Origin of the sequence: Ensifer sp. ENS08 (assembly GCF_014852195.1) — a bacterium.
Classification (GTDB): domain Bacteria; phylum Pseudomonadota; class Alphaproteobacteria; order Rhizobiales; family Rhizobiaceae; genus Ensifer; species Ensifer adhaerens.
Genome location: NZ_JACVBF010000017.1, coordinates 57505 through 114646, shown reverse-complemented (window position 1 = coordinate 114646; position 57142 = coordinate 57505). Strand labels below are relative to the sequence as shown.

The following is a 57142-nucleotide window of genomic DNA, read 5'->3' as shown; positions in this document are numbered from 1 at the left end:
TACAGGACACTCTCGCAGGCTGCGATCAGCGCCCTGACACCCATCGCGGCAGTTCTCGTCGCACTCGCCTTCGGCGCCCTGCTGCTCTGGCTCAACGGCTTCAACGGCAGCGACGTCGTCACCGTCATGGTCTTCGGCTCGTTCCAGGACATACGCTCGGTCGGAGAAATTCTCCTGAAGGCGACGCCGCTGATCCTGATCGGTGCAGGGCTGTGCGTCGCGTTTCGCTGCTCGATCTGGAACATCGGCGCCGAAGGCCAGCTCTATGTCGGAGCGATCGCCGCAACCCTTGTCGGCACCAGCATCGACGGCCTATCCGTCTGGGTGCATGCGCCGCTTGTGATGTTGGCGGGGGCGCTTGCGGGCGCCGCCTGGGCTGGCATAGCCGGCTATCTGAAGGTGCGCTTTCAGGCAAGCGAGATCGTCACCACGATCATGCTCAACTACATCGCCCTCATCCTCACGAGCTATCTCGTCACCGGTCCGATGCGCGATGCGAGTGCCGCCTATCCGCAATCGGCAAGGCTGGTGCGCGAAGCCTGGACGCCACGCCTGGTAACCGACCTTAGGCTTCACATCGGCATCCTCGTTGCGGTGGTTCTGGCGGTTGCGCTGTACATCTTCCTGCGAAGAAGCAGCCGCGGCTTTGCGCTGCGCGTCGTCGGTCTCAACCCGCATGCCGCCCGCTATGCCGGCATGAACGTCGCCAGGAACGTCATGATCGCGATGTGCATCAGCGGCGCGATGGCAGGCCTTGCCGGCGCCTTCGAGGTGGCGGGCGTCACACGTCGGCTCTACCAGAACATTTCGCCGGGTTATGGTTTCGAGGGCATCGCGGTGGCGCTCTTGGCCGGCAACAATCCGTTGGCGGCAATCCTGTCGGGCGGGCTTTTTGCGACGCTTCGCTCCGGCTCGGAAGTCCTCCAGATCACCTCACAGGTCCCGCAGGTCCTGGTGTTGGTCATTCAGGGCATCGTCATCCTCTCGGTCGTCGCCTTCGCAAAGCTGCGCGACATCCTCAGGACTGTGGCTTGAAAGCATGGAAACTCCCGCGTCGCCGTAGACCGCCCGCGGGAAAACAAAACTTTGGCGATATTCCTGGAGGGTCGAACCCATGGACGACATGATTTCTCTCACCTTTCTCGCAGCGCTCGTCGGCGCCGCCTGGAGGCTTGCCACCCCCCTGATCTTCGCCTCGATCGGCGAGGTCTTTTCCGAGCGCGCCGGCGTGCTCAACATCGGGCTCGAAGGCACGATGCTCGTCGGCGCCTTCTGCGGCTTCGCTTCGGCCGCAGCCACCGGCAACATTCCGCTCGGGCTATTGGCCGGCGTTGCCGGCGGCATGCTGTTCGGGCTCGTCTTCGCCGTCTTCACGATCACCATCAAGGCGGACCAGATCGTGGTGGGGGCGGCCCTCAACCTGCTCGGCATGGGTCTGACGGCCTTCCTCTTTCGCACCTATTACGTTTCGACCGGCAAGGGCATCGAGATCGCCCAGCCGGTCCACATACCCTGGCTGAGCGATCTGCCCTTTCTCGGAGAAGCGTTCTTCCGCCAGAACCTGATCGTCTATTCCACCGTGCTGGTCGCCATACTCGCCACCCTGGTGCTTTACCGCACCTCCTTCGGCCTGACGCTTCGCGCCGTCGGCGAGCACCCGAAGGCCGTCGACGTCGCCGGTCGCAGTGTCGTTGGCTACCGCTATGCCGCCGTCCTCGTCGGTACAGGCCTTGCAGGGCTCGGTGGCGCGTTCCTCACGCTTGGCCATTCCAACCAGTTCGTCGAAGGCATCACCTCCGGCCGCGGCTTCATCGCCCTTGCCGTCGTGGTCTTTGCCCGCTGGTCGCCGATCGGCGCCTTCTTCGTCTCGCTGCTCTTCGGCCTCTTTTACGCCCTGCAGCTCATGCTCCAGGCGCAAGCATCGATCGTCGTGCCCTACCAAGTGCTGCAGGCGCTTCCCTACATCATGACGATCGTCACGCTCGTCGCCTTCCGCGGCAAGGGTGCCGCACCCAGCAAGCTTGGCCAGCCCTACGAGATGAGGTGATCGACATGTCGGCAAAACCGTTCCTGCGCATCGACAATATCCGCAAACGTTTCGGCCCTATCATCGCCAGCGACGGCGTTTCGCTCGAAATCGAGGAAGGCGAGATCCATTCGCTGCTCGGCGAAAACGGCGCCGGCAAGAGCGTGCTGATGAGCATGATCTGCGGCATGGTCCGGCCGGATGAAGGCGAGATCGTCTACAAGGGACAATCGGTGCGCTTTACAAGCCCACGCGACGCGATCCGCCAGCGGATCGGCATGGTGCACCAGCACTTCATGCTGGTACCGAACCTGACCGTGGCAGAAAACTACATCCTCGGCCAGGGTTCGGCGCTCAGCGTCATATCCGATATCGACAAGGTCCACCGAAAGATCCGCGCGCTTTCCGAGCGCTACGCCCTCGACGTGCGTCCCGACGCAATCGTCGAAGACCTCTCGGTCGGCGAGCAGCAGCGGGTGGAAATCCTGAAGGTGCTATTCCACGGTATCGACCTGCTCATCCTTGACGAACCGACCGCCGTTCTCACCCCGCAAGAGACCGACCGCCTCCTTTCGCTGATGGGTGATCTGGTGAAGGATGGGAAGACCGTCGTCTTCATTTCGCACAAGCTGGACGAAGTGATGCGGGTCAGCAATCGCATCAGCGTCATGCGGGACGGGCGCGTCGTCAATACGGTCAGGGTCGGGGAGACAAATGCGCGTGAGCTTGCGCGCATGATGGTCGGTCGTGAGGTGCGCATGGAGCTCCCGCGCAGCCCCAAACCGCCAGGTCGCATCGTGCTTTCGGTGGAAAACCTCACCTGCCGCGCCGAGACCGGCCTTCCGGCCGTGCGCGGCGTGAGCCTCGATGTACGCGCCGGCGAAATCGTGGGCATCGCCGGCGTATCCGGCAACGGCCAGACGGAGCTTTCGCTCGCGCTCTCCGGTCTGCTGCCGGTCGATTCCGGGCGCGTCGTTCTCAACGGAAATGATATAACCGGGCTCGACCCGGCAGAAATCAATGCCAGGCGTTTTTCCCACATTCCGGAAGACCGCCACAAGCACGGCATCGTCTTGCCGCTGTCGCTCAGCGAAAACACCATTCTGCAGCGTTACGACCAAAAACCGTTCGCGACGGGGGGCATGCTCAACCGCAAGGTCATCGGCGAGCACACCCGCGACCTGATCAAGCGGTTTCGCGTGAAGAGCCGGGACGAGAACCAGCCGATCGCAGCACTTTCAGGCGGCAACCAGCAAAAGCTCGTCGTCGCGCGGGAGCTGGCGCGCGATCCCGATTTCATCCTCGTCAATCAGCTCGCGCGCGGCATCGATATCGGCGCGATGGAGTTCGTGATGGAGGAGATGCTGCGCCAGCGCGACAGCGGCCGCGCCATTCTGCTGATCTCCACGGAACTCGAGGAGCTGTTTGCAATCTGCGACCGCATCGTCGTCATGTTCCACGGCGAAATCCTTGGCGAACTGCCGCCCGACCGCGCCCGTCTCGACGAACTCGGCCTGCTCATGGCCGGCAACAAAGAGCAAGCCGCACTTGCGGGGTAGACAAGCCGAGGTCTGGCAGGCTTTGATGGGAGCGATGTAACGGGAGGCCGCGCGTATATGAACATAACCCTGCGGCAACTCAGGGCCTTCATTGCTGTGGCCGAGCTCGGCCAGTTCAACATCGCCGCACGCAACCTCCATCTCACCCAGTCCGCGGTCAGCATCCTCATCCGGGATCTGGAACGGGAGATCGGCGTGCGCCTGTTCGACCGGCACACGCGCATGGTCTCCCTCACCCTGGTCGGCCAGGAATTCCTGCCCCAGGCGCGCAAGATCATGAAGGACCTCGAGCTTGCCGTTGGCGACGTGCGCGACAACGCTTCGCTGAAGCGTGGGCAAGTGACGATCGCCGCGGCGATCGTGCTTGCCGCAACGGTCGTACCGCCGATCATCGCCAGATTCCTGAACAAGTATCCGGAGATCTCCGTCAACATTCGCGACATGCCGGAAGAGCAGATAACCCCGGCGCTCAAGCGCCACGAGGTCGATATCGCCGTCGGCACCCTTTCGGAGGAAGACCCCGAAATCGCCGCCACCCCGCTGCTGCGCGACAAACTGATGCTCGTCTGCCGCGAGGATCACCGGTTTGCCAAGCGTAAATCCGTGCGCTGGGCCGAGCTCAAGGACGAAACGCTAATCACGCTTGCCGCCTCCAACCCTTTGCGCAACATCGTCGAGCACAACCTCATTCGCGTCGTGCCGAACTACCGGCCAAAGTACGAGGTACGCTTTTCGACAACGGCGATCAGCATGATTGCCGCCGGAATGGGCGTTTCGGTGCTACCGGAAAACTCCGGACAGCTCGCCTCGGCCGTCGGTGTAACGACAGTCGATCTCATTGACCCCATCGTCATGCGTGACGTCTCTTTGCTTCAACGGCGCCACCACAGCCTTTCGCCTGCCGCCGAGCATCTGAAAGCGGCCTTCATCGCCAGCGTTGCGAAACAGGTCTGAGGCCTGGGAAACGGCCGGTCGTCTCGCTGCCCAGCGCCGTCCGGGCACTTTTCTCCTACGCGCAAAGGCTTGAACTCACACCAATTGCTGTGCGGGAAACCCCTTGGCAGCGCTCCGTTTCAGACATGCACGTTTGTTCGCTGAACGACGCAATGACGAAAACTGCGCGGGACATCTGTGGTTCCCGTTCGGGCGCGCGTTTTCCCTTATCGTTATATTTCTTGAAATATAACGATAATTGGGTTTACCTGTGATGAAAGGCCCGTTCGCGGATGTGCAATGCGGACGGCCGCGTCGCGAAGTGCCAGCAACTGCCCTAGCTCCGGAACGCCCATGCCCACGTTGCCCCGTCTCAAATCCCACGGTGTCCCCCTGCCTGCCGCAGCCTTGTCCTTCGCTGCATCCCCGGATGGCCACACACCCAAGATCAGTGCCCATCGCTTGCGGACCTGGGACATTGCCTCGACATTTCATTGCTCGATCATCGGCACCTGCCTGACGGCGGGAGAATTGCGCCAGGTCCTGATCAGGACCGGACAAGACGATGTGCGCACTGCGACGGACCATACCCTGCACGGTCGAGGCGTGTGGCTTGCTGGTCAACGGGATCAGGCGGCAAAGTTGCTCAACAAGGCGCTCGACAAGCGCCACGAGAGCAGCATCAAGCGCATTCCCCGGCAGGCCGATCAAGACGAACTCCGAAACATCTGGCGCAATTCCTTCGAGCGCGGCGACATCGCCGGCCCGTATTGGGCACTGATGAGCCATCCGGGAACATCGCCAGCACTAATGCGCGAAATCTTCGGAGAAGTGCATATGCTGTCGCACCTTGTCGGCAGCGCAAGTCGGCTCGACATCGCACGGCTGACAGAGCTGGAAAGGGAACTCGAACAGGAACGCGAACGAACCGCCCGGCAGGAGACGCGTCTGAAGGCGGCCGCCGATGAGCGGATGGCCCTGCAACAGCGCCTCCGGCAATTGGAGGAGAGAGCGATCCACGCCGAAGCAATCGCCGCGTCGGTCGCACCCTTGGCGCGCATTGCAAAAAGCACGAGGGGTCTATCCGCAAGCAACGAAGCGGACGTGACGCGCAACGAGGCCTTCGCCCAGCGCCTTGCCGCGTCTGAGGAGAAATCCGATGCCCTTCAGCGGGAACTGGAGCAGATGCAGGATCTGCGTTACGCGGTCCTACGCGAAAACGAAGCCCTCGAGACGGCAATCACAGCTCAGCTCAGAGACGACGGCAGCGCGCCGCCCGCACAGCTCAGCGGCCCCGTGCTCTATGTCGGCGGCCGACGCAATCTGTTTGATCATCTTCGAGCCTACGCAAGAGTGCGCAACATCGACCTCCTCCTCCACGACGGAGGCATGGAAGACAGCACGACGCTCTTGCCCGCCCTCGTCGGGCAGGCAGCGACGATCCTCTTTCCGGTCGATCACATCAGTCACACGGCGGTGGGCCTGGTCAAACGCCTTTGCCGCGAGCAGCAAAAACAATACCTGCCGCTTCGCTCTGCCGGACTTGCCAGTTTCCTCACGGCCATCAGCGGCGCCGGCGGCGCCTATGGACGTTTCTAGCTCCGGTGGTCTGCCGACGGCCGGTTAACGAGAGAGCGTCGTTCACCGGACGATAAGGAACAACCCGCTGACGATGGCAAAGCCCAGAACGGCGATCCGAAGACCGCGGCCGCCGATGCGGCCATGCACGTGCTTTGAGACCGCACTTCCGAGCAGAACCGCCGGCGTCAGGTAGAGGGCGACGAGCAGTTGCTCTGACCCAACGCGCCCGGATATGGCCAGCACGACGAGGGACATGACCTCGCCGACGAAGAAGCAAAGGGCCACCGTTGCCCTTAGCACCGGCGCCTTGGCATGCTGGTAGAGCAGCGCAAGCGGCGGGCCGCCGATACCCGTGGCAGTTTCGGTGACGCCCGTAAACAATCCGACCCCGAGCGCACTCGGCCTGTTCGGCGTGAACGGCGGGGCTATGAGCGCGGTGACGGCTGCGACCACCGTGAACACACCGACGGCAAGATCCAGTTGTTCGATCGAAAGCGCTGCCAGCAGCCAAAGGCCAGCAAACGTTCCCGCGAAGCGTCCGATCGTGATCCAGGTCGCGCCTGACCAGTCGACATGGGCACGCTCTCGCGCTGCCACATGTAGATTGAGCGGCAGCATCAGCAAAAGCAGGGTCACCGGCAGAAGATCGGGCTTCAGCATACCGACGATCGGCGCGACGATCAGGGCGAAGCCAATGCCGAGCGCCCCTTGAATGAAGGCCGAAACGAATGTCACGGCAGCCAGAACGGCAAGAAGACCAAAACTCATCGGTATTGTCCAAGGCGGCGATGTGCTTCGGAGAGCGGATGAATGCGCTGGATCGGCGCCTCGGCAATGGCGGTCGTCGTTTCGCCTCTCACCTCTTCGAGCAGTGCCCGGGCGTCCCAATCAATCGGCCAGCCTTGCCAAAGCCGAAGCTGGCCGCTGGTAAAGACCGCGTCGATCTGATCGCGATTGCCGTAGCGGACAAGCTCCCACGTCAGATCGTGCGAGGGCGTGAACTCGGGCCGATCGAGGTCGACGAGCAGGAAGTCGGCGGCAAGACCTTCGGTGATCGAGCCGGTCACATGAGACAGGCCTGCGGCGTCTGCGGCGCCGGATGTTGCCCGGTCGAGCCACAGCCAGCCACCGCCGCAGGAAGAATCCCCCGTTGCAAGACCAAACCCCGCGCGCTGGAGGCCCTCGGCCGCGTCCATCAGACGGAACGCGTCGGCGCGGGTTCCGTCCGTTCCGAGCCCGAACCGCATGCCGAGCGCTGCCATTTGCAGGGCTGGTGCGACGGCATTCCCCTTCCACAGGGTGGCGACGGGATTGTAAGCGACAGCCGTTCCTGTCTCGCGCAAAAGATTGAGTTCATGCGGCGTGACGAGCGTCGCGTGCGCGAGGAGGACCTGAGGGCCAAGAACGCCCAGATGCGCCAGGTGCTCGATCGGTCGCAATCCTTTCGCTGCCAACGAGCGTTCGACGGCAACAAGGTGTTCGTTGACATGGGTCTGGAACACCACCCCGGACGCGGCTGCCAATTCGGAAACCGCTTTGAGCATTCCGTCAGTTGCGGCCTCCGGGATCGAAATCGCCAGCGAGGGATGGATCAGCGGGTCCTGCCTGTAGGTGGAGACGTGCTCTTCCGCCTGGCGCAGGATGACGCCGGGTTCGGCGATCTGCGCACTTCCCGAAAGATCGTTGCAGATAAAGCCGACGACGCTGCGAAGCCCCACCTCCCCTGCAGCCCGCACCAGAGCGCCGACATGACCCTTTGAGCGGGTGCCGGCATCGACGGCGGTCGTGAACCCCCCACGCAGCGCTTCCAATGCGGCAAGCTTTGCCGAGAGATAGACCATGCGCTCGTTGAGACTGCCTTCCAGCGGCACCCAGATCCGCCGGAAGATTTCCGACGGTTCTCCAAAGACGAGGGCCTTGCCAAGCGACTGGGTCAGGTGCGTATGGGTATCGACGAAACCGGGCATCAGGAGATGGTTGGGCAGGTCGATCGGAACAATCTCGGGGAAGTCCCGGGCGATCGCTTCCACGGTATCGATCCGCTGAAAGACGCCATCGCGCACGACGATGGCTTTTCCGGTGCGCGGGCCATCCGGCAGAAGAACTTGTCCTGGGCGCAGCATGAGGTCGCCGGCGGTCGATAGTTGTTGGCGGATTGCGCTCACTCGCTTGCTCCTTGAGTGGTGGATTGCAGGGGCGCCGCCGCAATTTCGGATCGTCCGGCTTGGCCCCAATGTGAAAAGATGGCGTTGACGACGACGGCGGTGATCGTGCCTGCGGCAAGTCCGTTGCCGAGGATCATCTGCGTCCATTGCGGAAACTGGCTGTAGACACCGGGCACCAGGATCGGCAGCAGACCCATCGAGAGGGCGGCCGCGAGGGTGAACATGGGGCCATGTTCGCGCAGATCGACGCGACGCAGGAGGTCGATCCCGATGACGCCAATAATCGAAAAGACGATGACTGCCGTGCCGCCGACGACGGCCTCAGGCAAAGCCGTGGCCATCCGGCCAATCGGGGCGAAGAGCGCGATGAGAACGAGGATGGCGCCCGCCATCGCGGTCACATAGCGAGACTTGACGCCGGTCGCGCGCACGATACCGACGTTCTCGCCGCTGGTGATGATCAGCGATGTGCCGAACAGGCCACCGACGAGCGACATCAGTGCATCGCCGCGGATGGTCGAAGGCACGATCGCATGGGCATCTCCCCGGCGGCCGACGATTTCAGCCGTCGCGATCGTCTGACCGGTCGCCTCCGCCATGGAAATGATCGAGAACACGATCAGCGGGATGGCTGCGACGAGGTCGAACTTCGGCATGCCGAAGGGAAATAATTGCGGAACGGCGATGACCGGCCCGGTGAACACACCCGACAGATCCATGTGGCCGATGGCGAGCGCGACGAGCGCACCGCCGACCAGTCCGAGCATGACGGCGAGCCGCTGGAGCGTTCCAGAAAAGACCCGCGCGGCAGCGACTGTAAGGATGATGGTGATCAGTGCCAGTCCGACCTCGACGGGCGCTGCGAAGCCCTCGCTGCCAGGCTTTCCGGTGATGGTCACGCCATAGATGCGCACAAGATTGACGGAGACCAGCAACAGCATCGTTCCAACGACGATCGGCGGAAAGTAACGCAGCAGCCTGCGGAAGACCGGCAGCGCCAGAAAGTAAAAGAGAGCCGTTACGATGACGGCACCGACGGCTGTCTGGATGTCCGTCTGCTGGGCGATCGCCAGAAAGATGGCAATTGGCGCGCCTCCCGGCACCATCACGAAGGGCAGGCGTGCACCAAACCCCTTTGGCCCGAAACTCTGGAGCATCGAGCCAAGGCCACAGACGAAAAAGGTTGCGCTGATGAGCGAGACTGTCACCGCGTCCGAAAACCCAAGGGCCTTGCTGACAAGAAAGACGGCGGTGATGGGAGACGCGGCCATCACCAGCACGTGTTGCAGGCCAAACAGGAACAGGCTGCGAAGCGGCAGCCCCTCATCGACCGGTTCGACCACTCCATTCAATTCACTCTGCATGTTTTCCTCCTCCCGGCCTCCTCAAGCCGTTATGCAAATCGTTTTGCATGCGCATCCACTAACACACAATCGCGCCTTTGCAAATCGTTTTGCTTCGGTGCGATCGGCGTGATAGAAGACGTTCATCGGAGGGCTGATGGGAAAACCTACTATCGCCGACCTTGCCAAGGCGGCTGGAGTCTCGGTCACAACTGTTTCGCACGCGTTCAGCGGCCGACGTTACGTCGAGCCGGAAACGCGCAAGCGCATCGAAACGCTGGCGCAGGAAATGGGCTATCGTCCCAATCACCGTGCGCAGCGTTTGCGCACCGGCAGAGCCGGATCTATCGCATTGGTTTCATCGATGCCCTTTGCGGTGGCGGCCGGACCGTCGAGGCTGGGCTTCCTCATGGAAATTGCTGCTGCCGCCGCCGTGACGGCTTTTGCCAGGGGTATTTCCCTTTGCCTCGTTCCTCCACTCGGGCCCCGCGACCGCCTCGACGCGCTTGAGGTGGACGGCGCCATCGTCGTGGAGCCGGAACGAGACGACCCGGTGCTGGATTTCTTTTCGTCCCGCGGGACCGAGGTCGTGTGCATCGGGCGTGCGCCCGGCCGAGACGATCTTCCGTTCGTGGATTTGCAGAGCGCCGCAACGGCGCATCTGCTGCTCGATCACCTGCTTGCGGGCGACGGTCAGGTCGGCTTGATAACGGGTGAACAAAGGCGCAATTCCTATATCGAGATGGAGGCTGTGTATGCGCAGCGCATGGCCGGAAGCGGCTCTACGCCACTCGCCATCCGCATCGACGAACAGGGGGGCGAAGAAGCGGCAGCAATCGCTGCTGAAAGCTTGCTGCGCGCCAATCCCTCCATCTCGGCCCTTTGCGTGCCGGTCGACGCCTTTGCGACAGGCGTTTTCAACGCGGCCCGCGCCACCGGTCGCCAGATCCCGCACGACCTTCGGATCGCGACCCGCTATGACGGCATGCGCGCCAAACTCGCCACCCCTCCGCTGACCGCAGTTGATCTGCACCTTGGTGAGGTGGCAGGAGCCGCAGTCAACCTGCTCTTGGCGCGATTGGAGCAGGTGAACGTCGAACCAAGTGATCTCCCGCCACCAGGTCTGATCCTGCGCCCCTCTTCGATGATTTCGTGTGATACCATCTGAGGAACGCTCAAGCCGAGAGCGCGATGGCCGGACAGCCGCGCGGCCGCGTTTAACGTCGTGACTGTCGCGCCGTCGCCATTGCCGCCTTTATCCAGGGTCTAAACGGCCCGTGGTATGAAGGAAGAAGGTCCGGCTCAGCAAATTAAGTTTTGCCAACATGCGCGATTGCCGCTAAGGCAGGCGCTGGATATGGTGCTCCGGCAAAACGCAGAGCACTCAGCTGACGAGGATGACTATGGCAACCGGTACCGTAAAGTTTTTCAACCAGGACAAGGGTTTTGGCTTCATCACGCCTGACAATGGCGGACCGGACGTTTTTGTCCACGTGTCGGCGCTTGAGGGCGCAACGTCACTGCGCGACGGTCAAAAGGTCAGCTATGAACTTGGCCAGGACCGCAAGACCGGAAAATCGAAGGCCGAAAACGTCAGGTCAGCCTGAACTTCGGATACCAAGCTTCGGGAATTCGCTCGATTGCATTCCCTCACTTTCCCGGCCGCGCCAGCGGCCGGGAAATATTATGATGTCGTCTCGCGAGGCCGTCGGGTCCTCCTTTTTTGCAGGCGATCCCAACGCACAAACGGAAACTGAGCGCATAATTCTGGTCCGGCTAACTTCTCTGAAGCTTCCGGCTCACCCTCGACACGCACGCCACGCGCTCTGGCAACGTTCACACCACCGGATATGGCCGGTTTCCGGGTCTCCCCGTCGTCGCCTTGCTGGCGATCGTCGGCCAGTCATACCAGTCCGTTGGCTTTTGCGATCGAAAGCCGCCGGGAGAAACGCCTGCAACACAGATTTCTCGCCCACCCGCTCCTTGTTCAAACAGCATTCGGCAGAAATCGCAGTTTCCCTTGCAATACTTGCCTTGCCGAGGGGTGCCAAGTGTTGTGCCTGGGAAGCCCAGAGTACATACGCAGCCTCCCGTCCCCGCAAACCAGAGGCAGCCAGAAAGTTACCGGCAGATTTCGAGCCGACGAACAGGGTGCTGCGCTCACCGTAGCTGGTAAGCGGTTTGCCGGCGACCTGCGCGCCGATTGGCCGATTGACGCCAAGGGGACCCTGGCGCTTCCTTTGTGACGCCATGAGAAACGCCATGTCATCTCCGTTTAGAGCGGCGCGCCCCACATATTGTACCCGGACGTACGCTGTCCCGCGGCGCGTCATATCCAGCATCTCTGCTGCCTTGCTGGAAATATCGATCAAACGTCCTTTGTGGAAAGGGCCACGATCATTGACGCGCACAACGACCGACGAGCCGTTTGTGAGATTTGTCACCCGCACGTAGCTGGGCAAGGGAAGTGTCGGATGCGCGGCGGAGAGGCGGCCCGGATCGTAAGTCTCGCCATTTGCGGTCCGCCGCCCTTGAACCCCCCGAGCGTACCAGGAGGCAATGCCGCTTCGATCGTAGCCCGGTTCCTCCTTCGGATAGTAACGCTTGCCTTTGACCACGTAAGGCTTGCCGACAGTATAATGGCCGGCACGCTGCGAGGTTCTTTTGCCGGAAGCATCTGGCATTTTGACATAGACACGGTGCAGCGTGGCGGGAGAATGCGCCTTCAGGCTGGTCATGTCGGGCGTAAATGTCGTGGTGCAGGCTCCACCGAACGCACAGAACATCGTAATTGCCAACCAGCGCATGACTTTAACGGTCGCTGCTATTCCATCTCCCATCCCGTTCACCATCGACTGCAACTCGACACACGCGATCGCAATGCGCAGTGGAGACGCGAGACAGGCGACGCAGCAGTGAGGGGCTGGTCGACACCAGGCGCAATCTGGGGCGTGCCGTTGGTCCGCTCCATCTATGATACCTCGGTAAAATGAGGCTACGAGCGAATGGTTCCGCCCTCCCGACCCAGGGCATATCTGCCCGACCGTTGCGATCAGAGGCGGAAATAAAAAGTCGAGTTCGTCGACTGTGTCGCACCGATGAAAGAGCACCGTCTATTTGGGTGTCAGCCGGCGGAAGCGAAACGATGGCTGAAACGCATCGAAGGCGAACTTACCCTCGCAGACGAACAAAGCCGGCGCTTCGCCCCGGCCGCCGATTTGTGCCGTACCCTGCTTACGAACCGCAGACCGGGAGGTCAGGCGAAACTTCTAGCCTTGAAAATGGGAAGGAAGTTTTCGCCCGGCGCCTCCGCCGGTCTTTCCCCGGCTCTTTGGCGATCTCCGCTCAAAAGTCGCCAGTGGCTCTTCTTCTCTGTCTTCGAAGCCCAAGGTCGTTACCGCCGGCAGGTCGCACCGAAACCTGTCTGCTCTCTTGAGGAATACGCCATATGTCTGATCGCTGGCCGTTTCCAAAGGCTGCGCGAACCGCGGTTTCTGTTACGCCGCCTTATCCGACGACAGGGCGACCACGGTGGCCGGAAACCTCAGCACCCGCGTCGGACGACAGTGCGAGAAAGCGAAGCGCCGACACGAAGCCTATGGCGGCGATAAAGAGGAAGGCGGCGCGAATATCCGGAAGCATATTATAATCGCCTCCTCCCCCGCCCAGATAGGATGCGAAGCGAATGACGGCTGCGGCAACGGCGATGCCAAGCAGTTGGGAGAGTTGCTGCAGCATCGCCGAAATCGTCGTCGCCGCGCTTCGCTGAGCAGGCGGTACATCCGCGAAGGCGATCGTCGTCAGCGCCGTAAACTGCATCGAGCGGGAAAGGCCGCAGGCAATCAGCAGCACCCACATGACAATGCGCGGCGTTTCTCCGTCGACGAATGCGAAGGCACCGATCGTCGTGGCGGCGATCATGCCATTTACGACAAGAAGGCTGCGGAAGCCGAAAAGACGCAGAGCCGGTGTGGTGACGCTCTTCATCAAAAGGTTGCCGAGAAAGTAGACGAAGACCAGCGAGCCCGTCTCCACCGCATTGAAACCCAAACCAACCTGGAAGAGCAGCGGCAGCAGAAATGGCGTCGCGTTGACGGCAAGCCGCCCGGCGGTGCCCGCCGAAAGCGTTGCGAAGGCGAAAGTCGGGATCTTCAGCACTGTCATGTCGAGCAGGGGATGCGCAGCGCGCCGCAGATGGCGGACTGCAAAAAAGCCGGCGAAAAGACCGGCGACCAGAAGGCCAAGTGAAGCGGTCCCACCCGAGGATGAACTGGAAAGCTCCAAACCGCCAAGGGTGAGTGCGAGCGCGCCTCCAGTCAGCAAGACGCCGGTCACATCAAAGGGTCGCGCTCCCTCCGCAGGCACGCGCGGCACGAAAAAGGCAACGAGCACGACACCGAATATGCCGAGAGGCAGATTGATGAAGAAGTTCCACTCCCAGCCGGCGTGGGTTGTAATCCAGGCACCGATCAGAGGGCCGATAACGGGGGCAATCAGAGCCGGCCAGGTGATGGTGGCGATCGCCCGCACCAATTCCGCCTTCGGTGCATCGCGCAGTACGAGCTGACGCCCAACTGGCGTCATCAGCGCTGCGGACGCACCTTGGAAGAGCCGAGCCACGGTGAATTGACCAAGCGACGCCGAGAAGCCGCAAGCAACGGAGGCGAGCGTGAACAGCGCGATAGCGGCAAGAAAGACCTCTCGCGCGCCAAAACGCTCGGCGAGCCATCCGGCCGGCGGAATAAACACGGCCATCGCAAGAAGATAGGCGGTGAAGCCAATGTTGAGCGTCACCACATCCGTCGCGAAGGCCTTGGACATGGCCGGCAGCGAGGTTGCGATGATCGTGCTGTCGAGCATCTGCATGAAAAAGGCCACCGCCACGACGGCCGGGACGATGCGGGTGCGGTGAAACGGAAGTGGAGAAGAGGAAATGGAGGACATCATTCAAGAAGAAGAGAGGGCGGAGACGCAGGTGCGCCGCCGCCCGAACCTACAGGATCAGTTGCTGGCAGCAACTCTTTTTAGAGCTGCGTCGTAGAAGGAGCGGTCAATCCAGCTCTCATAGTTGACTTTGCCCTTCAGCAGCCCGGCTTCGGCCATGAAGGCCTCCTCCCCCTGAAGCGCTTTCACTGCCGCATCCGTGATTTCCGGGTCCTGGAAGAACTTTCCATCCGGGTAGGTGGCGCGGACTGCCTTGTCACTGCTGCCTGTCTCCTTGACAAAGATCGTAGTCGTCTCCTCCGGGTTGGCGTCGGCCCAGCGGGCAGTCGCGATATCGACAGCCAGCAGACGTGTCACGATTTCAGGATACTTGCGGGCGAATTCACCGTTGACGCTGAGGAGATGTGGAACCGCCCAATCGGGGCTGCCCGACACGCCGGCGTCGAAGATCACCCGCGCTCCGCCCTTTTCAACAAGCGTCTGCACCGGGCCGGTGCTTTCCACGATGGCATCGACGTCACCACGGGCCAGCGCCGGGCCGGAACTTTCGATACCGAGGTTCAGGCTTTCCACATCCGCGAGGGAAAGACCTGCGGCTTTCAGTGCCTTGGCGAAGGTCGAGTGACGCACCGTGCCTGAGAGATAGGCGACCTTCTTGCCCTTCAGGTCCTCAATCTTCTGGATCGCAGACTCCGGCTTGACGACGATCTGCGTCTCGTTCGAACGGTTCCAGCTCGAAAGGCCGATGAGCTTCACGTCGGCCCCGGTCGCCGCCAGACGAAGCGACGGGTTGTTGCCGATATAGGTGAAGTCGATCGCTCCCGAACCGAGCGCAACCGTGGCAGCGGAACCGCCATCGAATGTCGTCAGCTCGATCTTGATGCCGTCCTTGGCGAACTCGTCTTCCAGCAGTTTCTTGTTGCGATAAAGGATGAATTTCAGGTGGCCCGGCGCGGTCGAGCCAATGCGGATGACCTCAGGCTTCGCGTCGTCGGCAAAGGCCGGCGCGGCACCCGCCACCGGCAGGAACGATAGCGCCAAGGTGAGCTTCAACAATGTGCGGCGGAGTGAATTCGATGTCATGGATGGATCCTTTCGAAATCGCGTGTTCGTTGGAAGAGAGGCTGGGGCTCAGTTCGGGCCGCTTTCGCCGTCGCCGCGCCAGCGGGTGGCGCGTCGTTCCCCAGCGACGAGCAAGTAGTTCAGGAGGAGGCCGATGATCGTCAGCGTCAGGATGCCGGCATACATCCGGTCTGTTTCCAGCATCAGCGACGAATTCTGGATGAGGTAGCCGATGCCGGATTGGGCCGCGAGCATCTCCGCGGCGATGACCGAAAAGAGCGAGGTCTTCACACCAAGCCGAGCGCCCGCGACAATCGAGGGAACGGCCGAGGGCAGAATGACCTTCTTGAAGAGATCCCAGTCGGACGTTCCCATGGAACGCGCTGCCTTCACCAGCAGTGGATCGACCGACTTTACGCCGACGATGGTGTTGATCAGCAGGAAGAAGACGGCCGCGTAGAATGTGATGGCGATCTTTGACGCCTCGCCGATGCCGAGCAAAAGGATGAAGACCGGCAGCAGCGCGAACTGCGAGGTATTGCGCAGGGTCTGGACGAGAAAGTCCGAGGCCTTTTCGAAGAGCGGATAGCGCCCCATCAAAAGACCAAGCGGTACGGCGACAACAACGGCAAGCGAAAAGCCGATCGCGGCGCGCTGCAGGCTGATGCCGATGTGGTCGGCAAGCTGACCCGAGGCGATCATCTCCCACAGGACCGAGAGCACCTGGCTGAGTGGCGGGAAGAACAGCGCGTTGATCCAGCCGGCGCGTGGCGCGATCTCCCAGAGAAGAGCGAAAGCGACGAGCGCCGGCAGGCCCAGCGTAATGGTTGAGAAGGCTTCACCGAGAACCGTCGGCGGTTTCTCCGCGGCACGCTTTCGGCGCGATGATAATGTCCGGCGGAGCGGCAGGTTGCGGTCGGCGATCAGACTCATCGGATCCTCCCTTAGTTGGTGTAGTTGGATGCGAGCGCCCAATCGCGCTGGGCCTTGACGACCTCGTCACGCAAGCTTTCCCAGACGCGGCCCCGATAGGCATTGAAGGCCGCGCTGTTGCGGATATCGAGGTCGCGCGGGCGCGGCAGGTCAATCTCGACGATTTCCTTGACGCTCGCCGGGCGCGCGGTCATCACGACCACGCGGTCGGCGAGGTAGATCGCCTCGTCGATCGAATGGGTGACAAAGACGACGGTCGTCTTGATCTGTTCCCAAATGCGCAACAGTTCGCTTTGCAGGATGTCGCGCGTCTGGGCGTCAAGCGCCGCGAAGGGCTCGTCCATCAGCAGCACCTGCGGATCGGTGGAGAGCGCCCGGGCGATTGCCACGCGCTGCTGCATGCCGCCGGAAAGCTGCGAGGGGAAGCGGTCTTCGAAGCCCTTGAGGCCGAAGAGATGCAGGAAATGACGTGCCTTCTCGCGACGCTCCGCCGCCGGCACACCACGCACCTCCAGGGCATATTCGATGTTCTGCAGCGCTGTTCGCCAGGGAAAAAGCGCATATTGCTGGAAGACATAGGCGGTGCGGGCATGCGGTTTGGAGACCTCGATGCCGTCGATGCGGGCGACGCCCGAGGTCGCTTCGGTCAATCCGGCAATGACATCGAGCAGCACCGACTTGCCGCTGCCGGACGGCCCGACCAGCGTGATGAATTCGCCGCGTTTGATGGTCAGGTCGACGCCATCCAGCACTGCAATGCGGCTGGAGGCGACGCCGTCCACCGTTACGGTCTGGCCCTGTTTGAGCGTAAAGGTCTTGCGCAGCGCGCTGACAGCTATGCGTTCCATGGTCGAACTCCCTTCAAACCTGCGCCACGCGGATGTGACGGGTCGGATCATCTTGCGCGCCGCCGGCGCGGCCGCGGTTCCACCCGAGCGAGCGGGCGTAGGCGCCAAAAAGGTCGCGTTCCAGCACCTCGGCCTCCGCGATGCCTGTTGGTCCGTGCGCCGCCTCGGCGACATAGAGCGCATCCGTCGGACAATAGATTTCGCAGAGAAAACAGGTTTGGCAGTCGTCTTGCCGGGCAATGATCGGCAGACCCGTTTCGTCGCGATCGAAGACGAAGGCGGGACAGATCCGTTCGCAGATATCGCAGCGGATGCAGCGGTCGACGGAGATAACCTCGATCATCGCTCAGCCCTCCCGAACCGTCTCGAAAGCGAGGTCTTCACGCACGGCGCTCACCTGATCGAGCCCGGAGACGACGATGCGGCTCGCCTGCCCGTCGTCCTCGGTCGGAAAGTCACTCCGGCGGTGCACGCCCCGGCTTTCCGTGCGCAAGAGCGCAGCCGCGACCGTCCAGCGGGCGCTCGCCGTAACCGACGCCACCTCTCGTGCGCGAAGTCGGTCGATGCCGACCGCGGGCTTTGCCTGGTTGAGGCCGGCCCACACGCCTTCCAGAATGCGGTGACTTGTCTCCAGGGCGCTGGCCTTGCGCCAATAACTCCTGTCGAGCGGCACGATCTCCTCGTGCACCGCGCGGGCGGCGGCCGCGAGATTGACGTCTTCACGTTCGCCGGCGCCGCGCAAACCCGTCGCGCCGAGCGGCCGCAAGCGCGCGGCATCACGGGACTTTCTGCTGCTCGCATGCCGGGCGGCGCCGTGACCGGCCCACCAGCCGCTGGCAATCGCCCAGGAGGCATTGATGGCGCCGCCACCGGAAACCCCACCCGTCACGTTTTCGCGGCTCGCCGCGTCGCCGGCGGCGTAAAGCCCGGTAATGCCGGTGCCACAGTCGGACGAGACGATGCGGATACCGCCGGTGCCGCGCACGGTGCCCTCGTATTTGAGGTCGACCCGGAACAGGTGCTCGAAGGGATTGATCCCCATCCGGTCGTAAGGCTGAAAACAGTTCGGCTGGCCACGACGCAGCCAGTCCTGCATCGCGGGTTCGGCAAGATCGAGCCGGGCATAGACCGGGCCGGACAGCAGGGCCTCGGCCACTTGCCGCTCGCCGCCGCCGATACCGTTCGTCACCGGCTCACCGCGGGCGTCGCGCAGCACCTCGCCGTTCTCTCGGTAGAAGGTCGCCCAGCGAAAAGGCAAACCCTTGTTCAGCGAGGAACCGTTCGGGGCGAGCGTGTATTTGCCGGTGAATTCCATGCCGGAAAGGGACGCGCCGGCCTCTGCGGCGAAGAGATAGCCATCACCGGTGAGCCCCGTGCCACCGAGGATGCGTTCGAAGAAGGCGCAGCCGCCGGTGGCAAGCACGACGGCACCGGCCGATGCGGAGAAGCTTGCGCCATTGCGGCGAGAAAGCCCCGCTGCCCCGCCGACATGATGATCGTCGCCAAGCAGTTCCAGGATAGGATGGTGGTCAAGGATCGTGACACCGGCCTTTTGCACACGCTGGCGCATGAAGCGCATGTAGTCAGGACCGCGCAGGTTGGCGATATAGAGGTTGCCATCCTCTTCGCTCGGAAAGGGATAGCCCCATTCGACGAGCTTCAGGAGGTTTTCGTAGGCGCGGTCAGCCGCGCGCAACATCCAGCGACGATCGGCAAGGCCGGCAGTGCGCTTGAAACGTTGCTCGACCGAGGCTGCGCGCCCTTCTCCCGGCGGCACACACCACGTTCCCGTGTTGGACGGAGCCGTGGCACCGCTCGTGCCGTGATAACCCTTGTCAGCCAAGACGACGCGCGCGCCGGTCTCGGCAGCGGAAAGCGCCGCCCAGGCGGCGGCGGGGCCCCCACCGACAACCAGCACGTCCGTTTCGATGTGGCGCCCGTCTTCGGTGGGCTGTTCCTTGCGACGCGATGCCATGATGTCCCGGTGTAGAAAAGGAAGCGTTGGCCGGCTGTACGGCCGGCCGTTTCACGATTGCGGATCAGGCTGCGGTGGAGAACCAGGACGGTTCGTTGCCAGCCGACCACTTGATGTTGCAGCCGATCGAGGGCACCTGGCCGGCGCCGACAGCTTCGCCCTTCAGGACCGCGTCGACCGCAGCGCGCAGATCCGCGCCCGTCACATCCTTGCCGTTGCCGGGCCGGGCTTCGTCGAACTGGCCGTGATAGGCAAGCTTGCGATCTCGGTCATAGAGAAAGAAGTCCGGAGTGCAGGCCGCACCAAAGGCCTTGGCGACACTTTGCGACGCGTCCTTCAGATAGGGGAAGCCATAGCCGTGAGTCTTTGCCTCTACACCAATCCGCTCCAGCGTTTCTTCCGGATGCGTCTTGGCGTCGTTGCTGTTGATCGCGACGACGGCAAGCCCCTGCGTGGCATAGTCGCGCGCAAATTTCGCCAGTTCCTCGCGGATCAACACCACGAAGGGGCAGCGGTTGGAGATGAAGGCGACGAGCAGCGCCGGGCTGTCCTTGAACTCGGCCAACGTGAACAGGTTGCCATCGGCATCGGGCAACGTGAAGTCCGCCGCGCGGGTTCCAAGTGTAATGGGATTGGATTCGGTTTTGGGCATGGTATCCTCCTGGCAAGCCAACAGAAATATTACCTCATAAAACACATAGATTTTATAGATATCAATTTTCTCCGGATTGCAGGCCGCGGAGATAATCTTGCTGTGCAAGGACACAAGGCTCGGATTCTCGTTTCGGAGCGGCGGTCTTTTGGCAGCGCGCGCGTCGGTCGATCTCGCGAAGTTCTACGGCGCATGAGCGGACAACAATCGCTCCAGGCGCGAACCACGCCCCCGGCCAGGCTCATCTCGCAAAACGAGCAGACGCGTGGCGACTTTCACAGGGGGGAGCGTGCGGCGCCCCAGGAAGGCCTCCTGACTCTGGCGCTTCAAACATCTATTCGACGAAAATCTTCCACGTCCAGTTCCGAAACCGCGATTATTTTTCTTCTTAATTGGTAGATTTTCTATAATTTAAGGGCGATCTACGCTGTGGAAGGAGAGCGATGTGAGCCTCGACGTCCGCGTGACCGCCAATCAGGATGCACGCCCGAAACACGCCCCCTCGGTTGATCTGCCGGCCCCGGCCATTCTTCCCGGCGATCAGGCCCTTTTCTTGAGTGAAGGTATCGGCGGGCTCGACGAAGGAGCGCATTTTCTCGATGCCCTCGCCCCCGACGAATGGACGAGGCTGAGAGCGCAGGGCCGCCAGCTTTCGTTTCGAACGGGTGAAGCAATCTTCAACCAGGGCGACGGGCACGGCGGTATCTTCATCATCGAAGCCGGCGACGTCAGGGTCTTTTACACCGCACCGTCGGGGCGCGAGATCACATTGGCCTACTGGACGAAGGGCCATTTTATCGGCGGCCCGGAAATGACGGGCGGCGGGGTGCACATCTGGTCGGGAGAAGCTCTTAGCGACTGTCGTATCCTCTTCCTTCCCGCGCCAGCGCTGAAGAAGCTGGTCGTCGAGATGCCAAATTTCGCGCTCTGTCTCCTGCAGGGGCTGGCCGCCAAGGGACGGTGCTATTCGGCTATGGCGCAGATGCTGGGCACCCGCTCCGTCATCGAACGCCTTGCCCAGTTCCTGATCAATCTCGGCGATCTGCACGGGGTGCGGGACGGGCGAGCCATCATCATCAACGCGAAGGTCACCCATGACCAGATCGCAGCCATGGTCGGTTCGACCCGCCAATGGGTGACGATGATGATGAAGCGGTTCCAGAAGGACGGACTTCTATCCGTGTCGCCGCGCCACATTCGCATCGAGCGCCCGCATGCCTTGATGGAGATGGTGTCGAAGCGCGGCGCGTGAGATTGCGCTTCGATCGCAATCAAGCAATCCGGGTCAGCGCCCAGCGCACCGTTTTTCGCACATCCGGATCCGTGTCGGAGGCATGGGCCACCAGCGGCTCGCGCGCCGATGGATCGGCAATCTCGCCGAGCGCTGCCGCGGCCTCCTTGCGGAGCGACGGCAGGTCGCTCGCAAGCTGCGCCGCTATATCGGCCACGGCCGATTGCGCCTTCAGGCTCCCGAGCGCGCTAAGACACTTCTGGCGGACCTGCCAGTAGTCGTCCGCCAATCCCGCAACGAGACCGCCGACGGCAAATGCCTGGCCGATCCTCCCGAGCGATTGCGCCGCGACCGCCCTCACCTGCCAGACATCGTCCCGTAGCGCCGCAGCAACTGCGGTGGCCGCTGCGACCTGTTTTGTGAACGACAAGGCGTTGACCGCCTCCGCACGGACAGAAGCGTCGGCGTCGCGCGTGGCTGCGATCAATGATGGCAGCGTTTCTTCGAGCTTGAGATAGGCGATCACTCCCAGCGCCTCGGCCCGCACCTGAGCGCTTTCGTCCGACATTGCTTTAAGTGCGGGACCAAGCGCTGCGCGTGAGCGCAGTCCCTTCATTCCGCGAAAACCGGACGCGCGCACAAAAGGGTCCGGATGTGTAGGCAACGAAAGGAGCGCGGGAACCGCAGACGGATCCTTCAACTCGGCAAGCCTGTCCGCCGCAGCAGAACCCACCGATCTATCCAGATCAATCAGGAGTTTCGCCAGCCCGCTGGCGGCATCGATCGTGTCGAAATCGCCGAGTGCCATCGCCACCTGAAGGCGCACGGTCGCATCGTTGTCTCCAACCATCGCCAGCAGATGCAGGAGACTGTCCGGCATCGCCGTCTCGGCAAGATCGATGACGGCGAGGCGGCGAACGGCGGGATCCGCATCAGCGAGACGGCCGACAATTTCATCGGCATTGCCGAAATCCTCGAATGGATCGAACGTCGCCATGTCAGCGCAACAGGTAGGGGATGTTGACGGTAACGGCGCCCGTCGGGCAATCCGTCTCACACGGCATGCAATACCAGCATTCGTCGAACTTCATGTAGGCCTTGCCGGTGAGGTCGCTGATACGCAACACATCGAGCGGGCAAACCTCGACGCAGACGGTGCAGCCCTTGTCGGCGATGCATTTCGCTTCGTCGACGACGACGGGAACTGTGGTGGGGGAAAGTGCAAGCGGCATGGCTCTCCTCGATCAGGCTTGGTTCGAAACGCGCAGACGCTCGTAGGCCGTCCGCTCTTCGGTCTCGATAGGAACGATGTAGGGCTCAATGGCGCGCTTCTCGGAGCTCATGCGGCCATTCACCTTGCGAAGCAGCGTGTGGCAGAACCAGTTCTCGTCGTCCTTTTCGGGATAATCGATCCGGTTGTGATAAAGGCCCCAGCGGCTTTCTGTCCGATAGAGCGATGCATGGGCGGCCATGTCCGCGCAATCGAGGATGGACGACACCTCCAATGACCGCATCAGCTCATGCGCGTTGCGCGCGACGAGGGCTGTCTCAAGGTCGTCCCTGGCCTCGGCCAATCGTTGCTGGCCGATCTGCATCCGAGCCGTCACCTTGGGCGGCTGCAGGTAGTCGTTGACGAGGCGCCGCACCTTGTATTCGAGCTGGTTGGGGGGAATTCCGTCGTCACGACGCGTCGGCGCCAGAACGCGCTCGCGCTCGAGCCGCACGAAGTCGGGATCGTAGTCCGGAAGGTCGGCTTCCAATGCCACCTCTGCCGCATGCTCTCCAGCCACCGCCCCGTTTGTGAAGGCTCCGAGCATGTAGTTGTGCGGCACGCTTGCCATGTCGCCGGCAGCATAAAGGCCAGGCACGGTCGTGCGCGCATATTCGTCGACGAAGACGCCTGATGCGCTGTGGCCGGAGCAGAAACCGATCTCGGAAATGTGCATCTCGATCATCTTGTCGCGATAGTCGGTGCCCCGCGCCGCATGAAACCGCCCACGGGAGGGGCGCTCGACCCGATGCAGGATGTCTTCGATCTCACCGACCGTGTCGGGATGGAGATGGTTGAGCTTCAGGAAGACAGGGCCTTTTCCCGATTGCAGCTCATTGTAAAACTCCTGCATCATCTGCCCGGACCAATAGTCACTTTCGATGAACCGCTTGCCCTCGCTGTTGGCGGTGTAGGCGCCGAACGGACCGGCGACGTAAGCGCAGGCGGGACCGTTATAGTCCTTGATCAGCGGATTGATCTGGTAGCATTCGAGGTTCGCGAGCGCCGCCCCGGCATGATAGGCCATGGCATAGCCATCCCCGGAGTTCGTGGGATTCTCGTAGGTGCCGAACAGATAGCCCGAATGCGGCAGGCCGAGCCTACCGGCCGCTCCCATGCACAGGATCACCGCCTTGGCCCGAAGCACGAGAAATTCCGCCGTGCGGGTGTTGACGGCGACGGCACCGGCGATGCGATCATCCTTCGCCGTCAGCAACCGGGTGGCCATGAAGCGGTTGGAAATCAGGATGCGCTCGCGTTTCAGCTGGCGATAGAGCGCCTTCTTGACCGTTTCGCCATTCGGCATCGGCAACACATAAGTGCCGAGGTGATGGACCTTCTTCAGGTCGTAGTCGCCGTTGGCATTCCTCTGGAAGCGGATGCCGAAGCGATCCAGTTCCTGGATGATGTCGTAGCAGCGTGATGCGTAGTTGAAGACCGGCGCCTGATCGACGATGCCATCGTTGGCGATCGTGATTTCCTTCGTGTACTGCTCCGGTGTCGCATAGCCCGGCACGACGGCGTTGTTCAGCCCGTCCATGCCCATCGAGATTGCGCCGGATCGTTTCATGTTGGCTTTTTCCAGCAACACGACGTTCAGCGCAGGGTTCTTCTGCTTCGCCTTCAAGGCCGCCATCGGACCGGCGGTTCCGCCGCCGATCACCAGGACATCGCAGGCAACTTCCGACAGGCCGTCAATAAAATCGTCCATGCTTCTTCCTCAAAACGTAGAGTCGGCGATCGCGCGCAGGTAGGGCCAGGGGTAGATGCCGCGATCATGGCCGTCGGAAAAAACCAGCCGGATCGCGTAGGTGCCGATTGGCTCTGCACCGCTGAGGGTGACGGCATCATAGGAACCAGCGCGCCCTTCGATATCCGCGCGCACCTGGCTGGCAGCGCGGCTGCGCGCCCGCAGCACGGTCGCCGGAATATGAGAAACCGCCCCATCGTCCCACGTGACAGCGAGACTGCTGCGTGCAGCATTGACCTTGAGACTGATAGCGATCATGGGCGCTCCTTGATGGTTCGACCATTTTAGGAAGGTGGGGCCCCGGCACACGCAATAAATTGCCTTGGCATTTCGATAGGGACACTGTCGCAGCCGAACGAGGTCCCACGAACGCGCGCCAACGCCCGTAAGGCCGGGCGACGAAGCGCACGTCCGCACCCGGCGCCCACGATCGTGGCCGCAAACCCCAACGCTCGCCGGCAGTCAAATCGAACGCTACACGGCCTCAAGTATCTGACGCTGCAAATCGACCGCACGGGGGTCAGCCAGCTCCCGCCGCGGACGCTCGAGATCGATGTCGATATCGAGCGCGATTGCCCCTTCCCGCAGCACCACCACACGGTCGGCAAGCGCCACCGCCTCTGCGACGTCGTGGGTGATCAGCACGGTGGTAAAACCTCGACCCGTCCAGATCCCCTCGAGCAGGCGATGCATTTCAATGCGCGTCAGCGCATCGAGCGCGCCGAAAGGTTCGTCGAGCAACAGGATCTGCGGCGCACTGACGAGGGCGCGGGCGAGAGCCACGCGCTGACGCTGGCCGCCGGAAAGTACACTCGGCCAATCGTTTTCACGTCCCCCCAACCCCACGTCCGCGAGCGCTCGACGGGCAGTTTCTTGCCAGTTCTGGCCGCGGGCGATGCCGACGTTTTCGATGACCCGCTGCCAGGGAACAAGGCGCGCCTCCTGGAAAAGCAGGCGCACGGACGCAAGGGTGCGGTCAACCTTTTGTCCGGCGATACTGACGCGGCCCGCTGTTGCCGCATCAAGACCGGCGATCAGCCGCAACAAGGTTGATTTGCCGCCACCCGACCTTCCGACGACGGCAAGAAACTGGCCCGCGGGAACTTCCAGGTTGAAACTGTCGAGGACGTTGAGCTGGCCGAAAGACTTTTCGACCCGCGACAGCGAAATCGGGAGACCGCCGTCGCTTTCCCTCACATGGGCCTGCAGGGCACTCATTGTCGGCCCCCCTGCTTCAACTGATAGGCCGGATGCCATACGAGAACGCGCTTCTCAATCGAACGGGTCACAACATCAGCGAATTTTCCGAGAAGCGCATAGACGATAATGCCGAGCAGGACGACGTCCGTCTGCAGGAACTCCCGCGCGTTCATCGTCATGTATCCAATGCCGTTCGTCGATGAAATCGTTTCAGCGACGATCAGCGTCAGCCACATGAAACCGAGAGCATAGCGCAGGCCGACCAGGATGGAGGGCAGCGCGCCGGGAAGAATGATGCGGCGGATCAGCGCCCTGCGGTCGAGCCCGTAGACGGACGCCATTTCAACGATCTGAGGGTCGATGGTTCGCACGCCATAGAAGGTGTTGATGTAGATCGGGAAAAAGACGCCGATCGAAACCAGAAAGATCTTGGCGGTTTCATCGATACCGAACCAGAGGATCACGAGCGGGATCAAGGCAAGATGCGGGATGTTGCGCACCATCTGGACGGTGCTGTCGAGGAGGGTTTCGGCCGGTTTCCACAGACCGGTAACGACGCCGGCGACGAAGCCGAGCCCGCCGCCGATCGCAAGGCCTATGAAGGCCCGACGGGTGGAGGCGAGCGTATGGAAAAGAAGCGAGCCATCAAGCAACGACCGCCAGAAGGCCGCAGCAATCGTCGTCGGCGCCGGCATGAGGCGGGCGGTGACGAGACCCGTGCGCGCCGCAATTTCCCAAACGACGAGAAGCGCAAGCGGAAGAGCCCATGGAGCCAGCCCGCTCCACAGGTTCTTCAGATTGGGCCTGCGGGCTTCGCCGGTAGCAATACCGGCTACCGACACGTCCACCATCAGGCACCGCCTTTGCGCACGACGTCCGCGATCGAGATCTTGTTCGGGATCAGGCCGAGTTCGAAGAAGGTATCGGCGATCGTCTGTTGCTGTTTGACGATGCCCTCATCGAGAGCCTTCACGCCGTACGGTTGTCGCTGCAGCGCGACGGCCAGCACGTCCGCGGGAATGCCAACGGAAGGCGAAAGTTCGGCGGCCGCGGCGGCCGGATTGGCCTTCGCCCATTCGTCGATCTCTGCAACGGCCTCGATCACCGTATCGACGGCCTCGGGATGGCCGTCCACGAATGGCTTTGCGCCCAGGTAGAACTGGTGGTTGGGTACGATCCCTTCGCCGTTTCGAAGTTCGCGTGCCTCGATCGCGAGCTCGGCTGCAGCCTGGAACGGGTCCCAGATCACCCAGGCATCGACGGCGCCCTGTTCAAAGGCAGCGCGGGCGTCGGCGGGCGGAAGGAAGGAGGTCTTGATGTCGCTATAGTTGAGACCAGCCTCCTCCAGCGCCTTCACCAGGAGGAAGTGCACGTTCGAACCCTTGTTAAGGGCGACGGTCTTACCCTTGAGATCCGAAACCTTCTGGATGGGGCTACCCTTCGGCACGAGGATCGCCTCGCCGCGCGGCGCCGGCGGTTCATGGGCGATATAGACCAGCGGCGCGCCGGCCGCCTGCGCGAAGATCGGCGGCGTTTCTCCCGTCGTACCGAAATCGACTGCGCCGACATTCAAGGCTTCGAGAAGTTGCGGGCCCGCCGGGAATTCTGCCCATGTGACCGTGTAGCCGATCTTCTCCAGCTTCTTCTCCAGAAGACCCTTTCCCTTGAGCAGCACAAGCGTGCCGTATTTCTGGTAGCCAATGCGGATCACTTTGTCGGAGGCTGCTGCGGGAGCGACCTCAAGAAGCGGCACCGTAAACAGGGCCGCAAGCGCTATCGAGAAAAGGCGTCTGGAAATCATAATGACGTTCTCCTGTGCGAATGGTGTATATTAGCACATATAATCGATAGATTTCACCTTGATTCTAGAGCGCCCTTTCCAAGCTTACCGCCGCCCGTAGTTTTTTCTCCTCACGCCTGGGACTTTGCGACGATAGAGCTTCCAACCATCGGCTCAGTTGAGCGCCGAAGCGACCGTCAGCAAGCCGACCAGACCGCAGGCCCTGCCAGACAGGTGTGTGCAGTCAAAACACCCTTCCTTCCCTCAGATGCGTGGTCGTGCCGTTCAGCAGGTAGTCGCCCAGCACACGCGACTTATGCAGGAGCGGGTTGTGGTTGAGAACGGTGCGGATGTTGCGCCAGTGCCGATCGAAGTTGTTGCCGCGCGAAGTCGCCGAGCCACCGCCGAGCTCGAACATGCGCTCAGCGCTTCGCAATCCGAGCTGGCCAAGAACAAGCTGCACTCGCGCTGTCGTCAGCGCGCTCTCGATCAAGGCGTCCTCGATCTCGGCATCGTTGCTACCGCCCAAGGCGGCAACCGTCCGGTCGAGCGCAACCGCGGCGGCGGCAACCGCCGTGTCGATCGCGAAGGAATTGGCGGCGATTTCGCCGATCACCTGCTGCACGAACGGATCCTGATTGGCCGTTTCGGCGCTGCTGTGGGCGGCAGATCGCGCTTGGCTGCGAACATAGGCAAGGCCGTCCGAAAGGACGTTGCGCACCGCGCCGGCAGCACTTGCCGCCAGATGCAACTGGCGCAGCGTCGAGCAGTGGCGACCGACGAGATTGTCGAGGGCGCGCCGGGCCAATTCGTGCGGAAACACCTCGACATTGTCGAGGATGACGCCGCCGCTGGCGGTCAGGCGCTGCCCCATGCCATCCCAATCGTCAAGAATGGTAATGCCCTGCCGGTCGACCGGCAGGAGAACACCAACGGCCTGCCCCTCCTCGTCCAGCGCGCTGAACGAAGCGAAGTCGGCAAAGGCTGTTCCCGTGGCATACCATTTGCGGCCGTTGAGCCTGTAGGTGTCGCCCTTTCTGGCGATCGTCGTCGTCACCTGGCCGGGGCGAGCCGTGCCTTGCTCGGTATGGGCGCCGCCAAAAAGCTTGCCGCCCAGAATAAGCTCGACCGCACCGGCATCCCGCTCACGAGGCTCGCTGAGGATAACGTTTTCGACATAGTTGAAATGGGACCGGAGCGCGTGGGCGACGTTGGAATCGGCAGCACCGATCGCCGCGATCATCTCGATGTAATCGGCAACAGAACCGCCCGGCCCGCCGAGCGCCGCCGGGATGCGCAGGGTTCCAAGTTCCAGCTCGCGGAAAAGCTTGAAGGCTTCGAAGGGAAGTTGACGCTGCAGGTCTCGTTCGGACGCGCCCTTGGCGACTTCGGCCACGAAGCCGGGAATGCGCGCGAGAAGCTGCGCGCGTGTTGGGCGGGAAACAGTCAGCACCTTGGTTATCGTCACACGTCAACTCCGACACTGAAGAAAAAGAGAGTGCAGCCAGGGTCCGCTCCGGCTGCACTCGCGCCTTCGACGACTACGTCGTCGAGATCATTTACGATTGCCCGTCGAGATAGATGCCTGCCCCATTGCTCCAGAGATGCTCGACGCCGAGCTTCAGGTTCTTTACCCGCTTGTCGTAGACGGTGATGACAGCCGGGGTGACGATGTCGAGCGTCGGCAGATCCTGAACCACCAGTTTCTGGAACTCGTTGAAGAGCTGCAGGCGCTTCTTCGGATCGATCTCGACGGCGGCCGTTTCGAGCAGTCGATCGACGTCCGGGTTCGAATACTTGGAGCCGTTGGTGAAGGGCACGCCCGGCTTGAAGTTCTTCGACCAGTAGAGCCGCTGAACACCGACGGTCGGGTCGTAGAGGTTACTCATGCCTTCAATGGCGATATCGAAGTCGCGATCGGTGAAGACGCGCTTGACGAAAGTCGCAAAGTCCTGGGTTCGCAGCTCTACCTTGATGCCCACTTTGGCAAGGGCCTGGGCGATGTATTCCGCGGTCTGCTTGGGAGGACCGGAAGGCTGGGTCGGATCGATGAACAGCTTGAAGCGGAAACCGTCGGCGCCCCGCGCATAACCTGCCTCGTCGAGGAGCTTTTCGGCCTTGGCCGGGTCGAACTCATATTTGGGAAGGTCCGGAGTGTAGAACTTCGCGAGATCCGGGCTGACAGGCCCGTCGAGCCGCGTTGCATAGCCGAGGTAGACGGTATTGACGATGAAGTCCTTGTCGACCGCGTGCGCGATCGCATGGCGCACCTTGATGTCGGCAAGATACTTGTTTTCGAGATTGAACTCGGCGCGGGCGATGCTCGGCGAATAGGGTGCCGGATCGGTATCGACGACGAGGTTCGGGTTGGCCTTCAGCCGGTCGATGTCGGTGAGCGGCAGGTTGGCCGTCGAGACCTGCACCTCGCCGGTCTCGATCGCAGCGACGGCTGCCGCCGGATCGATGATGAAGCGGAAGATGATCTGATCAAGGTAGGGCTTGGGCGAACCCCAATAGTCCTCGTTGCGCACGAAAAGCGCATGGCTTCCGCGCACCCATTCGACGAACTTGTAGGGGCCGGTGCCGACAGGCGCGACGTTGTGCGGGTTTTCCGCAATCTTTGTGCCTTCATAGAGGTGCTTCGGGACGATTGGCGCCTCGAAGCTTGCAAAGGCGGTCAAAAGGTAAGGAGCCGGCTTGGCAAGGATCAATTCGACCTCATGCGAATTGAGAATATTGGCCTCCTTCACATGGGCAAAGGTCGCCCGACCACGTGGGTGGTTTTCCTTAAGCGCCAGGATCGAAAAGGCGACGTCTTCGGCCGTGAAATCCTTGCCGTCGTGCCAACGGACACCCTGGCGCAGCTTGAACCAGTAGCGCAGGCCGTCTTCGCTGACCGTCCACTCGGTGGCGAGCAGCGGCTGAGGATTGAAGTCCTTGTCATAGGTGAGCAGGCTCTCGGTCGCCTTGCCGCTGATGTAGTAGGCAGCGCCGGCGCTATGGGCGATAAGGACGAGAACTGGCGGTTCGGTGCCGATGTTGATCGATACGCTGCCGCCGCGCGGCGGCTCGTCTGCCGCGAGCGAGGGCACCGGCAGCATTGGAACGGCAATCGCGCTCGCCAGCGCAACGGAGGAAAGGAGGAACGCGCGCCGCGTCGGCTTGAAAGTCCCGTTGTGTCTTGCTGTCATCTGAGTATCCCCTAGCAGGCGAAGCACAGGCAACGCCGATTTCTCCAGCACCCCTGTCAGGGTGTTAGCCAGACTTTATAAAATCTACTATATTTATCGAGATAGTGTAATTCTAAAGTCCAGGGCTTTTCTGAAAAAAGCTACTCAGGCCGAAGCCTTTGCCGGACCGGCGATGTGCACGCAGACAGGATGAGTGTCTGTAAAAGCCGCCTTGGTGGAGGAAAAGTTCCCGAAGGGCCCATCGCACGACAATCCATCCCAAGATCGGCGGGCAAAAAGCAATCGACAAAATACATATGATAAATAGATTATTGCGATCTGCGCGCCCAGCATTCTGAAGGAGTTCTCCATGCGTCCCGAATTCATCGGCCATACGTCCAACAGGGAAGGGTCCGACATCGTGCCGGCCTCCGGTCCGGTCATCGACAAGACCTATATTCGCAATCACGTGCAGGCCGCGGAGGCCGCCGGCATCGATCGTCTGCTGATCGGCCAGTTCGCGCAATGGCCCGACAACAACCAGATCGCCGCCTATGTCTTCAGCCAGACCGACCGGATCGGGGCGCTGCTTGCCCACCGGCCCGGCCTGATGGCCCCGACACTCGGCGCGCGCCAGCTTGCCACCCTCGATCAGTTCTCCGAGGGCCGCTTGTGGGTGCATATCATCACCGGCGGATCCGACACGGACCAGGCTCGCGACGGCGACTTCGAGGATCACGACACCCGCTATGCCCGCACCGACGAGTATCTGCAGGTGCTGAGGAAAGTCTGGGAGAGCGATCAGCCCTTCGATCACGAGGGGCGCTTCTACAGGTTCAAGGGCGCCTATAGCCAGGTAAAGCCGTTCCAGAAGCCCCGTATCCCGATTTCCTTCGGCGGTTCGTCCGATGCGGCGATCGCCGTTGCCGGTAAGCACGCCGATATCTATGCGCTCTGGGGCGAACCGCTCGACGGCGCACGGGAAACCATCGGCAAGGTACGCACAGCGGCGATTGCCAATGGTCGCGCGGCAGACGATATCCGCTTCACCCTCGCCTTTCGCACCGTCGTGGCTGAGACCGAAGACGCCGCCTGGGCAAAGGCGGCCGATATCCTCGAGAAGGTCAAGTCACAGGTCGCGCGCTCGGCCGGCGGCAACGGCGAGAAGCTGCCATCTAACGTCGGTTCTGTTCGCCTGCGGCAGGCCGCCAGCCGCGGCAAGGTGCTGGACAAGCGGCTCTGGACCGAAGTCGCAGAAGCGAGTGGCGCCGGCGGAAATTCGACAGCTCTTGTCGGGACACCCGAACAGGTCGCCGACGCCATCCTCGACTATTACGACGCGGGCGTTTCCAACTTCCTCGTTCGTGGCTTCTACCCGACAGAAGATACCGTCACCTATGGGCGTGATGTCGTGCCGCTGGTCAAAGCTGGCATTGCTGAACGCCAAGCGAGAAAGGTTGCCGCCGAATGACCGCTCCGCTCGATATCGTCGACATCCATGCCCATCTCTGGCCGCCAGCCTGGCGTCCCGGAGGCAAATACGATAAGCCCGCTGGCGCATTTTCGCCGGAGATACATCGAAAGATCACGACGCCTCAGGCGCTGGTCGACGAACTTGAACAAGGCGGCGTGTCGCTCGCTGTGGTCACGGCGACGATCGAAAGCCTCTTCGGATTGGAGGCAAGCATACCGCTTGAAGCCGTCCGGGAGGCCAACGACTGGCTTGCGACGCTTTCGCGCGAGCATTCTACCCTCACCGGATTTGCCGTCGTCGATGCCTTTGCCGGCGACGAAGCGGCCCGCGAAGCCGAGCGGGCAATCGTCGAGCTCGGTCTTTCAGGACTGGTGATTGACAGTTCACGCGCCAGCAAGTTCATCGCCGATCCCGCCGTCCGCCCCACGCTCGAAGTTGCGGCGCGCCACAGGGTTCCGGTTTTCGTGCATCCCGTTGCCCACCCGGACGCCGGCGTTCTGATCGACGGCGCCGGCAATCTCGGCAACTCGCTCGGGCGTGGATTGATGAACGGCGTCGCCTTCCTGTCGGTCATCCAGTCTCCGCTACTCGAGGAACTGCCAGACCTGCATCTGGTCTTTGCAACGCTCGGTCTGGGCGCAATTGTCCAGGCGGCACGCGCCGGCATCTATGCTCGCTCTGCCAGGGAAGCGGAGCGACGGCCCAATATCTACTTCGAAACAATGGGACAGGATCCGGACATCGTACGCACGCTGACAGGCTTTTTCGGCGCAGACCGCGTGCTTGCCGGCACGGACTGGCCAATTCTTCCTGCGCTCGATGCGGACGCGTTGCGGCAGAGCTTGGAGCAAGCGGGACTAAGCGATCAGGAGGCACGTCTCGTTGCTGGCGGCAACGCCCGGCGCCTTCTCGGCCTCAGGCACCAGCAGGCCGTAGCTGCGGAATAGTCACGCGCAAAACGAAGCCCCGGATCGATGATCCGGGGCTCTTTGCAACAGGATGGCACTGGTCGGGAGGTACCCAGCCAGGACCCTCTCAAGCGACGCGCTGCGAGCGGGCGAGCGGGATGATCTCGGCTTCGCCCGCGCCGGACCGCGGCTCGCGGCCTTCGAGCGGGTGGCCCGGATCCGTGAAGCCCGGTGTCGACGGATGACCGGGCGCGACCAGGCGATCAACCAGCGCCTCGTCTTCCGCATCGAGCTTGACGTCCAGCGCGCGGATATAGCCATCCCAATGCTCTTCCGTGCGGGGCCCTGCGATGGTCGAGGTGATCAGCCGGTTGTTCAGCACCCAGGCGAGCGCGAAATCGGCGGCAGCAATTCCCTTGGCCTTCGCGTGTGCGGCAATCTCCTTGGCGATCGCCACCGATTCTTCGCGAAACTCCACGTCATGCATGCGCTTGTCGCCGCGTCCGGCGCGGGTATCGGCAGCTGGCGCTTCGCCGGGATTGTACTTGCCCGTCAGAACGCCGCGGGCGAGCGGGCTGTAGGACACAGCACCCAGTCCATAGGCTGCAGCCGCCGGCAGCTGCTCGGCCTCGGCGGTGCGGTTGACGATGTTATAGAGTGGCTGGCTTGCGATCGGCCGATCGATGCCGAGCTGGTCGGCGAGATGGGCGACTTCCGCAATGCGCCATCCCCGGAAGTTTGAGACCCCGAAATAGCGCAGCTTGCCGGCCTTGATCAGGTCGGCGATCGCCCGCACCGGCTCTTCGAGCGGCGCATCGAAGACGGCGCGATGAAAGTAGAGGATGTCGATGTAGTCCGTGCCGAGATTGCGCAGCGAGTTTTCGACAGTCTGATAGACCCATTTGCGCGAATAGCCCCCGAGGTTCGGCCCCTTCGCACGCGAATTGACGAACTTCGTTGCCACCACCCAATGGTCGCGGTTGGCCTTGATGCCGCGCCCGACCACCTCTTCCGACTTGCCGTCGTGGTAGACGTCGGCCGTGTCGATGAAGTTGATGCCCTGCTCGCGCGCCTTGTCGATGATGCGGAAAGCAACGTCGTCAGGCGTCTGGTTGCCGAACATCATGGATCCGAGCGTCAGCGGCGACACTTTGAGGGCGCTGCGCCCAAGATAGCGATACTCAACCATTCAAGTTCTCCATTTCAGTTGATCTGGTCCGCGACATGACAGGCCACCTGATGGCCCGGTTTGATGGCGCGGAATTCGGGTTCGGTGACGCGGCAGAGGTCCGTCGCCAGCGGGCAGCGGGTGTGGAACCGACAGCCCGACGGAATGTCGCTCGGGCTCGGCAGATCGCCGCCAAGGGGAGCCGCCTGCCGCGGCCGCGAGGGATCGGGAACCGCAGCCATCAAAGCGCGCGTGTAGGGATGGCGCGGGTCCGACCAGAGCGTCTCATTGTCGGCGCTTTCCACGATCCGGCCGAGATACATGACCAGAACCCGGTCGCAGAAATAACGCACCACAGACAGGTCATGGCTGATGAAGAGATAGGAAAGACCGAACTCCTTCTTCATCTCCACCAAAAGGTTCAGGATCTGCGCCTGGATCGACAGGTCGAGCGCCGATACGGGCTCGTCGCAAACGATCAGGTCCGGGTTGAGCAGCAGTGCGCGGGCAATGCCGATCCTTTGCCGCTGGCCGCCCGAGAATTCGTGCGGATAGCGATTGATGGCATCGGCGGGCAGCCCGACCTTGGAGATGATGCCGGCAACGGTGTCACGCCGCTGCGCTCGGCTGCCGGCCCTGTGCACGATCAGAGGCGCCTCCAGGATTTCACCGATCGTGTGGCGCGGATTGAGCGACGCGAAGGGATCCTGAAAGATCATCTGGATCGACTTAGCACGTTCCTGAGCCGACCCTGGTCAAGTCTCGTGATGTCTTCGCCCTTGAATTCGATCCGCCCCTCGGTCGGATCGACCAGGCGCAAAAGCGTCTTGCCAAGCGTCGACTTGCCACAGCCGCTTTCGCCGACAAGCCCGACGGTTTCACCGCGCTCGACCACGAGATCGACGCCATCGACGGAGCGCAAGAGGCCGTCGCGCGTCTTGTAGTGTGTCTTCAGATCAGAGGCTGAGATGAGCGGCATCGGGCACGGCCTTGAGGGACGAAGTGAACGGGCAGGCAACGAGCCTCTCCGGCGTCTGAGCAATCAGCGGCGGCACCTGATGGCCGCAGCTCGCACGCGCCTGGCGACAGCGCGGCCTGAAGGGACAGCCGGCCTCGCCGGCCGCCGAGACGATCGACCCGGGGATCTCCGTCAAGCGGCCGCTCAGATAGTGAAGGTCGTTCTTTAGCCGTGGCGAGGCCGAAAGCAGCCCGCGCGTATAGGGATGCAGCGGATCGTTGAATAGATCTCCGGGCAAGGCCTGCTCGACCTTGCGGCCGGCATACATGACGACGACCTTGTCGGCCCATTGCGCGACGACGCCGAGGTCGTGGGTGATCAACACCACAGCCATCTGAAGCTCGCGCCTGAGCGTGTCGAGCAGGTCGAGCACCTGCGCCTGGATCGTCACGTCGAGCGCCGTCGTCGGTTCGTCGGCGATCAGCAACTTTGGCCGGCACGCAACCGCCATGGCAATCATCACCCGCTGGCGCATGCCGCCCGACAGCTGATGCGGATAATCGTCGACCCGCTTTTCGGCGGCAGGAATACGCACGAGCTTCAAAAGTTCGATCGCGCGTTCCCGCGCCGCTCGACCTGAAAGCTTCTCGTGCACCTTCAGCACTTCGCCGATCTGCCGGCCGATCGACATGACCGGATTGAGGCTCGTCATCGGCTCCTGAAAGATCATGGCGATGTCGCGCCCACGCAGCTGCCGCATCTCGCGCGCATCGAGCCCCAGAAGATCGCGGTCGTCAAAGACGATGCGGCCGCTGGTCACCCGTGCTGCGCGCGGCAGCAACTGCATCAGCGCGAGCGCGGTCAACGATTTGCCCGAACCGGACTCGCCGACGATCGCCAGCGTCTCCCCCGCCCCCACCTCGAACGAGAGATTTCTGACTGGCTCGGCACGCGGAAAGCCGATGGTGAGGTCTTCGACCTGGAGCAGCGGCGCCATCGTCAACGATCCCCAGTGAAGCGGGGGTTAAGGGCATCGTTCAGCCCGTCGCCGATGAGATTGAGCGCAAGCACCGTAAAGACGATGGCGAGGCCCGGAAGGGCCGTCAGGTACCAGGCGGTCCGGACCAGTTCGCGACCGGTACCGATCATCGAGCCCCAGCTCACGACATTGGGGTCGCCGAGACCCATGAAGGAAAGTGCGGATTCCATCAGGATTGCGGTGGCGACCATGACCGATGACGTCACGATGATCGGTGGCAGCGCGTTGGGCAGGATCTCGCGGAAGATGATCCGTCCATGGCCAAAGCCGAGACTGCGGGCGGCCATGACGAAATCCTTCTCTCGGATCGCACGAAACTCGGCCCTGGTCAGCCTTGCCACCGTCGGCCAGGAAATGACGGCGATCGCAAGCGTCACCGTTGATGCCGAGGACTGGACGATCGCGACCAGAACGACGAGCAGCACGAAGCTCGGCAAGGTCTGGAAGATCTCGATCAGCCGCACCAGGAGATCGTCGATCCAGCCGCCGAAGTAACCGGCGATCGCGCCGACGATCACGCCGAAGGTGAGACCGAGCGCTGTTGCCATCAGCCCCACGAACAGGGAAATGCGCGAGCCATGCAGGATGCCAGCGAGCACGTCGCGGCCGAGCGCGTCCGTGCCGAGCGGGAAAGCCGGATCCTGGCCCGGCCACAGGAACGGTTTTCCGACCATCGACAGCGGGTCGTCGGGATAAAGCACTGGAGCCAGCAGCGCGACGGCGATCACAAGCGCAAGGAAGGCCGTTCCGAACAGGGCATTGGGGTTGGCCAGAAAGACCTTGAGGGCCCTTCGCCCATTGGTAATGGCGACCGCAGTGCTCTGCTGGGAGCGCGCATCGGGCGCCTTTACGTTGGACCAGGACGGGCGCTCCGGCGCGGTAGCCTGCTCGCTCGTGGCAGGAGCGGCATAGGCGCCGCCCGTAACCGCTGGGAAAGCTCCGAAGTCGGTGGCGGACATCAGCGCGCTCCAATTCGAGGGTCGAGCCAGGCGTGGACAAGGTCCACCGTGGCATTGGCAATGATGACGAGAAGTGAGGACAGAAGCAGGATGCCGAGGAGCACGGTGAAATCCCGGCCCATGACCGCCTCGAAAGCGAGCCTGCCAAGGCCCGGCCAGCTGTAGACGGTTTCCACCACCACGGCGCCGCCGAGCATGCCGCCGATGTGCATGCCGGCCATGGTCGTGATCGGGATCAGCGCGTTTCGCAAGATATGCCTCGCGGTGACGCCATAAGGCGTCAGCCCCTTGGCATAGGCGGTGCGGACAAAGTCCTGGTTTTTGACTTCGAGCATGGCGGCGCGCGTCAGCCGCGCATAGATCGCGACGTAGAAAAGCGCGAGCGACGTTGCCGGGAGCACCATGTAGCGGGCCTTGTCGAAGAGCGCCGGGAACCCTTTCAGCTGGGACCCGATCGTGCCTGCACCGCCGGTCGGCAACCAGCCGAGCTTGACCGAGAAGAGCACGATCAGCATCAGGCCGATCCAGAAACTCGGGATCGAATAGAAGAGCAGCGAGAAGATCGACAAAAGCCGATCGGGGATCCGCCCCGCAAACGTCGCCATCAGCGATCCGAGGATGACACCGAGGACGATCGCGATGACGAGTGCCACCGCCATCAGCGTCAATGTTCCGGGCAGGCGCTGCGCAATCAGGTCGGCGACCGGCATGCCGTAGCGCGGGGAAAATCCAAGGCTGAATTGCGCGAGGTTGCCGAGATAGGTGGCCAATTGCTCGAGCACCGGACTATCCAGGCCGAAGCGGGCTCTCAGTGCCGCAACGCTTTCTTCGGTCGCCGAACCCGCCTCGCCGGCAAGCACATCGGCCGCGTCGCCGGGAGCCAGCTGCAAAAGGAAAAAGTTCAGGATCACAATTCCAAGGATCGTTGGAACTGCCTGCAGAAGCGTTCGTCGAAGCGTTCGCGCAATTCTGATCAGCACCGGCATCGATGTCGCCTCTCCGTTTGGCTGTCCGCCAACAGCGAACCTTCACCTCGGCCTGACCTTGTCGCCGCGGATGATTTTTATAGTTGACTAATTACATAGGCTTTGTCAAATCTGTTTTAGTAATTTCACCCTGAGAGTGACCATTAGCAGGAACGTCATTCCTACAATATGTCGTGAACGGCGCCAGTCTGGGAAATCTAATCCGAAATCAGTACAGCTAATAGCAATGACCGACTAGGAAGAGCCACTCCAACGAAAAACGCTTCCCGGCACACCCCATCGAAGACAGCGGAGAACCTCGTGACAAAAAATGCCATCTCGCAAATCTGGTACACGCGCTGCCCTGTCCCGACACCCGTGGGGCTCGCCACCCAGCTCGGCCTGCTCGACAAGGCGTTTGCCACGGAGGGCATTACGCTCAACTCGATCATCGACAGCAAGGACCGCTCCGTCCGATCCAGCCACTTCGATCACCATCTCGATTATTCGTTTCGCCATGGCGGCAACGTCCCGCCGATCCGCGCCCGCTCGGAAGGCAACCCGACGCGGCTCGTCGGCATCACCTGGACCGACGAATTCCAGGCCATCATCACGTTGCCCGAGACCGGGATCAAAACGACGCGCGATCTTGTCGGCCGGCGCTTCGGCATTGCGCGCCGACCACCCGGTATCGTCGACTTCATGGCAGCTACGGCGCTGAAGGGCCTGGTTTCCGCTCTGTCTCTCGAAGGGCTCACGCCCTCCGATGTCGAGATCGTCGATATCCCGCTTTCCGAAAGCGTTCTTGATGGCAGGGAGGGCCCGCAGCTCTACGGCCTCAGAAACCGGCAGGCCTACGGGCCGGAAGCGGCCGCACTGCTGCGCGGTGAGGTGGACGCGATTTATGTCAAAGGCACGCCCGGTATTGCCGTCGCCAATCTCTTTGCGGCTCACACGGTCGCGGAATTCGGTTTCCACCCGGACCCGAAGATCCGCATCAATTCCGGCTCCCCTCGGGTGCTGACCGTCGACGAAAGGCTCGCTGAAGATCGCCCCGATCTCGTCGCCAAGCTGATCGCGACCTTGAAACAGGCCGGCTCATGGGCCGAAGAGCACCCCGACGAGGTGCGTCGCTTTGTTGCCCGCGAAGTCGGCGCCTCAGAAGAGGTCGTGGCTGCGGCTAACGGTCCGGATCTCCACAAACATCTCGGCATCGGCCTCGAACCGGAACTCGTCGCGGCGATCGGACACTACAAGGACTTCCTGCATGAATGGGGGTTCCTCGCGAGCAACTTCGACATCGACCAATGGGTGGACCAGCGCCCCTGGGCGGAACTCGACGCCCGCGCTGTCGCCTGAACGAGTAAAGCCGATGACCGATCCCACACGTTTCGAACCGGTGATTGCCAAGGCCGAAGAACTCGGAAAACGCTTCGCCCTGACAGCACGCCACTATGATGAAACCGGCGAATTCCCCTTCGCCAATTTCGACGCGCTGCACGAGGCGGGGCTGCTTGGCCTGGTCACAGCGCTCGAACACGGGGGCCTCGGCGGTGGACTGACGGAAGCGCTGGCGGCCGTCTCGGCAATCGCGCGCGGAGAGCCATCGACTGCTCTCGTTCTTTCAATGCACTACAATCAGCACTTTTCGGTGCGAACCTCAGGCAAGTGGCCGCCCCACCTTGTCGAGCGTGTCACCCGCGCCAATCGCGAGGGTGTCGCGCTCATCAATGCGGCACAGGTGGAGCCGCGCGTCGGTTCGCCATCGCATGGTTCCTTGCCCGAGACGATTGCCCGCCGCGTTGGCGATCAGTGGCGCATTACGGGCCACAAGACCTACGCCACCGGCATCCCGCTCTTGCGCTGGGTGGCTGTGCTTGCGGTTACTGACGAGCCTGAGCCGAGGCTGGGCTCATTCCTCGTTCCGACATCGGCCGATGGCATCCGTGTCGAAAAAACCTGGAACGCAACGGGCATGCGGGCAACCAACAGCGACGACCTGATCCTCGACGACGTCGCGATCCCGCTCGCCGATGTTCTCGACATCGCGCCGGCGAGCGAAGGCCTGAAACGTGACGAGCGCATGGGCGCCTGGTACTTCAGCCTCGTGCCGGCGATTTACGACGGTGCAGCCCGCGGGGCACGCGACTGGCTGATCGAGTTTACGACCTCGCGCGCGCCGGCAAGCCTCGGCGCACCGCTCTCCACCGTTCCCCGCATCCAGGATGGCCTTGGCGAGATCGAGGTCTTGCTGACGGTCAACCGTCGGCTGCTGCGGTCGATCGCCGAGGATTTCGATGCGGGGCGCCCCTTCGGCGCCGATGCCGCCGCGGTCAAACACACGGTCATCGCCAACGCGATCACCGTGACGACCCTTGCCCTCGAACTGGGCGGTAACCCCGGCATCAGTCGCGACAATCCGCTGGAACGCCATCATCGCGATGCGCTTTCCGGCAAGGCGCATGCGCCACAGAACAACCTGATCCGGACGATGCTTGCCAAGGCGGCGTTCAACCGGCATGCCGCAACACCTGCGGTTGCGCTCGAGCCGGTCCCCGTTCGACCTCCCCAGCAACCCCGTCTTGCCGTCGTCGGCGGCCGCTAGGAGTTCCCTGATGTCTTCCCTCTCTTCCGTCTGGTACACGCGCTGCCCCGCCCCGACACCATTGTCGATCGCCCATCAGCTCGGCTGGATCGACAGACAGTTTGAGAACGCCGGCGTTGCCGTCCGCTCGATCCGCGACAGCAAGGATCCGTCGGTCCGCCAGAGCCATTTTACCCATGCGCTCGATTACTCGTTCCGACAGGGCGGCAACATTCCGCCGATCTGGGCGCGGTCCGGTGGGCGCGAGACACGCGTTGTCGGCATCACCACGACAGACGAGTTCCAGGCGATTATCGCGCTTCCAGGTTCCGGGATCGCTGTCGCGAAGGACTTGAAAGGCCGCCGCATCGGCGTACCACGCAAGCCCAGTTCCGACGTCGTCGACTTCCAGCGGGCCACCGCCTTGAAAGGCATCGTCTCGGCGCTTTCGCTCGACGGCCTTGATCACGGTGATGTCGAACTCGTCTATCTCGACACCAACGAGGGCAACCTCATCGAACAGGGCAACGCCGCCTTCCTGGGCCTGAAGCGCCGATATCCCTATGGCGAGGAACTCTTGGCCCTGGCCTCGGGCAAGATCGACGCTTTCTTCGTCAAAGGTGCAGAAGGCATCGTGCTCGCCAATCAGATCGGTGCAGTTGTGGTGGCGGAATTCGGTTTCCATCCGGATCCAAAGATCCGCATCAACAATGGCACGCCAAGGCCGCTGACAGTCGACGCCCGCTTTCTTGACCAGCATTTCGACCTCGTCGTCGATCTTGTGTCGACCGTCGCCAGTGTTGGTGATTGGGCGGCGTCGAACCCGGACACAGCAGTTCGGTTCATCGCCAACGAGATCGGCGTCGGCGAGGACGCCGTCTGGGCAGCGAACGGCGCGGACGTCCAGCGTCATCTCGGTCTGGCGTTGGACGAAAACCAGATCGCCGCGTTCGACCACTTCAAGCGCTTCCTTCTCGATTGGCAGTTCATTCCTGATGATTTCGATGTCTTCAGTTGGATTGATCGCCGACCGCTAGAGGCCGCCTTGCAGCGGGCCGCCGCATGAGTGAGAGGCCGATCCTCGTTACCGGCGCCACCGGCAAGCTTGGGCGCCTCGTTGTCGAACGACTTCTCGCACGCGGACAACCGGTTCGCGTCTTTACCCGACGCCCGGAGACGGCACGTGCCCTGTTCGGTGAAACTCTGCAGATTGCCGCAGGTGATTTTGGCGACCGCGCCGCGCTCGACACGGCCGTTCGAGGCGTCGGGCGCCTTCTTCTGTTATCCCCCATCAGCACGAGGCTCGTCACGGACCAGGTCGCCGTCGCCGATGCTGCCGTCGCCGCAAATGTTTCCCGTATCGTCAAGATCTCGGGCTCCGACTGGACGATCGAGCCGCCAGGGAATTCTATCTCCGGTGAAGCGCACGCTGCCGTGGAACGGCACTTGAATGGCCTTCCGACCGAGGCTGTTTCGCTTCGTCCCAATGCCTGGATGCAGGTCTCGCTCGCCAACACCATCCGGAACGCGATCATGAACAATCAGGTTGTCGCAGCCAACCTCGAGGCCGGCATCGGTTACATCGACGCGCGCGATATTGCCGATGTCGCCGTGCACCAACTTCTCGCCGATCGCATTCGGGGGCGCACGCTCAACCTCACCGGCCCGGACGTGGTATCGTTCCGGCAGGTCGCCGCTCTGCTTACGGCTGCATTGAAACGGCCGGTTGCTGCCCTCGAGAAGCCACCCCGGACGGTTCCAAAAGACGGTGACTTCGAACACCGCGCCGTTGCGCAATTCGTAAGATTGATCGCTGCCGGCCGCGCCGCGACGACGACCGACGTCATTCCAACACTGCTTGGCCGTTCGCCCCGTACCGTCGCCGACTTCATCCTCGAACAAGTGACCGCCGAAACCGCAGTCCCCGAGTACCAGCCATGACCATACCCTTCGTCGACGTCGCCATCATCGGTGGGGGACCGGGTGGGCTCGCCCTGGCGCAAGGCCTCAAGAAGAACGGCATCGACACCGCCGTCTTCGAGCGCGACCAGGTCCGGTCGGACTATGTGCAGGGTTTCCGCATGCGGATCCGGCAACGGGGCATCGACGCGCTTCAGGCGAACCTTCCGGCGCACCTCTTTCAAGCCTTCCTTGATACGCTCGGGCTTGCGCCGACGGAAAACCTTGTTCTCGATGAGACATTCCAAAGGCTCGAGAACACGAGCCAGGGATCAGGCGAACCCGAAGATACGCATATCGAGAAATCGGTCAGCCGCATCACGCTGCGCCAGATCCTCCTGTCCGGGCTCGACGGCCTTTTTCACACAGGCAAACGGTTCGAGCGCTATGAGCAGCTTGCCGACGGAACCGTGCTTGCGCATTTTTCCGACGGCTCGGCCGTACACACCAATCTTCTGGTCGGGGCCGACGGAGCGGGATCGGCGGTACGTCGCCAACTCCTGCCTGACCTCAAGAGCATCGACACGGGGGTGCGCCGGTTGGCCGGCAAGATCACGATCGACGAGGCGGAACGACAGGGCATTTCACCGCTGCTGACTGAGTTCAATACCAACATCCGCCCGCGCGACGGTCGTGGTCTGATGATCACCAGCCATCGGGTGGATCCGTCCGCCTATGCGCGTCACGATTTCATAGGCAGGGAAGATCCCGGCCATGCCGATATCCCTGGCTTCCACTTCAACAACTCCACCAGCTACACCTGGTGGAACACGGCCTATGACACGGATGAACTCGGGCCGGACGAACTGCTCGAACGGCTCAACGGCGCGGCCCTCATCGAAACGCTGCTTCACCGTATCCATCACTGGGACGAGCGCATCCTGAACCTCATTCGCCACAGCGACCCGTCGACGGTCGCCTTCCTCAAGGTCAAGAGCTCCACACCCGGCGCGATATGGCAAAGCGGTCCGGTGACGTTACTCGGCGACGCGATCCACGCGATGACCTATTTCCGCGCGCTTGGCGGCAACACCGCCCTCTACGATTCCGGATTGCTCGTACGCGAACTCGTCGCCGCAAGGCGCCACGGCAAGCCACTGCTTGCGGCCTTAAACGACTACGAAAACGCCATGCGCGAACACGGCTACGAGGCCGTGCGGTCGTCGCTTTCCGCCATGCAGCGCAATGTCGGCGCCAATCAACCGCTCAAGGCGATACCTGCCCTCTAGCCTCAGGAAAATCGATCATGTCCATTGTCGTCTTCGGCGCCTCAGGAAACATCGGCAGCAACATCCGCAAGGAAGCTCTTTCGAGAAATCACCGCGTGACAGCCGTCACGCGCTCTTCAAACCTGGAGCCTGCCGAGCGTCTCACGGCACTGAAGGCGGACATTGCCGATCCGGAGGAAGTGGCAAAGATCTCCGCCGGCCACGATGCGGTCATCAGTGCCTATAGTCCTGGTCTGCGCCGCCATTCGGCGGAAGATGCCGCGGTTCTCATCGAGAATGCACATGCTTCCCTGTTTGAAGGCGTCAAGCGCGCCGGCGTCCGCCGCATCATCATCGTCGGCGGCGTCGGAAGCCTCCAGGCAAGCCCCGGCGTCGACGTGGTCGACAGTGATTTCTACCCGGCGGACCACAAGGCTCACACGCTGCGCAACCGAGAGATCCTGCGCAGTCTGAAACGCGGCGAGCACGATCTCGACTGGACCTATGTATCCCCGCCTCTTTTGATCAAGGCCGGCGAAAGAACCGGCCGTTTCAGGCTCGGCGAGGATGCGCTTCTGCGAGACGATACGGGCGAAAGCCGGATTTCCGAAGCCGATTTCGCCGTCGCAATTCTCGATGAACTCGACAAGGGACAGTTCATCCGCCGCCGCTTCACCGCGGCCTATTGAAGGACCTCAATTCGCATGCCCCGCACGCTCAATCTCAATGTCGGCATCAACACGACAGGCTATCTGCCGGCCGCCTGGAAATATCGCAGCGGGAGCCGCCACGACATCTATGACCCTCAATACTACAGACGCCTGACGGAACTCGCCCGCAAAGGCCTGTTCGACGCCGTGTTCTTTTCCGATCATCCGGCCTTGATGACCGACCCGAACAGCCGACCATTCCATACCATCGACCCGCTCATCCTCTGTACGGCGCTTGCGGCACAGGTGCCCGACATCGGCTTCGTCGCAACCATGTCGTCCACATACAATTCGCCCTATAATCTCGCCCGCCGCACCCAGTCGACGGATATCGTGGCCGGTGGCCGGCTGATCATCAACATCGTCTCGTCCTTCAATCCGAATGTGGCAGCCAACTTCGGCTCGGCGCCGCTGCCCCCACGAGCCGAGCGCTACGCCAAAGCTTCCGAATTTCTCGATGTTGCCAAGAAACTCTGGGCAAGCTGGGATCCCGCCCGCGACGGCCATGTGCCCGACGAACGGTTCTGGGATGCGGCGAGTGCGCATGCGATCGACCACGAAGGCGATCATTTCGCAGTGAAGGGACCGCTGAACGTGCCGCGTGGCCCGCAAGGCCATCCGGTGATCGCGCAGGCAGGCGCATCCGAAGGCGGTATCGAGCTCGCCGCCCGCCATGGCGAGATCATTTATTGCAACATCCTCTCCCGCCCTGCCGGCCAGGCCTTCGGCAAGAAGGTCAGGGATCGCGCTGCAGCCATCGGTCGCGACCCGAAGGGCATTAAGATCGTGCCCGGGGTGGTGGTGATCCTTGGCGAGACGAAAGAGGAGGCGTTGCGAAAACACGAACTCTTCAGCGGCGCGGGCTCGGAGGACGGCCTGATCGCACGCTTCGTCAGGGAGAACGGTATTGATCCCAACGGCTTCGATCCGGATGCCATTCTGGATGCCGAGCGTTTCGTTCCGGATCCCAACCGTCTTCAGGCGGTCGGAATGGGCCTTGGTCTCTCCGATCTGCTGACACATGAGAAGTTGACGGCCAGGCAGGCTGTGCGCCGCTCGGAAGGGCACCACCGCCTGCTGCTCGGGACGCCGGAACAGGTCGCCGATGCGCTTATCGACCTTTGGGCGGACGGCACCGTCGACGGCTACACGCTTCAGCCGCCCCGGGCACCTGATGACATCGAAGAATTCGTGAAGAAGGTCGTCCCGATCCTCCAGGACCGCGGTGTTTATCGTAACCGTTACGAGGAACAAACCATTCGCGAGCGCTATGCATTGCCATTTCCGTACTAGTACAGACAGGCCCCGATGCGCCTCAGGCGGCGGCCAATCGCGGCATACCGCTGCCTGTAGCTATGCAGCAGTCGTTGCAAAAATCGGTGACGCAGGCGGCGCGCTACTACAACGATGCGGAGCGAAAGCAGGGGCGAGCGGCCCGTGTATTTGTCTAGTGTCGCACCGCCGTAGCACCGTCGGCCAGACAATCAAGCGCCAAACAGTCGCCTGTCCCAATAGACCGGACGCCGCGCTCGGGCCGGCGCTCGAAGCTGCGGTTCGACAGATCCCTCGCCCGTTCCAGGAAAAAGGCGATGCCAAGGCTGGCTGAAATTGTCGCCGCCGACAAAGCCCGCGATCCACTGCAGATGCCGATTCGGTAACACTCTGCATGAATACCGCCTAAATCGGGATATTTTTGAAACGATTCGACGGTATCGACTGAAATATTCTTGACATAATTCCGTTTCGGAAATTTACTTTGCCTATCAAGGCCGAAATGGAAACGGTGATGACCCAACGCTACCTCGTCGATGATCTGGACCGCGAGATTATCCGTTATCTCTCCGAAGACGGGCGCCTTTCGGCGGCCGAGATCGCCGGCCGGATCGGCAGCGTCTCGGAGCGCACAGTCCGCAACCGCATTGCCGGACTGCTGCAGGCCAAGATGATCGTCATCGGCGCTATTCCCGATCCGGTCGCGCTTGGACGCGATGTCCAGGTCGAACTTCTGATCGAGGTCGAGCCCGGCAAACAGGAGGACGTCGCCATCCTGCTCGCAGAGTACGACGAGATCGGCTACCTCGCCGCCACGAGCGGCACGGCGAACCTCAGTGCTTCGCTCTTCGTGGCCGACCACGCGGCATTGCTTGAATTCATCGATCAGGAAATGGGCAAACTGCCTGGCATCAGGCGCGTCACGAGCTCGGTCGTGCTGCGCCTCTACAAGGTATTCGGCACGAGGACGACCGCGATCAGCCGCGGTACGGACCTCGGCGGCAAGAAAAAGGGATAGACCATGCTTCGTATCGGAGTGGATGTTGGCGGCACCAACACGGACGCGGCGCTGCTGCGCGGCGCCGAGGTCCTGGCCACGGTGAAATCCTCTACCACCGCGGACGTGACATCGGGCGTCAGCGCGGCGATCCGCACCGTTCTGGCCGAAGCAGGCGTTGCTGCCGGCGCGGTCAACGCGGTAATGATCGGCACCACACACTTCCTCAATGCGATCGTCGAGGGTCGGCATCTTGAAAAGGTGGGCATTCTGCGCCTTTGCGGTGCGGCGACGCGCTCCCTGCCACCCATGATCGACTGGCCGGATACACTTCGCCCCGTCGTCGACGGGGGTGCCGCTCTGGTTGGCGGCGGCGTCAATTACGATGGTTCTGAGATTGCCCCGCTCGACGACGTGGCGATCCGCGCGGCATGCCGCGATTGGCGGGCGCGCGGCATCTCCGCCGTCGCGATCTGCTCGGTCTTTGCCCTGGTCGATCCGAAAATGGAAAACGACGCGGCGGAAATCGTTGCCGAGGAAATGCCCGGCGTGGCAATCAGCCTGTCGCACCGCGTCGGTCGCACCGGCCTCCTGCCCCGCGAAAATGCCACCATCCTCAATGCGAGCCTCCATACGCTCGGACGCGAGACGGTCGGCGCCTTCCGCGCGGCATTTGCCGCGCTCGGCCTCACCTGCCCGCTCTACCTGACGCAAAACGACGGCACGCTGATGGCGGCCGAGTTCGCCGAGCGCTATCCGGTCTTCACGATCGCGTCCGGACCGACCAACTCCATGCGTGGTGCGGCCTTCCTGACCGGGCTATCCGACGCAGCGGTCATCGACATCGGCGGCACCACCACGGATATCGGCATGCTGGTCGCCGGTTTCCCGCGCACCCGCAGCGAGGGCGCGGAGATCGGCGGCGTGCCGACTAATTTCCGTGTTCCGGACGTCTACTCTTTCGGGCTCGGCGGCGGCAGCATCATACGCCCCGGTTCGTCTTCGACGATCGGCCCGGATTCGGTCGGATTTCGCCTGCCGGAAAAGGCTCTCTGCTTCGGCGGGGACACGCTGACGACCACCGACGTCGCCGTTGCTGCCGGCCTTGTCGACCTTGGCGAGCGCGACCGCCTCAGCCGCATCACGCCGGAATTTGCCCAGCAGATGCTGGCGCAGATGAAAGCCAGCATCGAAACGGTGCTGGACCGCATGAAGCCGAGCGCCGATCCGATCCCCGCCATTCTTGTCGGCGGCGGCTCGGTGCTGGTCGAGGGCCTGCTGGAGGGAACCTCCGTTTCGCTGAAGCCGGATCATTTCGGCTCGGCCAACGCCATCGGCGCGGCAATTGCCCAGGTCTCCGGCGAGGTGGACAGCGTGGTTTCGCTGGAAGGCACCACCCGGGAACGCGCACTGGAATCCATTGTCGCTGAGGCACGGGCGCGCGCCGTCGAGGCCGGCGCCGACGCCGAGACGACCACCCTTGCCGAAATCGAAGAAACGCCGCTGGCGTACCTGCCCGGCAATGCCGTTCGCGTCGCCGCGAAAGTGATAGGGGAGTTGCGGGCATGAAGTACTGGACGCTCAGCGAAGCGGATATCGATCGCATCGCCATCGGCTGTGGGATTCTCGGAACCGGCGGTGGCGGCAGCACCTACCATGGCCTTCTGCGCGCCAAGGCGCTCCTGCGCGAAGGCAAGCGCATTCGCATGGTGCGCCCCGCCGACATGGCACCGGATGCGCAGATCCTGGGTATCGGCGGCATCGGCGCCCCGACGGTGGGCATCGAAAAGATCCCGGAAGGCAGCGAGGGCGTCCGGCTATTGAACGCGCTCGAACGGCATCTCGGCCGCAAGGTCGATGCGGTGCTCGGTGACGAGGTCGGTGGTGGCAACGGCATTGCGCCGATGCTGACGGCAGCGATGGTCGATCTGCCTGTCGTCGATGCCGACGGCATGGGTCGGGCCTTCCCGGAAGTGCAGATGACGACCTTCTTCATCCACGGCCAGGCGGTGCAGCCGGCGGCCCTTGCCGACGCCGACGGCAACGTGCTCGTCGTCACCGACGCGACGACGCCGAAGATGCTGGAGAAGCTGTTACGCGCCAGCACCATTGCCATGGGATGCACCGCGCTGATGACGACTGCGCCGATGTCCGGTGAATTCGTCCGCCGTTTCGGCGTGCCCCACACCACCAGCCAGGCGTGGAGCCTCGGAGACGCCGTCATGAACGCGCGCGCGGCCAAGGAGGACCCGGTCGAGGCCATATTGAAGCAGTCCGGTGGTGTGCGGCTGATGCGCGGCAAGGTGACCGATATCAGCCGCCGCGTCATGGCGGGCTTCACCCGCGGCAAGCTCACGGTTGCGGGCCTGGATGCCGACGCAGGCCGGACACTCACCGTCGACATCCAGAACGAATATCTGATCGCGCGCGAAGGCGAAGAGATCATCACCATGGTGCCGGACCTGATCTGCATCGTGGATTCGGAAACCGGCCGGGCGATCGGCACGGAAGAGCTGCGCTACGGCCTGCGCATCGACGTGTTGTCCATGCCTGCACCGGTGCTGCTGCGCAGCGAGATCGCGCTCGCCTCCGTCGGCCCGCGTGCCTTTGGTTACGATTTCGACTTTGTGCCGATGGGCGTGTCTGCGGATGCGCCTGCCGTACCCCATTACAAAGAAGACGCCTAAGCGTCCGCCCCTCCAGAACTCGATTGGGAGCCCGACATGAACCGCCGCAATTTCTTGAAAACCGCCGCCCTCACCGCTCTCGCCACAGCCGCCGCATCGCATTGGAATTTTGCGATGGCCGAGGGTACCAGCAGCATCTTCACGCTCGCCTATCCGACGAGCTTTCCGGACCTTGACCCGGCTACCTCGTTTTCCAACGACGGCGCGGTGCTTGCCAATGTCTACGAAGGGCTGACGCGCTACATTCCCGCGACCGACAAGGCCGAAGCCAAAATCGAGCCCCTGCTCGCAACCTCCTGGGACGTGAGCGCAGACGGCAAGACCTGGACGTTCACCCTGCGCGATGGCGTGAAGTTCCATGACGGCAGCCCGCTGACGTCGCAGGCGGTCAAGGGCTCGATCGAGCGGACCAAGAAGATCGGTGGTGGCGCGTCCTTCATCTGGGGGCCGGTTGCGTCCATCGAAACACCGGAGCCACTAAAGGTGGTGTTCCTGCTCTCCGAGCCGCAGCCACTCGACCTCATCGCGTCGGCCGGCTTTGCCGCCTGGATCTACGCGCCTTCCTCGCACGACAAGGATGCGTCCTGGTTCAACACCGGCAACGATGCAGGGACCGGGGCGTTCAAGATTTCGCGCTATGAGCCCGGCCAGCGCGCTGTCCTCGACCGCGTCGAAGGTTATTGGGGCAAGGTGCCGGACGGCGCTTTCCAGACGATCTCCTTCGAAATCGTCGAGGATGCGACGCTCGCCCAGAACATGATCGAGAGCGGCCAGGCCGACTGGACCTACAGCCTCCCTTACGAGAATCTGGAGGCGTTGAAGTCCAATCCCGACCTGAACGTGGTCGTGAACCCTTCTTTCGAAACGCTGTTCGGCCTCTACAACGTCAAGCGTGCGCCGCTCGACAAGGTCAAGGTGCGTCAGGCCCTGTCGCTCGCCTTTCCCTATGACGACGTGATCTCGGCGGGCACGAGCGGCTTCGGCACCCGCGCCAAGGGTGTCGTCCCGGCCGGTATCTGGGGCCACGATGCCAACGCGCCGATCCCGAAGACCGATCTGGAAGCAGCCAAGGCATTGCTTGCCGAAGAGGGCATCGAGCCGGGCCTGGAACTGGTCATGACCTATTCCACGTCCCAGGCGATCGAGGCGGTGGCAGGCGAGCTCTGGAAGGCCAACTTGGAGACGCTCGGCATCACCCTGAAACTCCAGCCGATGGCATGGGAAGCGCAATGGCAGCTCGGCAAATCGAACCCCGAGGCGGCGCAGGACATTTTCGTCATGTTCTGGTGGCCGACCTTCGTCACCCCCTACGACTACCTCTTCAACCTGTTCCACAGCGAGGAGAAGCCGAACTTCAATCTCGGCTACTATTCCAATGCCGAGGTGGACACCAAGATCGATGACGCGGCCAAGCTCTCGGGCACGGACCGCCCGCGCGCCGAGGCGCTGTTTATCGAGGCGCAGCGCAAGATCATCGAGGATGCGGCAGCGATCTTCATGCTCGACCAGCCGAACGTCCATATCATCCGCGCTGACATCAAGGGCTACGCCGACAATCCGGCCTATGGTCACATCGCCTTCGTCAACGATCTGAGCCGGTAGGGCACGCGGGGGGTCTGATGGAACTTCTACGCTACATCCTGCGCCGCACGTTTCTCTCCGCCTTCGTGTTGGTGGGCGTGACCTTCCTGGTCTTCGTGGTGGCACAGGTCGTTCCGTCGGACCCCGCATCGCTCTATGCGGGCCCGCGTCCCACGGCCGAGCAAATCGAAAAGGCGCGCCAGGAACTCAATCTGGACGCGCCTCTCCCTGCCCGTTTCGCGACGTTCGCCGGCGCCATGGCGTCCGCCGATTTCGGCATATCCTACAAGTCCAGGCGTCTCATCGCGGAGGATCTCCGCGCCTATCTTCCGGCCACTCTCGAGCTCGCCATCTTTTCGACCGGCCTTGCGCTCCTGATTGGCATTCCGTTCGGCGTCATTGCTGCAGCGCGGCAAGGCGGCTGGGCAGACCGGCTCTGCAGTTTCGGCTCGATCGCCGCCGTCGCAATGCCGACCTTTTTCCTGGCGATGATCCTGCAGCTCATCTTTGCGCAATGGCTGGGCATCCTCCCGCTCTCCGGGCGACTTTCCAGAGAGATCGCGATTTCGGCGCCGCTGCCGATGGTGACCGGCTTCAACCTGATCGACGCACTCATCGCCGGGCGCCTTGAGGCGTTCGGCGACGCACTGACGCACCTCATCCTGCCGGCATTGACACTCGCGTCCTATCCTGCCGGCGTCGCCATGCGATTGACCCGCTCGGCCATGATCGAAATCCTCGAGCGCCGGCATATCGTTGCTGCCCGCGCACTTGGGCTTTCCGAACCACGCATCCTCTTCGGTCACGCGCTGCCGAATGCCATGGGCCCCGCACTGACGGTGATCGGCCTTTCCTTCGCCTATGCCCTGACCGGCGCGGTGCTCATCGAGATTATCTTCGCCTGGCCGGGTCTTGGCCGTTACGTATCCGAAGCGATCCTTGCCAAGGACTTTCCGGTCATCGCCGCCGTCACCATGGTCGTGACCATCTGTTACGTCGTGATGAACCTTTTAATCGACATCACTCAGGCCCTTGTCGACCCGCGGGTGGCGCTGTCATGAAAAAGCTTGTCAAACGCCTCGGCTGGCCTGGCACCTTCGCACTGGCTGTCATTCTCATCTTCGTGCTCGTTGCGCTCCTCGCACCGTGGATCGCGCCCTATCCCCTGCAGGGGGCCGGCGGGCCTAATGTCGCCGCCAAGCTTTCACCGCCCTCTGCCGACTACTGGTTGGGGACCGATCATCTCGGCCGGGACATTCTGAGCCGCATCGTCTACGGGACGCGGGTATCCCTGACGAACGGCATGCTGATCGTCGCCTTCTCCTTGCTGATCGGGCTGCCGATCGGTCTTGCCGCCGGCTACTTCGGCGGGTGGATCGATGAAGCGCTGATGCGCGGTACCGACGTCTTCCTCGCCTTCCCGGCGCTCTTGCTGGCGGTGCTGATGGCCGCAGCCCTCGGCCCAGGCTTTCTCAACAGCGTCATCGCCGTCGCCGTCACCTGGTGGCCCTGGTATGCGCGACTCGCCCGTGCGGAGGTGTTGGTGTTGCGTGGCCAGCCCTATGTCGAGGCGGCACAGCTCTCCGGCGTCTCGCATTGGCGCATCATCCTGCGCCACATCCTGCCGGCGACCGGCAGGCCGCTGACGGTGCAGGCAGCCCTCGATGTCGGACCGGCGCTTCTGACCGCCGCCGCTCTCTCCTTCCTCGGCCTTGGCGTATTGCCGCCGACTGCCGACTGGGGCCAGATGGTCGACGCTGGAAGAAAGTTCTTCCCCGCGCGCTGGTGGTATTCTGCGATGCCGGGCCTGACCATCTTCGCTATCGCGCTCGCCTTCAGCGTGCTCGGCGATGCGCTTCGTGATCGCAAGGGAGGGACTGGCCGTGCCTCTGCTTGATATCCGCAATCTTTCGGTCAGCATCCCGACATCGGAAGGTGACGTTCACGCGGTGCGTGCCGTCAGCCTCGAGATCGAGCGCGGCGAGATCCACGGCGTGATCGGTGAGTCCGGCTGCGGCAAGACCATGACCGGGATGGCCGCACTTGGCCTTGCGCCGAAGGGTGCCCTCATCGTTGCCGATCGGTTCCATTTCGACGGCGAGGATCTTCGCGAGCGGGCCACGCAACTGCGTGGTCGGCGCATCGGCATGATCGCCCAGGATCCCGCAGCCGCCCTCAATCCCGTGCTCAGCATCGCCAGGCAAATGGACGACGTGATCCGCGCCCATCGGGACCTGTCGCATCGGGGCCGGCGCACCGAGGCGATTGAACTTCTGGCCGCAACCGGGCTGCCTGACCCGGAGAGAGTGCTCCGTAGCTATCCACACCAGCTTTCGGGCGGCATGCAGCAGCGTGTGGTCATCGCGCAGGCGCTGGCGACCGGCGCCGAGTTCCTCATTGCCGACGAGCCGACCACTGCGCTCGACGTCTCGATCGGTGCTCAAGTCCTGGCATTGCTACGCAAGCTGGTAACGGAGCGCGGGCTCACCGTGTTGATGATCACCCACGACATGGACGTCATTGCAGAGGCCTGCGATCGCGCCACCGTGCTCTATGCAGGTCGCTCGGTCGAGACCGGCCCGGTCGACGCCGTGCTGCAAAGTCCCGGGCATCCCTACACCCGGGCCTTGCTCGCCGCACTTCCGGACGCCGCGCCGCTTGGCGCACGGCTGGCGGCCATCGAGGGCTCGATACCGCCGCCGCGCTCGGCGATAGCCGGCTGTGCCTTCGCCTCGCGCTGTCCCCAGGCACTCCAGCAGTGCGCAGCCACGCCACCGCCGGGGCGCAACCGGGCCGCACATCGCTGGCTATGCCATTTGCCGGAGGACGCTGCATGACCACGGCCCCGATACTCGACGTCGACAACCTCGTCATCCGCTACCGCGCCGGCCTCTTCGCGACACGGCCAAAACCCGCGGTCAACGGTGCGAGCTTCCGTTTGGCCAGAGGCGAGACCCTCGGGATCGTCGGCGAAAGCGGATCTGGCAAGACAAGCCTCCTGCGCGCCATCCTTCGGCTTCTTCCGGTGGAAAGCGGGCAGATCCGGCTTGAAGGACAGGACTGGCTGGCGCTGAAGGGCAGCGCTCTGCGTCGGGAACGCCAGAAGATCGGGGTCGTGCTGCAGAACCCGTTCCTGTCGCTGAGCCCGAGATTGGCGATCGCCGATATCCTGGCCGAGCCAATCCTGGCGCAAGGGGGCCGACAGGACGCCGCGATGCGCGACAAGATCGCGGGCCTGTTGTCAGACTGCGGGTTGCCGGCCGATTTTCTCGATCGCCGCGCAGGCGAACTCTCCGGTGGGCAGGCACAGCGCGTGGCGATCGCCCGCGCACTGGCTCTGGAACCGAGCCTTCTCATCCTCGACGAACCGACATCGGCGCTCGACGTCTCGGTACAGGCACAGATCCTCAATCTGCTTTCGGACCTCAAGGAAAGCCGCGGGCTGTCGATGCTGTTCGTCACCCATAACCTGAAGGTCGTCGCACATGTCTCCGACGCGCTTCTGGTCATGCGGCGCGGCGACGTCATCGAGTTCGGAAAAACCAAGGACGTCATCGCGGCCCCGGCCGATCCCTATACGCGCGAACTGCTTTCCTTCGGGCGCCGCGAAAGACTTGTCGAGACCTCCTGACGGCGGCGACCAATGTCCTTGATGTCGATCTTGTTTCGGAGCGCCGGCGGGCGGGCTCTGTTGCGACCGCGCAGATAGCGCCCATGCGCGAGCGAGAAGACGCGCAAGGACCCGATGTTTCGGACGGACGAGTGAAGCCGAGACGGATCGCCAGCACGAGGTCGATCGGCGGGTGGCAACTTGTCCAGGTGACTGAGAGAATTGCAACCGTTGCGATCAGCACCACGTGCGCCCATTTTCGACGGTGCCTCCTGTCGTCGGAAGATTTTCGGAATTTCAACGTCATCCTTACCGATCGGGAAGTATCGGCCTCTGAAACGTAAATTCACCCCGATCGGGAAGTTTTAGGAAGTCGCGGCTTTCTCTGAGAGGGCCGATTAGAGGCCTTGCGAAGACACCACGTGCTGGATCGCTGCAAGCAGGATCGCGACCGCAACGATCACACCGATACGCAAAGTTCTTTGAGCGACGGTTTCCTGATCCTGCATCGTCAACCTGGTTGAACAACAGGTGTATTCGACGATCGGAGAATAGCCGGTGAATTCGAGGACGTCGCGGCCCTGCACATCGAAGTCGACGATACGATCGACGCCTTGCGTGTTACCTGCTTGGCCAGCCCAGACGAACGTATTTGCGCCGGCTCCGCCACTTAAGATGTCGGTGAAATCGCCGCATGAAAGGATATCGTCGACCTCGCCGCCAAAAAGCTGATTGCTCCGCGAGCCTATGAAAGCGGTCGGTCTGCTCATCAAATCACGTCCGGAACCGACAACGCACACCTGCCCGCACAACGCAAATGTCGATTCTAGCGCCCTAGATTGTACTGCGTTGGGATTCGACCAAGTTCTTCAACATCAGCGGCAGAATTCCACCCGCCTTCAACGTATCGACCTCAGCGGCCGTCTCGATCGCCGCGACCGCTTTGAACGTGGTAGCCTCGCCCCCGTACCGTTTAATGGCAATGTCGATCGGACAACGCGGCGAGATCAGGCCTGCGTTGGCATTTATTTCGATGAGGTCACCTGACTTTAGAGCGAGATCATCTGGTCCCAAACCCTCCGGCAGTCTCATTGGCAGAATGCCCATCCCGATAAGATTGGAACGGTGAATCCTTTCGAAGCTTACAGCCAAGACCGCGCGGGCGCCGAGGAGCGATGCTCCCTTGGCTGCCCAATCTCGCGAGGAACCCATTCCATAACGCTCGCCAGCGACAATCACGACGGACTGCCTGCTCTCGGCATAGCGATTTGCGGCGCACCAGAGCGGGAGGACTTCACCTGAGGGCGCATGGATCGTCGATCCTGGTGGGATCTCGCTGCCCAAAAGATTTTGAACAGCCCGGTTTGTATACAAGCCCCGAACCATCGCTTCCCAGTTGCCCCGCCGCGAAGCATGAACATTAAGGTCGGTCGGGACTTCCCCTCGCTCGATGAGATATCGGCCGGTTTCACTCTGAGCCCGGATCGCCCCGGCTGGCGAGATATGGTCCGTCGTGATGTCGTCACCGACAACGATCAGCGGATGCGCATCATACGTGCCGAGTAAGCTGCCTTTTCCAAAGCCTGCGAACGGCGGCCTGCGGATGTAGGTCGACGTCTCGTCCCATGGAAACAATGTCGTCGCCGGCGCCTCGAGTTCGCGCCAAGCCTTGCTGGCCTCCGCTTCGTCATAAGCTGGCTTGAAATCAACCGCATCGGAGGCAAGCGCAACTGCTTCGTCAATCTCCTTGCTCGTCGGCCACAACATCGACAGTGTCACGGCCCGCCCATCGGCCGTGGATCCGATCGGATCCCTCAAAATGGATCGACAACCACAACACCGGTGCCTTCGAAATCCCTGACATTGCGAGTCACGACTGCCATGTCGTGAACCAAAGCAGTCGCGGCAATCAAGGCGTCTGCTTCGTTGCGCCTGTCGGGAACATGCAAGTGCGCGCAACGAGTCGCAACCGCATCATCGACCGTCAGAATGCGACCTGCGAACTCGGGTCGAACCTGGCCGTCGAGCCAAGAGCGCAGCCGCGCGCCTTGTGCGGCATCCCGGCGCTGCACGCTAAGCACTCCTCGCTCCAATTCAAGGACTGTGATGGCCGAGATGAAGAAGCGAGCCGCATCTTCTGCCCCAATCCACGCTACGACATTGGCGTCAGCTTTGCCGTCGCCGACCTTGCGTAGTTCCGAGATAACGTTGGTATCCAGCAAGTACTTCAAGAAAAATCCACTTCGCGAGGTCCGAATTCAACACGGCGCAGCTCGAAATCGATTGCCGAGAGACCCGGCATAGCGAGAGCCTCGATAAGGCTACGGTGCTTGCCGCTCAAGCGCTCGAATTCATCATAGGTCATGAGGACATGCGAAGGCTTGCCGCGGTCTGTGATGATAACGGGGCCGCTTTTTGCCGCCTTCTTGGCGCTGCTGACGTCATGATTCAGTTCTCGGCTGGAAAGGGTCGTGATGCTCATGAGCGCACCTCCATGTAGGTAATTACCTACATATAACATTGAAGGACGGAATTGCAAACGCCTGAGCGCTCGCTGAAACGGAAACGTCCGTCCCAGTCGATAGATTATGCGATCTTAGAGCACAAATCGGAAACAAACACAGCACAAGATCGTCGCAGC

The 57142-nt window shown here is 62.3% G+C and carries 54 protein-coding genes and 2 pseudogenes (1 of these 56 cut by a window edge); 26 read left to right on the top strand and 30 right to left on the bottom strand.

Annotated features, from left to right (window positions below; translation table 11 throughout):
- The 5 genes from IB272_RS27735 to IB272_RS27715 form a co-directional block, all read left to right on the top strand.
- Window positions 1-1035 carry the 3' portion of an ABC transporter permease gene (locus tag IB272_RS27735; RefSeq protein ID WP_051659225.1) on the top strand. Its footprint begins 60 nt before the window's first position, so 1035 of the gene's 1095 nt are visible here — the last part of the coding sequence; its start codon lies beyond the left edge, outside the window; its stop codon occupies window positions 1033-1035.
- Window positions 1036-1114: 79 nt separating this feature from the next.
- A complete protein-coding gene (locus IB272_RS27730; protein ID WP_192445492.1) occupies window positions 1115-2047 on the top strand; it encodes an ABC transporter permease in 933 nt (310 codons plus the stop codon).
- Between the two features lie 5 nt (window positions 2048-2052).
- Window positions 2053-3585, top strand: a complete 1533-nt coding sequence (locus IB272_RS27725) for an ABC transporter ATP-binding protein (protein ID WP_110819060.1) — start codon at window positions 2053-2055, stop codon at window positions 3583-3585.
- Window positions 3586-3642: 57 nt separating this feature from the next.
- On the top strand, window positions 3643-4539 hold the full coding sequence (locus IB272_RS27720; protein ID WP_034791732.1) for a LysR family transcriptional regulator: 897 nt from the start codon (window positions 3643-3645) through the stop codon (window positions 4537-4539).
- 333 nt (window positions 4540-4872) lie between these two features.
- Window positions 4873-6117: a DUF2325 domain-containing protein gene (locus IB272_RS27715; protein ID WP_192445491.1), complete on the top strand. Its 1245-nt coding sequence runs from the start codon at window positions 4873-4875 to the stop codon at window positions 6115-6117.
- A 42-nt stretch (window positions 6118-6159) separates the two neighbouring features.
- Here the strand turns inward: IB272_RS27715 and IB272_RS27710 are convergent, their stop codons facing one another.
- Genes IB272_RS27710 through IB272_RS27700 form a run of 3 tightly spaced genes read right to left on the bottom strand, consistent with a single transcriptional unit; the run spans window position 6160 to window position 9628 of the window.
- A complete protein-coding gene (locus IB272_RS27710; protein WP_060521236.1) occupies window positions 6160-6867 on the bottom strand; it encodes a sulfite exporter TauE/SafE family protein in 708 nt (235 codons plus the stop codon).
- The gene (locus IB272_RS27705; protein ID WP_162728687.1) at window positions 6864-8264 is read right to left on the bottom strand and encodes an amidohydrolase; all 1401 of its coding nucleotides are present in this window, start codon (window positions 8262-8264) and stop codon (window positions 6864-6866) included. Before IB272_RS27705 ends, IB272_RS27710 begins: the two co-directional genes overlap by 4 nt.
- The gene (locus IB272_RS27700) at window positions 8261-9628 is read right to left on the bottom strand and encodes a uracil-xanthine permease family protein (protein WP_060582839.1); all 1368 of its coding nucleotides are present in this window, start codon (window positions 9626-9628) and stop codon (window positions 8261-8263) included. The genes IB272_RS27705 and IB272_RS27700 overlap by 4 nt, the downstream gene beginning before the upstream one ends.
- A gap of 136 nt (window positions 9629-9764) precedes the next feature.
- On the opposite strand from IB272_RS27700, the gene IB272_RS27695 reads away from it, so the two are divergent.
- Window positions 9765-10775, top strand: coding sequence for a substrate-binding domain-containing protein (locus IB272_RS27695; RefSeq protein ID WP_192445490.1), 1011 nt, complete (start codon window positions 9765-9767; stop codon window positions 10773-10775).
- A 235-nt stretch (window positions 10776-11010) separates the two neighbouring features.
- On the top strand, window positions 11011-11214 hold the full coding sequence (locus IB272_RS27690; RefSeq protein ID WP_034791723.1) for a cold-shock protein: 204 nt from the start codon (window positions 11011-11013) through the stop codon (window positions 11212-11214).
- Window positions 11215-11406: 192 nt separating this feature from the next.
- On the opposite strand, the gene IB272_RS27685 is transcribed toward IB272_RS27690, so the two are convergent.
- From IB272_RS27685 to IB272_RS27650, 8 genes are all read right to left on the bottom strand, one after another.
- Window positions 11407-12459 (bottom strand): septal ring lytic transglycosylase RlpA family protein, encoded by a 1053-nt coding sequence (locus IB272_RS27685; RefSeq protein ID WP_246810446.1) that lies wholly within the window; start codon window positions 12457-12459, stop codon window positions 11407-11409.
- 655 nt (window positions 12460-13114) lie between these two features.
- Window positions 13115-14554, bottom strand: coding sequence for an MFS transporter (locus IB272_RS27680; RefSeq protein WP_112975031.1), 1440 nt, complete (start codon window positions 14552-14554; stop codon window positions 13115-13117).
- 54 nt (window positions 14555-14608) lie between these two features.
- Complete coding sequence (locus IB272_RS27675; RefSeq protein WP_192445489.1) at window positions 14609-15634, bottom strand: aliphatic sulfonate ABC transporter substrate-binding protein; 1026 nt, start codon at window positions 15632-15634, stop codon at window positions 14609-14611.
- Window positions 15635-15682: 48 nt separating this feature from the next.
- A complete protein-coding gene (locus tag IB272_RS27670; RefSeq protein WP_060521242.1) occupies window positions 15683-16546 on the bottom strand; it encodes an ABC transporter permease in 864 nt (287 codons plus the stop codon).
- 11 nt (window positions 16547-16557) lie between these two features.
- Entirely contained in the window at window positions 16558-17394 is an 837-nt protein-coding gene (locus IB272_RS27665; RefSeq protein WP_060604870.1) for an ABC transporter ATP-binding protein, read from the bottom strand.
- A gap of 13 nt (window positions 17395-17407) precedes the next feature.
- Window positions 17408-17737, bottom strand: coding sequence for a ferredoxin family protein (locus tag IB272_RS27660; protein WP_034791661.1), 330 nt, complete (start codon window positions 17735-17737; stop codon window positions 17408-17410).
- A 3-nt stretch (window positions 17738-17740) separates the two neighbouring features.
- Window positions 17741-19369, bottom strand: coding sequence for an FAD-binding protein (locus IB272_RS27655; protein WP_192445488.1), 1629 nt, complete (start codon window positions 19367-19369; stop codon window positions 17741-17743).
- A 64-nt stretch (window positions 19370-19433) separates the two neighbouring features.
- Window positions 19434-20021 (bottom strand): thioredoxin family protein, encoded by a 588-nt coding sequence (locus IB272_RS27650; protein WP_034791617.1) that lies wholly within the window; start codon window positions 20019-20021, stop codon window positions 19434-19436.
- A gap of 511 nt (window positions 20022-20532) precedes the next feature.
- On the opposite strand from IB272_RS27650, the gene IB272_RS27645 reads away from it, so the two are divergent.
- Window positions 20533-21273 carry a Crp/Fnr family transcriptional regulator gene (locus IB272_RS27645; RefSeq protein WP_176960362.1) on the top strand — a complete coding sequence of 247 codons (741 nt, stop codon included), beginning with the start codon at window positions 20533-20535 and terminating at the stop codon, window positions 21271-21273.
- A gap of 19 nt (window positions 21274-21292) precedes the next feature.
- Here IB272_RS27645 and IB272_RS27640 read toward each other — a convergent pair whose 3' ends face one another.
- The 9 genes from IB272_RS27640 to IB272_RS27600 form a co-directional block, all read right to left on the bottom strand.
- Complete coding sequence (locus tag IB272_RS27640; RefSeq protein WP_192445487.1) at window positions 21293-22249, bottom strand: HEAT repeat domain-containing protein; 957 nt, start codon at window positions 22247-22249, stop codon at window positions 21293-21295.
- Window position 22250: 1 nt separating this feature from the next.
- Window positions 22251-22484: a ferredoxin family protein gene (locus IB272_RS27635; protein ID WP_034791614.1), complete on the bottom strand. Its 234-nt coding sequence runs from the start codon at window positions 22482-22484 to the stop codon at window positions 22251-22253.
- Window positions 22485-22496: 12 nt separating this feature from the next.
- Window positions 22497-24233: a fumarate reductase/succinate dehydrogenase flavoprotein subunit gene (locus IB272_RS27630; protein ID WP_192445486.1), complete on the bottom strand. Its 1737-nt coding sequence runs from the start codon at window positions 24231-24233 to the stop codon at window positions 22497-22499.
- Between the two features lie 9 nt (window positions 24234-24242).
- Window positions 24243-24530: a DUF971 domain-containing protein gene (locus IB272_RS27625; RefSeq protein ID WP_034791608.1), complete on the bottom strand. Its 288-nt coding sequence runs from the start codon at window positions 24528-24530 to the stop codon at window positions 24243-24245.
- Between the two features lie 216 nt (window positions 24531-24746).
- Entirely contained in the window at window positions 24747-25490 is a 744-nt protein-coding gene (locus IB272_RS27620; protein WP_034791872.1) for an ATP-binding cassette domain-containing protein, read from the bottom strand.
- Window positions 25487-26323 (bottom strand): ABC transporter permease subunit, encoded by an 837-nt coding sequence (locus IB272_RS27615; protein ID WP_051659223.1) that lies wholly within the window; start codon window positions 26321-26323, stop codon window positions 25487-25489. Before IB272_RS27615 ends, IB272_RS27620 begins: the two co-directional genes overlap by 4 nt.
- Window positions 26323-27276 carry a sulfonate ABC transporter substrate-binding protein gene (locus IB272_RS27610; protein WP_192445503.1) on the bottom strand — a complete coding sequence of 318 codons (954 nt, stop codon included), beginning with the start codon at window positions 27274-27276 and terminating at the stop codon, window positions 26323-26325. The genes IB272_RS27615 and IB272_RS27610 overlap by 1 nt, the downstream gene beginning before the upstream one ends.
- Window positions 27277-27496: 220 nt before the next feature.
- Entirely contained in the window at window positions 27497-28720 is a 1224-nt protein-coding gene (locus IB272_RS27605) for an acyl-CoA dehydrogenase family protein (protein ID WP_192445485.1), read from the bottom strand.
- Window positions 28721-28811: 91 nt separating this feature from the next.
- Window positions 28812-30443, bottom strand: a complete 1632-nt coding sequence (locus tag IB272_RS27600) for an ABC transporter substrate-binding protein (RefSeq protein WP_034791602.1) — start codon at window positions 30441-30443, stop codon at window positions 28812-28814.
- Between the two features lie 349 nt (window positions 30444-30792).
- On the opposite strand from IB272_RS27600, the gene IB272_RS27595 reads away from it, so the two are divergent.
- On the top strand, window positions 30793-31893 hold the full coding sequence (locus IB272_RS27595; RefSeq protein WP_034791588.1) for an LLM class flavin-dependent oxidoreductase: 1101 nt from the start codon (window positions 30793-30795) through the stop codon (window positions 31891-31893).
- On the top strand, window positions 31890-32843 hold the full coding sequence (locus tag IB272_RS27590; protein WP_192445484.1) for an amidohydrolase family protein: 954 nt from the start codon (window positions 31890-31892) through the stop codon (window positions 32841-32843). The genes IB272_RS27595 and IB272_RS27590 overlap by 4 nt, the downstream gene beginning before the upstream one ends.
- An 88-nt stretch (window positions 32844-32931) precedes the next feature.
- On the opposite strand, the gene IB272_RS27585 is transcribed toward IB272_RS27590, so the two are convergent.
- From IB272_RS27585 to IB272_RS27565, 5 genes and pseudogenes are all read right to left on the bottom strand, one after another.
- Window positions 32932-33993, bottom strand: a complete 1062-nt coding sequence (locus IB272_RS27585) for an aldo/keto reductase (RefSeq protein WP_034791585.1) — start codon at window positions 33991-33993, stop codon at window positions 32932-32934.
- 14 nt (window positions 33994-34007) lie between these two features.
- Window positions 34008-34951: pseudogene (locus IB272_RS27580) on the bottom strand (oligopeptide/dipeptide ABC transporter ATP-binding protein).
- Window positions 34929-35927, bottom strand: coding sequence for an ABC transporter ATP-binding protein (locus IB272_RS27575; RefSeq protein ID WP_060521254.1), 999 nt, complete (start codon window positions 35925-35927; stop codon window positions 34929-34931). Before IB272_RS27575 ends, IB272_RS27580 begins: the two are co-directional and overlap by 23 nt.
- Window positions 35928-35929: 2 nt before the next feature.
- Window positions 35930-36928: an ABC transporter permease gene (locus IB272_RS27570; RefSeq protein ID WP_192445483.1), complete on the bottom strand. Its 999-nt coding sequence runs from the start codon at window positions 36926-36928 to the stop codon at window positions 35930-35932.
- Window positions 36928-37914 carry an ABC transporter permease gene (locus IB272_RS27565; protein ID WP_034791577.1) on the bottom strand — a complete coding sequence of 329 codons (987 nt, stop codon included), beginning with the start codon at window positions 37912-37914 and terminating at the stop codon, window positions 36928-36930. Before IB272_RS27565 ends, IB272_RS27570 begins: the two co-directional genes overlap by 1 nt.
- Window positions 37915-38214: 300 nt before the next feature.
- On the opposite strand from IB272_RS27565, the gene IB272_RS27560 reads away from it, so the two are divergent.
- The 8 genes and pseudogenes from IB272_RS27560 to IB272_RS35060 all read left to right on the top strand — a co-directional run.
- Window positions 38215-39252: an ABC transporter substrate-binding protein gene (locus tag IB272_RS27560; RefSeq protein WP_089045361.1), complete on the top strand. Its 1038-nt coding sequence runs from the start codon at window positions 38215-38217 to the stop codon at window positions 39250-39252.
- Between the two features lie 13 nt (window positions 39253-39265).
- Window positions 39266-40498, top strand: coding sequence for an acyl-CoA dehydrogenase family protein (locus tag IB272_RS27555; RefSeq protein WP_127890216.1), 1233 nt, complete (start codon window positions 39266-39268; stop codon window positions 40496-40498).
- 10 nt (window positions 40499-40508) lie between these two features.
- Window positions 40509-41543, top strand: coding sequence for an ABC transporter substrate-binding protein (locus IB272_RS27550; protein ID WP_192445482.1), 1035 nt, complete (start codon window positions 40509-40511; stop codon window positions 41541-41543).
- Window positions 41540-42418 (top strand): NAD(P)H-binding protein, encoded by an 879-nt coding sequence (locus tag IB272_RS27545; RefSeq protein ID WP_192445481.1) that lies wholly within the window; start codon window positions 41540-41542, stop codon window positions 42416-42418. The genes IB272_RS27550 and IB272_RS27545 overlap by 4 nt, the downstream gene beginning before the upstream one ends.
- A complete protein-coding gene (locus tag IB272_RS27540) occupies window positions 42415-43665 on the top strand; it encodes an NAD(P)/FAD-dependent oxidoreductase (protein ID WP_192445480.1) in 1251 nt (416 codons plus the stop codon). Before IB272_RS27545 ends, IB272_RS27540 begins: the two co-directional genes overlap by 4 nt.
- 17 nt (window positions 43666-43682) lie before the next feature.
- Window positions 43683-44333 (top strand): NAD(P)-dependent oxidoreductase, encoded by a 651-nt coding sequence (locus IB272_RS27535; RefSeq protein WP_192445479.1) that lies wholly within the window; start codon window positions 43683-43685, stop codon window positions 44331-44333.
- A gap of 15 nt (window positions 44334-44348) precedes the next feature.
- Complete coding sequence (locus IB272_RS27530) at window positions 44349-45647, top strand: NtaA/DmoA family FMN-dependent monooxygenase (RefSeq protein ID WP_060521262.1); 1299 nt, start codon at window positions 44349-44351, stop codon at window positions 45645-45647.
- Window positions 45648-45676: 29 nt separating this feature from the next.
- Window positions 45677-45805: pseudogene (locus IB272_RS35060) on the top strand (integrase); the annotation flags it as partial.
- Here IB272_RS35060 and IB272_RS27525 read toward each other — a convergent pair.
- Entirely contained in the window at window positions 45802-46149 is a 348-nt protein-coding gene (locus tag IB272_RS27525; RefSeq protein WP_192445478.1) for a hypothetical protein, read from the bottom strand. The pseudogene IB272_RS35060 and the gene IB272_RS27525 sit on opposite strands and share 4 nt — an antisense overlap.
- Here IB272_RS27525 and IB272_RS27520 point away from each other — a divergent pair.
- Genes IB272_RS27520 through IB272_RS27485 form a run of 8 tightly spaced genes read left to right on the top strand, consistent with a single transcriptional unit; the run spans window position 46141 to window position 54522 of the window.
- The gene (locus IB272_RS27520) at window positions 46141-46644 is read left to right on the top strand and encodes an Lrp/AsnC family transcriptional regulator (RefSeq protein WP_162251910.1); all 504 of its coding nucleotides are present in this window, start codon (window positions 46141-46143) and stop codon (window positions 46642-46644) included. The two genes, IB272_RS27525 and IB272_RS27520, sit on opposite strands and share 9 nt — an antisense overlap.
- A gap of 3 nt (window positions 46645-46647) precedes the next feature.
- A complete protein-coding gene (locus IB272_RS27515; protein ID WP_192445477.1) occupies window positions 46648-48192 on the top strand; it encodes a hydantoinase/oxoprolinase family protein in 1545 nt (514 codons plus the stop codon).
- Window positions 48189-49310: a DUF917 domain-containing protein gene (locus tag IB272_RS27510; RefSeq protein ID WP_060604921.1), complete on the top strand. Its 1122-nt coding sequence runs from the start codon at window positions 48189-48191 to the stop codon at window positions 49308-49310. Before IB272_RS27515 ends, IB272_RS27510 begins: the two co-directional genes overlap by 4 nt.
- 36 nt (window positions 49311-49346) lie before the next feature.
- Entirely contained in the window at window positions 49347-50912 is a 1566-nt protein-coding gene (locus IB272_RS27505) for an ABC transporter substrate-binding protein (RefSeq protein WP_127890263.1), read from the top strand.
- A 17-nt stretch (window positions 50913-50929) separates the two neighbouring features.
- Window positions 50930-51952, top strand: a complete 1023-nt coding sequence (locus IB272_RS27500) for an ABC transporter permease (protein WP_060604926.1) — start codon at window positions 50930-50932, stop codon at window positions 51950-51952.
- Window positions 51949-52788, top strand: coding sequence for an ABC transporter permease (locus tag IB272_RS27495; RefSeq protein ID WP_060521268.1), 840 nt, complete (start codon window positions 51949-51951; stop codon window positions 52786-52788). Before IB272_RS27500 ends, IB272_RS27495 begins: the two co-directional genes overlap by 4 nt.
- On the top strand, window positions 52775-53728 hold the full coding sequence (locus tag IB272_RS27490; protein ID WP_192445476.1) for an ABC transporter ATP-binding protein: 954 nt from the start codon (window positions 52775-52777) through the stop codon (window positions 53726-53728). Before IB272_RS27495 ends, IB272_RS27490 begins: the two co-directional genes overlap by 14 nt.
- Complete coding sequence (locus IB272_RS27485) at window positions 53725-54522, top strand: ABC transporter ATP-binding protein (RefSeq protein ID WP_113292907.1); 798 nt, start codon at window positions 53725-53727, stop codon at window positions 54520-54522. The genes IB272_RS27490 and IB272_RS27485 overlap by 4 nt, the downstream gene beginning before the upstream one ends.
- Before the next feature lie 377 nt (window positions 54523-54899).
- Here IB272_RS27485 and IB272_RS27480 read toward each other — a convergent pair whose 3' ends face one another.
- From IB272_RS27480 to IB272_RS27465, 4 genes are all read right to left on the bottom strand, one after another.
- Complete coding sequence (locus tag IB272_RS27480; RefSeq protein WP_192445475.1) at window positions 54900-55271, bottom strand: hypothetical protein; 372 nt, start codon at window positions 55269-55271, stop codon at window positions 54900-54902.
- Between the two features lie 64 nt (window positions 55272-55335).
- Window positions 55336-56280, bottom strand: coding sequence for a hypothetical protein (locus IB272_RS27475; protein WP_348646822.1), 945 nt, complete (start codon window positions 56278-56280; stop codon window positions 55336-55338).
- Window positions 56281-56315: 35 nt separating this feature from the next.
- Entirely contained in the window at window positions 56316-56732 is a 417-nt protein-coding gene (locus IB272_RS27470; RefSeq protein ID WP_192445474.1) for a type II toxin-antitoxin system VapC family toxin, read from the bottom strand.
- A complete protein-coding gene (locus tag IB272_RS27465; RefSeq protein WP_192445473.1) occupies window positions 56729-56983 on the bottom strand; it encodes a type II toxin-antitoxin system Phd/YefM family antitoxin in 255 nt (84 codons plus the stop codon). Before IB272_RS27465 ends, IB272_RS27470 begins: the two co-directional genes overlap by 4 nt.
- Window positions 56984-57142: the final 159 nt, after the last annotated feature.

Excerpts from the sequence above, each read along its gene's own strand:
- IB272_RS27730 (WP_192445492.1), top strand. The coding sequence starts at position 1,115 with ATGGACGACATGATTTCTCTCACCTTTCTCGCAGCGCTCGTCGGCGCC.
- IB272_RS27725 (WP_110819060.1), top strand. The coding sequence starts at position 2,053 with ATGTCGGCAAAACCGTTCCTGCGCATCGACAATATCCGCAAACGTTTC.
- IB272_RS27720 (WP_034791732.1), top strand. The coding sequence starts at position 3,643 with ATGAACATAACCCTGCGGCAACTCAGGGCCTTCATTGCTGTGGCCGAG.
- IB272_RS27715 (WP_192445491.1), top strand. The coding sequence starts at position 4,873 with ATGCCCACGTTGCCCCGTCTCAAATCCCACGGTGTCCCCCTGCCTGCC.
- IB272_RS27710 (WP_060521236.1), bottom strand. The coding sequence starts at position 6,867 with ATGAGTTTTGGTCTTCTTGCCGTTCTGGCTGCCGTGACATTCGTTTCG.
- IB272_RS27700 (WP_060582839.1), bottom strand. The coding sequence starts at position 9,628 with ATGCAGAGTGAATTGAATGGAGTGGTCGAACCGGTCGATGAGGGGCTG.
- IB272_RS27695 (WP_192445490.1), top strand. The coding sequence starts at position 9,765 with ATGGGAAAACCTACTATCGCCGACCTTGCCAAGGCGGCTGGAGTCTCG.
- IB272_RS27690 (WP_034791723.1), top strand. The coding sequence starts at position 11,011 with ATGGCAACCGGTACCGTAAAGTTTTTCAACCAGGACAAGGGTTTTGGC.
- IB272_RS27685 (WP_246810446.1), bottom strand. The coding sequence starts at position 12,459 with ATGGTGAACGGGATGGGAGATGGAATAGCAGCGACCGTTAAAGTCATG.
- IB272_RS27680 (WP_112975031.1), bottom strand. The coding sequence starts at position 14,554 with ATGATGTCCTCCATTTCCTCTTCTCCACTTCCGTTTCACCGCACCCGC.
- IB272_RS27675 (WP_192445489.1), bottom strand. The coding sequence starts at position 15,634 with ATGACATCGAATTCACTCCGCCGCACATTGTTGAAGCTCACCTTGGCG.
- IB272_RS27670 (WP_060521242.1), bottom strand. The coding sequence starts at position 16,546 with ATGAGTCTGATCGCCGACCGCAACCTGCCGCTCCGCCGGACATTATCA.
- IB272_RS27665 (WP_060604870.1), bottom strand. The coding sequence starts at position 17,394 with ATGGAACGCATAGCTGTCAGCGCGCTGCGCAAGACCTTTACGCTCAAA.
- IB272_RS27660 (WP_034791661.1), bottom strand. The coding sequence starts at position 17,737 with ATGATCGAGGTTATCTCCGTCGACCGCTGCATCCGCTGCGATATCTGC.
- IB272_RS27655 (WP_192445488.1), bottom strand. The coding sequence starts at position 19,369 with ATGGCATCGCGTCGCAAGGAACAGCCCACCGAAGACGGGCGCCACATC.
- IB272_RS27650 (WP_034791617.1), bottom strand. The coding sequence starts at position 20,021 with ATGCCCAAAACCGAATCCAATCCCATTACACTTGGAACCCGCGCGGCG.
- IB272_RS27640 (WP_192445487.1), bottom strand. The coding sequence starts at position 22,249 with ATGGCGACGTTCGATCCATTCGAGGATTTCGGCAATGCCGATGAAATT.
- IB272_RS27635 (WP_034791614.1), bottom strand. The coding sequence starts at position 22,484 with ATGCCGCTTGCACTTTCCCCCACCACAGTTCCCGTCGTCGTCGACGAA.
- IB272_RS27630 (WP_192445486.1), bottom strand. The coding sequence starts at position 24,233 with ATGGACGATTTTATTGACGGCCTGTCGGAAGTTGCCTGCGATGTCCTG.
- IB272_RS27625 (WP_034791608.1), bottom strand. The coding sequence starts at position 24,530 with ATGATCGCTATCAGTCTCAAGGTCAATGCTGCACGCAGCAGTCTCGCT.
- IB272_RS27620 (WP_034791872.1), bottom strand. The coding sequence starts at position 25,490 with ATGAGTGCCCTGCAGGCCCATGTGAGGGAAAGCGACGGCGGTCTCCCG.
- IB272_RS27615 (WP_051659223.1), bottom strand. The coding sequence starts at position 26,323 with ATGGTGGACGTGTCGGTAGCCGGTATTGCTACCGGCGAAGCCCGCAGG.
- IB272_RS27600 (WP_034791602.1), bottom strand. The coding sequence starts at position 30,443 with ATGACAGCAAGACACAACGGGACTTTCAAGCCGACGCGGCGCGCGTTC.
- IB272_RS27595 (WP_034791588.1), top strand. The coding sequence starts at position 30,793 with ATGCGTCCCGAATTCATCGGCCATACGTCCAACAGGGAAGGGTCCGAC.
- IB272_RS27590 (WP_192445484.1), top strand. The coding sequence starts at position 31,890 with ATGACCGCTCCGCTCGATATCGTCGACATCCATGCCCATCTCTGGCCG.
- IB272_RS27585 (WP_034791585.1), bottom strand. The coding sequence starts at position 33,993 with ATGGTTGAGTATCGCTATCTTGGGCGCAGCGCCCTCAAAGTGTCGCCG.
- IB272_RS27575 (WP_060521254.1), bottom strand. The coding sequence starts at position 35,927 with ATGGCGCCGCTGCTCCAGGTCGAAGACCTCACCATCGGCTTTCCGCGT.
- IB272_RS27570 (WP_192445483.1), bottom strand. The coding sequence starts at position 36,928 with ATGTCCGCCACCGACTTCGGAGCTTTCCCAGCGGTTACGGGCGGCGCC.
- IB272_RS27565 (WP_034791577.1), bottom strand. The coding sequence starts at position 37,914 with ATGCCGGTGCTGATCAGAATTGCGCGAACGCTTCGACGAACGCTTCTG.
- IB272_RS27555 (WP_127890216.1), top strand. The coding sequence starts at position 39,266 with ATGACCGATCCCACACGTTTCGAACCGGTGATTGCCAAGGCCGAAGAA.
- IB272_RS27550 (WP_192445482.1), top strand. The coding sequence starts at position 40,509 with ATGTCTTCCCTCTCTTCCGTCTGGTACACGCGCTGCCCCGCCCCGACA.
- IB272_RS27545 (WP_192445481.1), top strand. The coding sequence starts at position 41,540 with ATGAGTGAGAGGCCGATCCTCGTTACCGGCGCCACCGGCAAGCTTGGG.
- IB272_RS27540 (WP_192445480.1), top strand. The coding sequence starts at position 42,415 with ATGACCATACCCTTCGTCGACGTCGCCATCATCGGTGGGGGACCGGGT.
- IB272_RS27535 (WP_192445479.1), top strand. The coding sequence starts at position 43,683 with ATGTCCATTGTCGTCTTCGGCGCCTCAGGAAACATCGGCAGCAACATC.
- IB272_RS27530 (WP_060521262.1), top strand. The coding sequence starts at position 44,349 with ATGCCCCGCACGCTCAATCTCAATGTCGGCATCAACACGACAGGCTAT.
- IB272_RS27520 (WP_162251910.1), top strand. The coding sequence starts at position 46,141 with ATGACCCAACGCTACCTCGTCGATGATCTGGACCGCGAGATTATCCGT.
- IB272_RS27515 (WP_192445477.1), top strand. The coding sequence starts at position 46,648 with ATGCTTCGTATCGGAGTGGATGTTGGCGGCACCAACACGGACGCGGCG.
- IB272_RS27510 (WP_060604921.1), top strand. The coding sequence starts at position 48,189 with ATGAAGTACTGGACGCTCAGCGAAGCGGATATCGATCGCATCGCCATC.
- IB272_RS27505 (WP_127890263.1), top strand. The coding sequence starts at position 49,347 with ATGAACCGCCGCAATTTCTTGAAAACCGCCGCCCTCACCGCTCTCGCC.
- IB272_RS27500 (WP_060604926.1), top strand. The coding sequence starts at position 50,930 with ATGGAACTTCTACGCTACATCCTGCGCCGCACGTTTCTCTCCGCCTTC.
- IB272_RS27495 (WP_060521268.1), top strand. The coding sequence starts at position 51,949 with ATGAAAAAGCTTGTCAAACGCCTCGGCTGGCCTGGCACCTTCGCACTG.
- IB272_RS27485 (WP_113292907.1), top strand. The coding sequence starts at position 53,725 with ATGACCACGGCCCCGATACTCGACGTCGACAACCTCGTCATCCGCTAC.
- IB272_RS27480 (WP_192445475.1), bottom strand. The coding sequence starts at position 55,271 with ATGAGCAGACCGACCGCTTTCATAGGCTCGCGGAGCAATCAGCTTTTT.
- IB272_RS27465 (WP_192445473.1), bottom strand. The coding sequence starts at position 56,983 with ATGAGCATCACGACCCTTTCCAGCCGAGAACTGAATCATGACGTCAGC.